Raw genomic sequence first — 56689 nt, forward strand, 5'->3', positions numbered from 1 at the left:
AGCGCTTGACGCCATTGTTCAAGATGCGAAAGAATCGGGACGTCCGTTGGAATTCTGCTTGGTTGATGAAACTCGTGCGCATATCCTTTGGGATTATTTTAAGAAGTCCATCCAGTTTGTAAATGACCGTGGCGATAGCGATTACATTTATTCTGCGGAAAGTCTTGCGACTCTTGCTGGAAATACGTATCGCAAAAAGCGAAACCATATTTCGAAATTCAACCGTTCGTATGAACATTATGAACTGCGCGAAATTACCGCTGATAACTATGCGGATGCTCTCGAAGTTGAGAAAAAGTGGCTGCAAAATTCTATGTCGGGCGATGAGCCTTGTGAACCGACATGCGAATGCGAAGAAGCTGCTTGGGCAGAACGGTCTACAGATGAAAAGTCGCGTATGGCTGAGCTTTGTGCAATAGAAGAAGCGCTTAAGAATTTTGATGCGCTTGGCTTGAAAGGCGCAATCCTTTATGTGAATAATGCTCCTGTTGGCATGACAATCGCTTCTGAAATTGCTCCCGGTGTCTGGGATGTCCATTTCGAGAAGGTCATTGGTGAGTATGCGGATAATGGCGGCTATGCCGTTATCAATAAAATGTTTGCAGAAACGCTTACTGGTGTAAAACTTATCAATCGCGAAGAAGATATCAATATCGAAGGACTCCGCAAGGCAAAACTTTCGTATTACCCGCTTATTATTTTGGATAAATGCCATGCTCTCCAAAGTGCTTTCTAAATCATCTTGCGCATCGTGTAAGTTTTGCTGTTCCTTTAGGCGAAAGAGCCTTTGGGAAACACCTCTTTTTCCGCATGATATTGCAGAAAAATTAAGTCGCGAAAATGAATATGGTGTGGTGGGCGAGTTCCGCATGTCTCAAACGGTGCAGGGAGTGCGCTTTGGCCGCTTGATTCTCGAAAATAATTATCGTACGGATGATCCCGAAGAAGAAGTGCCTTGCACATTCTTGGATCCGCAAAAAGGTTGCATTTTGAAGGGTGAAGACAAACCGTTTGATTGCAGTATTTGGCCTCTTAGAATCATGGATAAGAACGGTGAACTTGTTATTGCGCTTACGCCTACGTGTCCAACAATTGGAGCAACGCCGGGTAGAAATCTTGTGGATCTCGTAAAATCGGGTCTTGGTGAAAAAATTTACGAGTATGCCAAAATACACCCCTACATTATCAAGGAATACCGTGAGGGCTTTCCGATTATCGGGTAGAAATTTGGGTCATGTAATATTTTTTTGAATCAAAAAACATAAATATGGATACTTGTGGATGGCGGATTGCTGTCAGATTATTTCTATTTTTGGCTTATTCTTTGTAGTCGTTGTTTTAGTGTTTTTGGAAGACCCTGATGATCAGTATTACTAAGCTTTTGATGGACTCCCCGAATTTTGGGGATTCTCTTCGTTATCAACCTCATGCGCACAAGGCGACAAATGGTGTGGGCGCAGGACGTGGCCCGGTGGTGGTGTGGAACTGCACCAAGACTTGCAACCTGAAGTGTGTGCATTGCTATGCCCGTTCAGAGGCAATCAAGTACCAGAACGAACTTACGCACGAAGAGGGAATCAAGCTTATTGATCAGCTTGCGGATTTCCATGTCCCGGTGATTTTGTTCAGCGGTGGCGAACCGCTTTTGCGCCCGGACTTTTTTGAACTCGCAAACTATGCGGCAAGCAAGGGCATCCGCCCGACGATTTCGACGAACGGCACCTGCATCACGCCGGATGTGGCTCAGAAGCTCAAGGCGATGGGCGTTGGCTATGTGGGCATCAGCTTGGATGGTTGCGAAGAAACTCACGACAAGTTCCGCGGCAAGCAGGGCGCGTACCAGATGGCTTTGCGTGGAATCCGCAATTGTGTGGCGACGGGCCAGAAGGTTGGACTCCGCTTCACGATTACAAAGTACAACTATCAAGACCTGAACGCTATTTTCGATTTGCTCGAAGCGGAAAACATTGATAGAGTTTGTTTCTATCACCTTGTCTATAGCGGTCGCGGAAGCGCAATGGTCGATAACGACTTGAATCATGAAGAAAGTCGCAAAGTGATGGACTTGATTATTGACCGCACGTTGGACTTTAAGAAGCGCGGTGTGAACAAAGAAATTTTGACGGTCGATAACCATGCCGATGCCGTTTATCTGTACCAGCGCATGAAGCGTGAAGACCCGGAACGCGCCGAAAAGATTTTGGATTTGATTAAGATGAACGGTGGCAACCGCAGTGGCATGGCATTTGGCAATATCGATAGCATCGGTAATGTGCATCCGGACCAGTTTACGCAATATATCACGCTTGGTAACGTTCGCGAACGCAGTTTCGGAGACATTTGGACAGACTTGTCAAATCCGATTATGGCTGGCCTCAAGAACCGCAAACCGCTTTTGAAGGGGCGTTGTCCGAAGTGTGCTTACTTGAATTTGTGCAACGGCAATTTCCGCACGCGTGCCGAAGCCGTTACTGGTGACTTCTGGGCTGAAGATCCGGCTTGCTATTTGACGGATGAGGAAATTGGGCTGTAACGCCTCTCGCGATGTGCCGCAAATGCTGAGTCAAAAACTTCTCGCGATTATTCAAGACGGCTTTCCGTTAGTGGAACGCCCGTATAAAGCGCTTGCGGAAATGTTGAACGTTTCAGAACAAGACGTTTTTGATGAAGTTGAGAAAATGCGCGCTTCTGGCGTAATTCGCCGTATTGGAGGCGTGTACGATTCCAAAAAACTCGGCTTTATTTCAAGGCTTTGTGCAGGGAAAGTACCTGCTTCGTCGCTTGATTTTTCGGCAGAACCGCATTCGCAAACGCCGATGGAAAAGTTCGCTGCAGTCGTGATGAACGAACCTGCGATTACGCACAATTATATCCGCAGTCACGAATACAATGTTTGGTTTACGGTCATTGTCGAAAATGAATCCGCAATCCAAACGGTTGTTGACCGAGTTTGTTCAGAAACTGATTTGCACGATGTTCATGTCCTCACCGCCACGAAGAAGTATAAAATCAATACGGTGATGGGGAAGGGGGCTGGCGCACCTTCTAAAAACGTCTTTGCGAGCGCCGTGCGGCAATCCCCTGAGAACGCGTTAACAGAAGCTGACCGTACCCGAATCCACATCGCTTGTGACGACATTCCGCATTCTCTCACTCCGTTTAAGGACTGGGGCGTTTCTTGCGATGAACTTCGCGAAGACATTGCTGCAAAACGCATGCGTCGCTTTGGAGCAATCCTCCGTCATCAAGATGCGGGTTTCCCATGCAATGCGATGGTCTGCTTTATGTTGGACGAGGGAACGCTCGCAAATTCGGAAAGTGCGGGTTCTCTACTTGCAAAAAAACATTACGTGTCGCATTGTTACGAGCGTCCGTCTTTTGAAAATTTTCCGTACAACTTGTATGCAATGATGCATGCGCAGACGCCCGAAGAATTGAACGGCTATATCAAGGAATCCGTGGCTTTGCTTGATAATCTGGAATACGTCGTTCTCCATTCGCTCAAGGAACTCAAGAAAACGAGCTTTAGATTTTTTGCGTAGTCCAATCTTTTCTATCTTTGGGCTATGCGCAAAATTTACATGGCAGGCATGAGCCACAAGGTGGCTGAAATCGCGATTCGCGAAAAGTTTTATATCCCGATGGATGTAAAGACCGAGGCGTTGACGCATTCTCCGTTTGATGAACTTTTGATTTTGGCAACGTGTAACCGCACGGAAGTCTATGTGGCGAGCGACCGCGAAATCACTGATGGTGAACTCGTTCGTTATGTGTGTGGACTTGCCCGTCAAGATTACGATGATTTTGCGAAGTTCTTTTATTTTAAGTCGGGTGACGATGTTGCTCACCATGTGATGAACGTGTGTGCCGGGCTTGATTCTGTCGCTATGGGTGAGGATCAGATTTTGCACCAGATTGGTCGTGCGTACGAAACGGCGCACCAGCTGAATGCGACTGGCAATACGCTGAACAAGCTTTTCCAGAGTGCAATTCATACGACGAAGCGCATCAAGACCGAGACGAACTTGAGCAAGCTCAGTTGCAACATTCCGTTCTTGGCGATGAAACAAGTGCAGAAAACTTTTGACGATCTTGAAAATCGTACCGTGTATATCGTAGGGCTTGGCGAAATGGGTTCGCTGATGCTCAAGTATGTACAAGAGAATACGACCAAGATTTTTGCAAGTAGCAAGACTTTTGCAAATGCCGAAAAATTTGCAGATGTGCTTACGCCTGTGAAATTCGAAGACCGCTACGAAGTCCTTGGCAAGTGCGATGTCGTGATTCTCTGCAGCGCTTGCCAAGAACCGATTGTCACGAAAGATGAATTTGTTAAGGCTGTTCAGGTTGCAGATTCCATCGATGTCCCATCAAAGCGCCTTGTCGTTGACCTCGCGAATCCGCGCAATGCTGAAGCTTCTATTGGCGAACTTCCGGGCGTTGAATACGTTTGCGTTGATGACCTTGAAAAGATCGTTTCTGAAAATCGTCGCTTGCGCATGATTGAACTTGATGCCGCGCAGAAAATCTTGAAAGAAGGTCTCGATGAATTTTTGCATTGGAACCGCATGGATGAGGTCTCCAAGCAAATTCATTTGCATGCCGAAAAAATGCTTACGACGGCAAATGAAGAATCTGAAAAGTTATTGCGCTCTATGCCGGAACTTTCGGAAGATGATCGCCACCGCATCCAGATGATGTACGAACGCTTTGCGAAGAAAATGGCAAATGACTTTTTGTATAAAGTTAAGGCTGAAAATTCACCCGAAGATGTGCAGGTTTTCCTGAAGTGCTTGAATTCAAAATCTCCTAGGAATTAGAGGAGGCTTGCTGTGAGTGACTTGAAATTACGTATCGCAACGCGCAAGAGCGCTTTGGCTTTGGCTCAGACCACGATGGCGGCAGATGCTATTGTCGCTGCGAATGCGGTTGCTGAACCGTTGACTTATGAACTTGTCTCCATGACAACCGAAGGCGACCGCCGTTTGGATAAGTCGCTGGCAAGCTTTGGCGGCAAGGGCGTGTTCATCAAGGAATTGGAAATTGCACTCCTCGAAGATCGTGCCGATATTGCGATTCACAGTTTGAAGGATATGCCTGCTGAAGTGCTGCCGCAGTTCAAGCTTGCAGCAGTCTTGAAACGCGAAGACCCGCGAGATGCATTCCTTTCGCGCGGTGGTGCTGCTGGGGTCCGCTTTATGGATTTGCCTGCGGGCGCTCGTGTCGGTACGGGAAGCATTCGCCGTGTGGTGCAGCTGAAGGCGCTCCGCCCTGATTTGGAATATGTTCCGATTCGCGGAAACATCCAAACTCGTATAGGCAAGCTTGCAGAACTTGATGGTGTTGTGCTTGCAGCGGCGGGCCTTAAGCGTATGGGCCTTGCCGATCAGGTAACGGAATACTTTAGCACCGAACAGATGCTCCCCGCAAGCGGTCAGGGAATCCTTGCGATTGAAACATTGAAGGATGAAATTCCCCAAGAATCGCGCGTCACAGGTCGTGCGGATCTTGCGCAGATTCTCGCTCGCGTGAACGATGTTGCGACATTCTGCATCGCCTCTGCTGAAATGGCTTATTTAAAAGCGCTCAACGCAGGGTGCCAATTCCCGGTGGCAAGCTTCGCGGAATTTATTTCCGATGATAGTGCTGAAAATCGCGGCACTTGTGGCGCACTCGAAGAGAATGCTAATAGAATTGCGCAGACTTTGAAAATCCGCGGCATTTACTGGGACGAAAAATCAGAAAAACTGCTCCGTGCAGAATGCTCAGGCTCGGTTGATTTGAACTCTGCGGACTCAGTCCAACAAGCCAAGAACTTGGGCGTTGAACTCGCCTGTGCAATTCAAAAACAATTGTAACTTACACTGTCATTCCCGACTCCGTTCGGGAATCGCCTTCTTGTATCGCAAAAAAAATCCCGCGCATTTTGGATGTGCGGGACTACTTTCTTTAGTCAAATCTTTTCGTTATTGCGAGTCGCAGAGCAACGTGGCAATTTATACGTTACTTCTTTTCAGGCTTCGATACAACGGGCTTGATTCGTTTGCCGCAAAGCGTCACGATGATTCCTGCTTGTGCGAACATGTAGTAAGCCGTGTCGCGGTTGTTGTTCAACGTGGACTTCGGATCATAATCGTCCTTGGTCACGAAAACTTCGGCAACGCCCGAAAGGCTGATGTCCAAAGAGCAACGTTCGCACGGGAATCCAATCACGTAGAGCTTGGAACCAGGAGGAACCTTTCCGCGAGCGTAGTGGAGCGCGTTGATTTCGGCGTGGACCATGAACGGATATTTGTTCGCCTCGAATTCGTGGTGGCTCAAAAGCTCGCCTGAGTCGGCGTCTAGCAAATCGTAAGCGAGGAGTTGCTTTTCGCGCGTGTACGGAACGGTCTCGTCGTCGAATCCGGCGGGAGCTCCGTTGTAACCTGTGCTAATAACACGCCCGTCGGCGCTCACTAGAACGGCACCCATTTGGGTATTTTGGTCTTTGGAAAGGCGTGCCTGGGCACACATCATCTGCGTATAGACTTCATCGCGAAGCTTTGCTCTAGAACTATTCATGCTAAAAAATATAGGCAAAATTTTAATGGCGAAGTTTTTCTAAATTTGGTTTCGATGGAAAATTCGAATCATTTTGGCAAAGTTTATTTGATTGGCGCGGGACCAGGCGATCCTGGGCTTTTAACCGTGCGCGGAAAGTCGATTCTTGAAAAAGCCGATGTTGTGGTTTATGATCGCTTGGTCTCACCGGGCGTGCTCTCGTTATGTAATCCGAAAGCAAAGATGGTCGATGTGGGTAAAATGCCGACGCACCACAAGGTGAAACAGTCCGAAATCAATAAGCTCTTGGTAAAATTTGCCGTTGAAATGCCGGGTTCGATCGTTGCGCGTTTGAAGGGCGGTGATCCGTTTGTGTTCGGTCGTGGTGGCGAAGAGGCTTTGGAACTTGTCGCTGCAGGCGTCGAATTTGAAGTTGTGCCGGGCGTGACGTCTGCCATAGCTGTGCCAGCCTACGCAGGCATTCCCGTGAGTCATCGTGGAATTGCAACAAGTTTCCACATCATCACAGGGCATGAAAAAGAAAAATCCGTCGTGGACCCTATCGCTGCACTCCAGGGTGACTGTCATTCTGGAGCCGAAGGCGATAGAATCCAATGCAATCTTTCGCTGGACTTCGAGACTCTCGCGAAGTGCCAAGGAACGCTCATCTTTTTGATGGGCATAGCCAATATGGACTTTATCGCACGTCGTTTAATCGAGTGTGGCAAAGACCCGAAGACTCCGCTTGCATTTATTGAAAAAGGAACAACCCCGAACCAGCGTACCGTTATGGCAACGCTTGAAACAGCGGGGGAGACCATTGTCCGTGAAAATGTGACTGCACCCGCAATTACGATTATGGGTGGTGTGGTTGAACTGGGCAAAACTCTTGCTTGGAAAAAGAATTTGCCGCTTTCGGGTAAGCGCTTGGTTGTAACGCGTGCCGCAAAACAATCTAGTGGGATTACAGCTCGACTGACAGCTCTCGGTGCCGAAGTTATCGAAACCCCGATGATTGAAACACGGGATGTTTTCCCTTGTTGTCATGCCGGACTCCGTTCCGGCATCGCCAATTCTTCTGAAAAAAAGGTTGCTGAGCCTGTCGAATTCGAAGACCTCAAAAATTTTGACATTCTTGCTTTCACGAGCACAAACGGCGTAGAAAGTTTCTTCAAGCAGTTGTTTGCTGCGGGTTATGATGTGCGTGTGCTTGCGGGCAAGAAAATTGCAAGTGTCGGAAAGATTACCGAAAAGAAGTTGCTTGAATACGGCATTCGTTGCGATTATGTTCCTGAAGACCACACCGGTGAGGGACTAGGTCTGTTGCTACAAAAAGTGGTTGGCGACGAATCCCGAATTCTTCTTTTGCAGGGAAATCTCGCAGACGATACTTTGCTCAAACTCTTGCCGAAAGCAACCCGTTGGACAGTCTACGAAACACTCCCGGTTGCAGAACTTCCGGATTGGAAACGTGAAGCTATTGCCTCCGCCGATGCAATTGTCTTTGCAAGCTCCAGTGCCGTTGAAAATTTTGCGCAAATCTCAAGTCTCTCGTCTTTCGTCTCTCGTCTAAGTTTCTGCATAGGTCGCATGACTGAAGCTTCCGCGAAAAAACATGGCTTTGAAACGGTCACCTCTGACGAAACAACGATGGATTCGCTCGTCAAAAAAATCGTGGAGTATTACACGATGGGGGAGATTGCTTAATGAAAGCTATTCTTATCATCGCTCATCATTGCATTTTGCCGGGGGCATACAAAGGATTCGAAGAAATCCTCGACCGCTTGCATCATGATTTGCCGGGTACACGTGTCGCAAGTACGAGTTTGTTGGATTTGGAAAATGACCTCCGCACGCTTTTGCGCGAAGATGTGGAATCGGTGACGCTTCTACCGTATTTGTTGTTGAACGGTCAGCATTCCAAGAACGATGTGCCGCGTGTTGTTGCAAAATTGCAGGAAGAATTTCCGCAAATTCCGATTACGCTTTTGCCTTGCCTTGGTGATTGGAAAGAATTTTCGAGCATGGTGGTCGCCGGTGTCCGCTCTGCTCAGAACGCATGTACTTGTGCCCCTTTGTCATCCAGGAACCACGAATGTGGCGATAGGATCCGCTCAGAGCGCGCCTATAGTTCAAACCTCTTCTCCATCGAATTGAATCTTGAAGGACGTAACGTTCTCGTTGTAGGTGGCGGCCGCATTGCTCTTCGCAAGGTGAAAACGCTAATCCCGACAGGCGCTCACATTACCGTTGTCGCTCCGCAATTCGACCCCGAATTTGAAACGCTCAAGGCTGGAGATAAGGTCCCTGAGCTAAGCCGAGGGGCCGAGGCTTCTATCACTCTAAAAAAGCGCCCGTACGAACCGCTTGATTTGCGTTGTATTTTCATGGTCTTCATTTGTACCGACCAACCTGCCGTCAATGCCCAGGTTTCTAACGATGCTCGCGCTCGTCGCATTCTCGTGAATAATGCTTGCGATTACCTCGACGGTGATTTCATTGTGCCTGCCCGCATGGACTTTGGCGAAAACATTGCCGTGACCGTCTCTACGCAGGGCCGCGCCCCTTCGCTCGCGAAAAAGCTCAAGCAGAAAATCCAGACCGAATGGGCCGAAGACCTTGTGCAAATTGAAAAAGATTTCAAAAAGGAATAGTTATTATGATTATTCGTCCTCGTCGTTTACGTAGAAATGAAGTTATCCGCAACATGGTTGCAGAAACTGCTGTAAATCCCGATGCCCTCGTTTACCCGATGTTCGTGGTTGAAGGAACGGGCGTCAAAGAAGAAATCCCGTCTATGCCGAACCAGTTCCGTTTCTCGATTGACGAAATCTTGAAGGAACTCGAAAGCTGTGTGGCGCTTGGCATCAAGTCCATTTTGCTGTTTGGCATTCCGAATCACAAGGATGAAATGGCAACTTCTGCATACGATAACGATGGCATTGTGCAGCGGGCCGTACGTGCCATCAAGGCGAAGTTCCCAAGTTTGTACGTGATTACGGACGTGTGCCTTTGCGAATACATGAGTCATGGCCATTGCGGCATCATCAAGGATGGCGATGTGGATAATGATCCGACGCTTGAACTTTTGGCAAAGACCGCTGTTTCTCAGGTGGCTGCTGGTGCCGACATGGTGGCTCCGAGTGATATGATGGATGGCCACATCACGGCTCTACGCGAAGCTCTTGACAATGCGGGTTTTACAAATACGCCGATTATGGGTTACAGCGCGAAGTTCGCTAGCGCTTATTATGGTCCGTTCCGCGATGCCGCTGATTCCGCTCCGCATTTCGGCAACCGCAAGAGTTACCAGATGGACGTGCGCAATGGTCGTGAAGCTCTCCATGAAGTGGAACTCGATCTTGAAGAAGGTGCAGATATCGTGATGGTAAAGCCGGGTCTCGCATTCCTCGATGTGCTTCGCCAGACGGCTGAAATCAGCAATGTGCCGGTCGCTGTGTATAACGTAAGTGGCGAATATTCGATGGTCAAGGCTGCTGCAAAGATGGGCTGGATTGACGAAAATGCAATCATCCGCGAAAACATGATTGCGTTCAAGCGTGCCGGTGCTGATATCATCATTACGTACCACGCCAAGGAAATTTTGGAAAATAAAATTCTGTAAAATATGATTTTGTAAAAAGGCGATCCCGGAACAGAGTCCGGGATGACAACTAAAAAGGGATGCTAAAATGAAAGAATACGAAGCTTTCTTGAAAAATATCGGTGTCACGAATGCTATTGCTCAGGACATCGTTGAAATTGCGACAGTGCTTATTGTTATCGCCATTATCTTGGCGATTATAAAGTTTATTCTTAGTTTTGCCATTAAGAAGGGCGCTGATGAATCGGTAAAACCGCTACTTTATTCGCTGTTCTCTTATGCGCTGTACATTGTCGGTTTGCTCATGATTCTGCACATTCTCGGTGTGAATACCGCTGGAATCGTGACTGTAATCGGTGCCGCTTCTCTTGCCATTGGCCTTGCTTTGAAGGATACGCTTGGCAACATTGCGTCGGGAATCCTATTGCTGTTCCTCCATCCGTTCCGCGCTTCGGACTACATTGAATGCGGTTCTTTGAAGGGAAAAATTGTAGGCGTGGGGCTTTTCAACACGACGCTTATCTCGTTGGATGGTCTTTACGTTTCTGCTCCGAACAGCATGTTGTGGGGTGCTCCGATTGTCAACTTTAGCCGCAATCCGAGCCGCCGCCTTGATTTGGCTTTTGGCATTGATTATGCGGATTCTGCTGAAAAGGCGATGAACGAAATGAAACAACTTGTGAATGCGGACCCTGAAGTCCTGAAAAATCCGGAACCGTCGTTCTTTGTTTCGTCGCTGGATGATAGCTCGGTGGCTGTCAATTTGAGAATTTGGGTCAAGACCGCAAATTACTGGGATATGCGTTGCAAGTACATGAAGGCTGTGAAGGAACGCTTTGACGCAGTCGGTATTTCTATCCCGTTCCCGCAGCGCGTGGTACATATCGTAAAGGAGTAATATGAATCACTCTTTGAGCGAAAAGTTGTTTGCAGAAGCAAAGACGCTCATGCCGGGCGGCGTGAACAGTCCTGTGCGTGCGTTTAGCAATGTGGGGGCGACGCCTCCGTTTATTGCCCGTGCGAAGGGGAGTCACATCTACGATGTCGATGGAAACGATTATATTGATTACGTGGGTAGCTGGGGCCCGATGCTTTTGGGGCATGCGCACGATGCAGTGATTAAGGCTGTTGCCGATACAGCTCAGAATGGCCTCAGTTTTGGCGCCCCGTGCGGTCTTGAATCGGAACTTGCAAAGCTTGTGATGTCGCTTGTTCCGAGCGTCGAGATGATTCGTATGGTGAACAGCGGGACTGAAGCGACGATGAGTGCTATCCGTGCGGCTCGCGGTTTTACCGGTCGCGATAAGATTGTGAAGTTCGAAGGTTGCTATCATGGCCATAGCGATAGCTTGCTCATCAAGGCGGGTTCTGGAATGCTCACGACGGGCAAGCCGAGCAGCAAGGGTGTGCCTGCGGACTTGGCAAAGTACACGCTCACGCTCCAGTACAACGACGTGGCTGGCGTGAAGGAACTCTTCGACAAAATCGGTGACGAAATTGCAGGCGTGATTGTTGAACCGGTAGCGGGCAACATGGGCGTTGTGCCGGCGAAGCCGGAGTTCTTGCAGACGCTTTCTGAAGAGACGAAAAAGCATGGCGCTTTGCTCATTGTCGATGAAGTCATGACAGGTTTCCGTGTCGGGATTCATTGCGCACAAGGGCTTTACGGAATCAAGCCGGATCTCACGACGTTTGGCAAGATTATTGGCGGTGGCATGCCGGTGGGTGCTTATGGCGGCCGCTTGGACGTGATGCAACAAATTGCTCCGCTCGGTGGAATTTACCAGGCGGGTACGCTTTCGGGCAATCCGGTGGCGATGGCGGCAGGTCTTGCAACGATGCGCGAACTCAATGCACACCCTGAATACTATGTGCATGCCGAAGCTATGACGAAGCGCTTGATTGCAGGGCTCAAGACTGCAGCAACCGAATCGGGCATTCCGCTTGCGACAAACCAGGTCGGCTCCATGGGCTGCATCTTCTTTACGGAAGGGCCGGTCACGTGTTTTGCCGACGTGCAAAAATCCGATTTGGAACTTTTCCGCAAGTATTTCCTCGGAATGCTCGATGAAGGTTTCTACTTTGCGCCGAGCCAGTTCGAAGCCATCTTCGTGAGCGCCGCTCACACCGAAGACGAAATCGACCGTACCATTGAAGCCGCGAAGCGCGTTTTCAAAAAATTGTAGCGGCGGCGTATCTCGTTAAGCGTTACCCTAGCGGTTCGCGCTTCTTGTAAAACTTACGCATCTCGCAAAAAACGCACCCCGAAGGGTGCGTTTTTCGATTCTCGTCATCCTGAGGCGGAGCCGAAGGATCCAGTTATTTCTCGTTGTTTGCGGTCGTTTCGCTTGCTGCGTTTTCCGCATTCGCTTCGTCCGGCGCAGTCACATTCTCAGCCGTATCCTTGTCGCGGATGGTTGCGCGTCGAATCTTTCCGCTAATCGTCTTCGGCAGTTCCGTCACAAAGTCAATAATGCGCGGGCTCTTGTAGCTTGCGGCAATGTTCTTTGCAAAGAGCTGGATTTCCTTTGCAAGTTCCTTGGAGGCTTCGTAGCCCTTCTGCAAAACGACCGTTGCCTTGACCGCCTGACCGCGAGACTTGTCTTCGACGCCCGTGACAGCGACTTCCAAGACGGCGGGGTGCTTGTGCAGCACTTCTTCGACTTCGAAGGGGCTGATGCGGTAGCCAGAACTCTTGATCAAGTCATCGGTGCGGCCCACAAACCAGAAGAATCCGTCCTTGTCGCGGTAAGCCGTATCGCCGGTGTGGTACACGCCGCCTTCAAAGACTTTCTCGGTGCGTTCCGCATCGCGATAGTAACCGCCGAACATGCCAAAAGGCTTGCCTTGGTCAATCTTGATAATCAGTTCACCGACTTCTTCAGCCTCGCACGGCTTGCCTTCGGCATTGATGATTTCCATCTGGTAACCCGGAGAGGGCTTGCCGATAGAACCCGGATGCGGTTCACTAAAGCCAAAGTTACCCGTGGTAAGCGTAAGCTCGGTCTGTCCGTAGCCTTCCTGCATGCGGATGCCCGTCTGCTCGAAGAACCTGTTGTAAATGTCCAAGTTCAATGCTTCGCCAGCGGTCGTGCAGTATTGCAAGCTCGATAGGTCGTACTTGCTGAGGCCATGCTGCAAAATGTAGCGGTACACTGTCGGCGGTGCGCAGAATGTCGTCACCTTGTATTCCGCCATCTTCTCGAGGAGCTTGCCCGGGATGAACGTGGTCATGTCGTAAGTGAATACGGCGCTTCCAGCAATCCACTGCCCGTAAATTTTGCCCCAGAGAGCCTTGGCCCAGCCTGTTTCGGCAACGGTCAAATGGCGACCTCCGTCCACAACGTGTTGCCAGTACTTGGCGGTTACAATGTGTCCGAGCGGGTAGGTGTACGTGTGTGCGACCATCTTCGGATTTGAGCTCGTGCCACTCGTGAAATAGACGATCATGATGTCGTCGTTATGCGTAGCTGCATCGCCAACGGGGCGTTCAAACGTCGATGGGAAAAGTTCATAGTCGTCGTAGAAGCTAATCCAGTTTTGGCGAGCGGTCTGACCAACGGTCACGAGCTTTTCGACCGATTCGCACTTGGACTTTGCCTTGTCCACTTCCTTTTGCAAGGCGGGATCGTCATACGTTACGACCATCTTGATTTCGGCGGCGTTGAATCGGTATTCCAAATCCTCGGCGGCGAGCATGTTCGTTGCCGGGATGGCAATTGCGCCAATGCGGTGGAGCGCCAACAAGAAGAACCAGAATTCGTAGCGACGGCGCAAGATGAGCATCACGCGGTCGCCCTTCTGGATACCTTGTTCTACAAGGAAATTCGCCGTGCGCTGGGAGGCAAGCGACAAGTCCTTGAACGTGTAAATGTGGCTTTCGTCGTTATCGTCACACCACACGAGGGCTTCACGTTTCGGCTCCGTCTTGGCATATTCGTCAACAACGTCATAAGCGAAGTTAAAATCGTTCGGAATCGTTATCTTGAAATTTTTATACAAGTCTTCATAAGACTTGTAATCAATTTTAGATAGAAACTTATTTAAAATCATCTGTGCGAAGTCCTGAAATTACAAGTCCTTGTACATGATTTTTTCGCGCAAGGTCGAAATGTAGCGCACCATGTTCAAAATGCGTTTCTCGCCAATCGTTCTGAAGTCTTTATCGTGGAACACCAGGCGGTGGACTCCACCCGGCAAGAGCATACGAAGGCAGGCGTAAGTCTGCGCGATACCGAGAATCGGGGTGGGCAAAATCGAGAAGCTAAGCGTTGCGGAATTCGTCTTCTTGATGTTGCCTTTGACCTTTTGGTAAATGCCGTGGAAATCTTCGTAGTAGTCGAAAATTTCGAGAGCCTGTTCCTTGAGGTACTTGTTGCCAAACCAAATCGGCGGGATAAAGCCGGAGGGCTTGCCGTTGCCGTGAGCCTTCCACAGCGCGAGGCTGCGCTTGAGAAGAGCCTGCGTGAAGCGTTCGTCAATACCTGCAAATTCGGCTTCGTTGTTCGAAACGAGGAGCGCGAGCTTGCCTGCAATGCTACGGTTCAGCGAAAGGTCTGCGCGGTGGCGTGCACCGTGGAGCATAATTTCGTAGCCTTCCTTGACAAACTTGTCGAGTTCTTCGCGGAACTGTTCGGCTTCGGATTCCGGGGCTGCACCAAAAGCGGGGATGACTGCAATGCTGATGGGGGAGCCTGCCGCTTCTGCAAGCTTTCTAATCTGGACGGATGCCTTCTTGAAGTTGTTCACGCTAAAGCTGTGGTAGCAAAGGATGAACTTCTTCTTCTTTTGGAAGGTCGCTTCGGCCGCTTGGATGTCGGCGATATCTTTATTCTGTTCCATAAGCTACTCTTGTTCTTTAGATTTTGTGGAAACTTCTTCTTCCAACTTCTGCGAAATGAAGAGGTGGTAGAAAAAGAACAATACTGCGCTGCAGATAGTTGCTTTAACCCAGGATTTAAAAAGCCAATCAGACATAGCGGCTCCTTTGTTAATCTTTAAACTTTTTGATGACGACGATACCGTTGTGACCGCCAAAGCCAAGCGAGGCAGACACTGCAACATCGATGTTCCCTTCAACGCCCTTGTGCGGAACGTAGTCGAGATCGCATTCTGCGTCCGGGTTGTCGAGGTTGATGGTGGCGGGGTAGAACGAATCGCGGATGGCAAGCGTGCTAATCATCGCTTCGATAACGCCTGCTGCACCGACGCAGTGGCCGGTCATGCTCTTGGTGCTAGAGACTTTGATCTTGTAGGCGTGTTCGCCGAGAGCAATTTTCAGCATCTGCGTTTCGGTGAGGTCGTTCAGGTGCGTCGAGGTGCCATGGGCGTTGTAGTAGTCCACATCCGTCGGGGCGATGCCCGCATCCTTCATAGCCTTGATCATTGCCTTGGCGCAAGTTTCTCCACCCGGGCGCGGGCTTGTAATGTGGTAAGCATCGGCAGAAGAACCGTAACCGGCGACTTCGGCGTAAATCTTTGCACCGCGGGCCTTGGCGTGTTCGAGTTCTTCGAGCACGAGGATGGCTCCGGCTTCACCCATGACAAAACCGCTGCGGTCCTTGTCGAACGGGCGGGAAGCCTTTTCCGGGGCGTCGTTGAACTTGTCGGTGAGGGCGTGCATGCCCGCAAAGCTCTTGATGGAGTAGTCCGTGATGGCGCTTTCGGAACCGCCGGCGAGGCAGACGTCAAGCCTGCCCGAGCGGACGGCGTCAAGGGCAACGCCGATGGCGTCCGTGCCGGAGGCACAGGCGGTGCAGACTGTCCAGGCAGAGCCTGTGATGCCAAGAGCGATGGATACGTTGGCGCATGCTTCGTTTGCAATCAGTTCGGGCATAGCGAGTGGCGAGACGCGGCGGCGGCCACCTTCGAGGTACTTGCAGTAAGTTTCTTCAACAACGTCCATGCCGGCAAGGCCGTTACCAGCGACAATACCAGTCGTGTCGGCGGCGATTTCTTCCTTCGTTAAGCTTGCGTCCTTGACCGCTTCGTTAGCGGCGGCGACGAGAAACTGCGTGAAGCGGGCCATGCGGCGGGCTTCCTTCGGGTCGATGCCATGTTCTTCGGGCTTAAAATCTTTGACTTCTGCCGCAATTTTCACCGGGCAGTTCGTAGCATCGAACAAAGTGATCGGGCCGATGCCACACTTGCCTGCCTTGATGGCGTTCCAAAGCTCGGGGGCGGACTTGCCTACGGGGGTCACCGCACCCATACCAGTAATAACAACTCTTCTTCTATTCATCATATAGAACTAAGATAGTATTTTTGGAATCGTAAAGGTAACTATATACTAGTGTAATGGGGTGTATTGGTGTTTTTTACCAAAAATAGGTCATTTTGTAATTTTTTTGGAATTTTCTAAAAAATACTGTTCTTTTGTTTTCTTTTTTTTTATTTTAAGAACAAACTTATACACCATACAAAGGAAACTAATATGAACAAAATTATTCTTGGAGCCGTGATTGCCGCTGCCGCTCTTTTCGCTGCTTGCGAAATGACGTCGTCTTCGGATTCCACTACTTCTAATCTCGCGTCTTGCGATATCAAGGGCAATTTGCTTGGCCTTGAAATCCATTCTTGCGTAGAATCTGAGAATACTGCTTATATAAATAGCCAGTGTGCCGATGCAAATGAAGAAGCGACTCAAGCTGGTGAAGGTACTGCTGTCATTGGCACAAAGTGCCCTGCAGGTGCTAAGAAAACTTGCGAAGTCACTCAGAAAGGTGTAACCGCTACGGTCTATATGTATGATAATCTTACGGCCATGGGTGACTGCGATGGCATTGAATTGGATTAATGCCAAATCATAAATAGAATATCAATTTGCTCGGCTTTCAAGCCGGGCATTTTCTATATTTGCAGGTGAAAAAAATATTTTGAATGAGGTCTATGGCATGATCGTCTCTTGGATGACAACTAATAAATGTAACTTGACGTGCAAACACTGCTACCAGGACGCAGGCGAAAACAAGTCGGCAGAACTCACGACATCAGAAGCGCTCAAGCTCATCGACGAGATTGCGAAAGCCGGATTCAAGATCATGATTTTTAGCGGTGGCGAGCCGATGACGCGCCCGGATATCGTGGAACTTGTGGCTCATGCCCGCGAACGTGGGCTCCGCCCGGTGTTTGGCACGAACGGAACGCTCATTACGCACGATTTGGCATTCAAGCTCAAGGAAGCAGGTGCTATGGCCATGGGTATCAGCGTTGATAGCATTGACCCCAAGCGCCATAACGATTTCCGCGGCCTTCCGAATGCCTTTGAACTCACGTTGATGGGTATCGAAAATTGCAAGGCTGCAGGCCTCCCGTTCCAGATTCACACGACTATCATGGACTGGAACCAGAACGAAATCTTCGACATCATGGACTGGGTCAAGGAAATCGGTGCCGTGAACCACCAGATTTTCTTCCTCATTCCGGTGGGTCGAGGCAAGGAAATCGAAGGTCATGCGCTCCGCGTTGCCGAATATGAAGGTCTCCTCCGCAAAATTATGGAAAAGAGCCGCACGCTCGGAATCCCGGTGAAGCCCACATGCGCTCCGCAGTTCCTCCGTATCGCAGACCAGCTCGATATCAAGACTCGTTATAGCCGTGGTTGCCTTGCTGGCCTCGACTACTGCATCGTAAGCCCGATCGGCAAGGTTCGCCCCTGCGCTTACATGATGGAAGAAGCGGGCGATGTTCACGATACGCCGTTTGACGAAATCTGGGCGAATGCCGAAATCTTCAAGCAGTTGCGTACAAAGGCTTACAAGGGCGCCTGTTCCAAGTGCAAGTTCAATGACCGCTGTGGCGGCTGCCGTGCCCGTGCAGCTTACTACCATGATGGCGACTACATGCAAGAAGATAGCTACTGCGCCTACGGAAGAGGAATAAAGTAGACTGAGTCATCCTGGAGACATATATGTCCGTGTTTATCATTATGGTAGTCTTAGGTGTTGTCATAAATATATGGCTTGGCCTAAAGACTTATAGTGAAAGAGAAAATGTTCAATGGAAAATATGTTTGTGGATGATTCCTGTCGTCTTGGTTATTGTGTTTGCCGATTACTTTTTGGTGGGCGAAACCAATGATTTTAGTGCTTCAAATTTATTTTGTTGGTTAGGCTTATCGTTGTTATGTTGGTTGATTCTAAGTTTTGTTATTGTTTTCTGGTGCTCACAATATCGCAGAACAAATACTCAGAAAGAAATAGACGAAAATATCGATGACGTTTTTGATATGGCGATGCGTGTTGGCAAGGAAAATCGGGAAGGAAAGAATGTTTCGATGGAATTGGCCGAATACGAACAAAAAGTGAACGATTTAGAAGAAAATGACTATATGAAACATCATAAATTTGGTGAGTAATAAAACATGAACAACGTAACCGATAACGCCACTAATCCCTCGTCTGATGATGTTCGTTTCATGCGTATGGCGCTTCGCCAGGCGCAGATTGCTTTTGACATGAAGGAAATCCCCATCGGTTGCGTGATTGTGAAAGACGGAGTCGTGATAGGGAAGGGCTACAATCAGGTCGAACAGCTCAAGGACGCGACGGCTCATGCCGAAATTATCGCTATTGGCACGGCTGCAAGCACGCTTGACAATTGGCGCTTGGACGGCTGCACGCTTTATGTGACGCTTGAACCATGCCCTATGTGCGCAGGAGCCATTCTCAATAGCCGTGTTTCCCGCATTGTTTACGGTTCTCCGGATTCACGTTTTGGCGGTTGCGGTACCACCATCGACGTCATTACCGGCAACGCCCTCAAGCGCGCCGTTGAAGTCACGGGTGGCATTCTCGCAGACGAATGCCTCGGCCTTTTGAAAGGCTTTTTCCAGCAGATGCGCCTCGAAAAAGGCGATACTGGCGCAAAACCACCTACTCCGTAATATTTTTTACTTAAATTTAAGGCATGAATTTTACCAAGTTTAGCGCTATTTCTGCGCTCTCTATTGCTCTTTTTTGCCTTTGTTCCTGCGAACGGAACGAAATTCATCTTGCTTTTAATACGCAGACCGTCTCTCCGCAGTCGTTTGTGCTTGAATCGACTTTGAATGCGAGCTTGCCTGGCGATTCTGCCAACGAGCCTGAATCCATGCGCACGCACGTGAGCATCCGTAGCACCATGAGCCTCCTCATGTCGTATGACGATGGTTCCGGCCGCTTCGAAATGAAAATCGATTCCGTCGATTACACGAGTGACAAGCGCTCCGTCGATGAATTCCGCAATATCGAAAAGTATTTATCCATTCAGAATTTCCAGTTCAAGCTTGACCACGATGGCGTCATCACCGATCCGAACATCGAAAACGCTCTTGATATGCCTTCCGAAGATGAACTGAACCTGATTCCGCTCTTCCTCAAGGCTCAGCCGCTTCTTCCCGAAAAACCGGTCAAGCTCGGCGAAACGTGGGAACGCCAGATGCCGATCTTTGGCAAGGGCAACAGCACGACGACCGTCTATAAGACCTTTACGCTCATGGATGTTTACCTGCAGGACGGTGTCCGCATGGCCAAAATCCACATGGGTATGAAATACCTTGAACTCCCGGACACGACTTCGAATTTACAGCTGAAGAGCAATGACTACGTGATTGGCGATGGTGACGTCCTTTTCGATGTCACGCATGGTACGCTTTCTTCTGCCGAAATGAACATTGTGGCTAAGCTCGACGTATTTGACCTCGTTGCAGGTGATACTCTCCCGAGCATGAATGTCAACCAGAAAATCACCTTGAGGAACATTCAATAATTATGAAAAATCTCATCTGTTCCTCTGTCATTGCGATTGCGACGATTGCTAGTGTGGCTGTCGCTTCGGGTATGCCTTTCCCGTCTGCGGAAAATGGTAAGGTGCTTTTACAGGCAAAAGATAGCCCTTACGTGCTCGAACAGGGCGTGGTTGTTGGTGCTGCTGATACGCTCGTCATTGAACCGGGCGTGACCGTCTTGATGGGCGAGTTTGCAAAGCTCATGATCCAGGGCTCGGTCAAAATTGCGGGTACGAACGATAAGCCTGTTATTTTTAGCGGTGCCGATTCTGTGGCAAACTGGAATGGTTTCCATATCATGTCCAGCGCGGGTCCTTTTGAAATCAAGAACTTGACCGTCGAGAATGCGTTCCGCAATACGATTTTCCGTTCTAGCGGTACACTCGAAAATGTCAATTTCTTCAATAACTATTACGGCCTTTGGGTCGATGAAAGCCCCAATGTGACGCTTTCCCATTGCACGTTTGCTCATAACCGTTATGCCTTGTCTGTGAGGGCCGGTCGTGTCATTTCGAATGGGACGAGTGTCTCCGAAAACGTCTATGGTCTTTATCTTGAGACGGATGGCAAGCTCGATGGCGATACGGACTTGATTCGCAACAACCAGGAATCTGATATCCGCAGTGAAGCCGCCGATTTGAAGACGAGTAAAAAGCGCGTCCGCCGCAACGTGTGGCACAACATCGAAGCGCGTTTCTAAGAGGTAGTCGTGGAAGAAGCTTTCCGTAGAGCCATACGTAAGATGACAGGGGCAAGCGTACGCTTGGCCGTGCGTCCGAATCGCTCGGCTATTGTCGCGACGCTTTCTCAGTCCATGATGGTCACGTGGTCGATTGCGCTCTTTGAACATCTTGATGCCATGCTCAACAATCCGGAAGCAAACGTCGGCAGTTCCGAGCTCATCTCGTACAGCGAGTCTGCCTGGAAACTTTGCGAATCGGGCTTCCCGCAAATCTTCAAGGATTGCGAAAAACTTTATAGCGAGTTCCGTGCGAAGTGGATCCAGCGCTTCTCGACAGATGAAGTCTTGCGACTCTTGCTTGAAGGCGGAGACTTTTTGGTCCATGATGAAGAAAAGGGCTGGGCACTCACGGTCAAGAACAACAAGCAGGACATCAACAACTTTTATTCGGCAACAATCCACTTGCTCGTAAGCGATGCCGAACCGTTGTTTGTGCGTATGCATGGCCGCGTGATGCAGTTGCAAGAAAAACTCTGCAAGTACTGGCTTTCAGAAAGTGCGGTGGACCCGGTGTCGAAGCTTTTGCCGTGCCTCGAAGCCTCTCTTCGCGAAAAAGAAAACGCGATGGTGGTCTCGCTCCGTTCGTCCTTGAACTCGCTTGCGAAAAAGCGTTTTGCGGCGGCATTTGCCTCTAAAGGACCGGTCCGTTACTATTCGTCCGCGATGTCCTGTGCCCGCAATGTGGGCCGCTACTGGAACCCGCATTACGCATACGAAAACTGCTTCCTTGCGTTTACGGATGATTTTTGTGATTACGCCCAGGGGCTTACGACTCAGGTTATCGAATGGTACCAGAGCAAATGGTCCCTTTTCCTTCGCGGGTTCTCTCGCGGTCAGTTGAACTTGTTTGAAACAGTCGCTCCTTATCAAGCGCAGAATGTGTAGGTAAAAAATGAAAAATGCATTCAATACGATTCTTATTTTGACGGTGGTGGGTTTTGTAGCCCTTATCGCAGGCGCTCTTTACTTTGGCGCCCCGGCATTTGGCTGGATCATCATGATCGCCATCATGGCTGTTTACTTGGTGGAGCAATTTTCTGCCATCCGCAAGATGAAGCAGATTATCGCCGAAGACGAAGTTATCGATTCTTGCGAAAAAGGGAACGCTTATCCGGAGCCGGGAACGGGCGTTGTCGCGAAGAGAATTGAACTTGCAAAGCGTCTGTTGCAAAAGAACATCCGCCTCGATTCTCCGATTGCCTTTGATGTACTTTCGTCGGGGTCTTCGATTCCGCTCAACCGCAGCGTGGGTTCGACGGTCATCCTCCTTGGCCTTATGGGTACGTTCTTCGGCCTTATGCAGTCTGTGGCAACCGCCGGTGGTGCGATTGACAATTCCACGACGCAGGGCACGCTCGATACGATCCAGGTGCTTTTCCAGAATATGAAGGGCATTTTCGGTACTAGCCTTTGTGGTTTGTTTGCCGCCTTGATTTTGAGTGCAAGCCGCACGGTGCTCAGCTCCAAGCGCGATGAATTCATGGCGCACCTCGACACCTTTACGCTCGACATGCAAAAAGATGAAAGTGCAGAAGGCGTGATTGAAGAAGACAAGAACGAACTCGAACGCCTCTTTGAATCTGTTGAAAAGAATTTGTCCGTGATTGCATCTTCCGTGAAGGAAGGCTTGGCTGGCGTTGTTTCAATGGTGGGCGAGGAACTCTCTGCCATGACTTCGAAGCTGAACCAAGATGTCGTTGATTCTGTCCAGAAGGTTTCTACTGAAATGACTTCGTCGATTAAGACGGTCAATGATTCTCTCGCTGGTGCCGTGGCGAATATGAACGAATCAACGCAGAAGTTTGGCGAACTCGTTGGCGCTTCTGTGACGAACGCCTTTAGCCCGATTAACGAAAATATCGGTGCGCTCTCTAAGTCCGTTGAGGCAATCCCGTCGAAGCTCGACGATAAGCTTAATGGCATTTCTGCTGCCTTGAACGCAAGCCTCGATGGTCTTTCTTCAGGCGTTAAGTCTTCGCTTGATGGAGTTTCTGGCAATGTGGAAACCGCACTTTCTAAGGTCGCCTCTGAAGTTAAAGCAGGCCTTGATGGCGTTGCATCCGATGTTAAGGCCGGTCTTCAGGATGTGGCGAAGGGCACGATGGATGTGGCATACCTTACTAAGGATGCTATGGACGAAGCTTCTAAGAGCATCGGTGATTCCGTTGCTGAACAGGTCAAGCAGTCTAGCGAACAGTGGGCTGATTTTATGCAGCGCCTCGAAGACAAGACGACCGCCAACGTGGATTCCCAGCGCGAAGGTCTAGAAACGCTCAAGAACGTGGCTCTCCAGGTTGCCGAAAAGGCTCAGGCGGGTTCTGCAGAACTTTCGCAGAACGTCTCCGAAAAGCTCGGCGCCCTTTCTTCCGACATTCTCGGCGCTTTCCAGAAGCTTTCCGAAACGTCGAGCGTGCTTCTCGAAGCTCAAAAGGCTCTTACCGAAAGCATCGACAATCGCGTGGTCAAGGAAAAAGAAGCTACGGACGCTCTTGGCGGAAACATCGTGGAAACCGCAGAACTTATGCGCGTGAATCAGTCCGAACTCAGCGCCAATCTCGAAATGCTGCGTAGCGGCCTCGAAACGATTCTCGAAAAGCTCTCCGGCGATACCGCAGAACATGAAGAAGAAGACAACTTCGTTGAACATCTCAACCAGTCTCTCGAAGCCTTCCATGAACGCGCAAGCGAAGTGCTCATGGAAAATGCGGTCAAGACTCAGGAAATCTTGCTCGAAGTTCTCGAACAGACACAGCGTTCTGCAATCCCCGCTCAACCTAAAGCTGAAGGTTAATCATCATGCGTCGCAATAGAGACGAAAATAGCAATCCATGGATGGCGTACACGGACTTGGGCGTGGCCCTCGTTTCGCTCTTTATCCTTGCGTTTGTGGCGATGGCGACCCTCAAGGAACAAAAAGCGGAAGACTTGACGCGTACTGAAGAAGAAGTGCTTAGCTGTCAGGAACAGATGCGTAAGATTGCGGCAGAACGCAATGCGCTTTTGTCCAAGAGCTTGCAGACTTCCATCGAAGCTGGCCTTATTGCACTAGAAGATGGCAAAATCCAGATTCAGGCGAGTTTCCTTTTCCCGATTAACGGAGCAAACCTCACTAAGGAAGGCGAGGGCGTGATTCGCGGTATCAGCAAGGGACTTTTAGAAGCTCTGGATACTACAGACGTGATCATGGTGAGTGGCTTTACGGACGACATTCCATTTAGCGGCTCGACATCTTATACGAACTGGAACCTTTCTACGGAACGTGCCGTGAACGTGGTCAAGATGCTCGTGAAAATGGGCTTCCCGCCCGATAGGCTCTTTGCCGCAGGCTTTGGCGAACACCGCCCGAAGTACCCGAACGATAGCGAAGAACATCGCCGTTTGAACCGTCGTGTGGAAATCGGTGTGACTCCGCTCCAGTCCAACAAAACAGCTGAGGTGACGCCCTAATGGAAGAGCTCACCGAAAAGCTATCCGTAATCAAGGAAAGTATCGATGCCATTCGCAAGACTGGCAAACTTTCGCATTGGCGGATGGTTTATGCGGATACGCTTTACACGCGTGCCCAGGAATATGTGGCGGTGGACCGTTACCCCGAGGCTAAACTTGTGGCGCAAAAGCTAGACCGCTGGATTCAAGCTCACAAGCCAGCTCTCGAGACGAACAAGGGCGATGCACGCCCGCCGATGATTTTCTGGAATGCAGACTTGCTGAACAACATTGTGAAGCGCATCCGTTCAACGCTCGATGCAAAGAAAATGCTCGTGCCGTCTACGGAACGCGATTCTATCAATCGCCGTTTGAACATTGTCGATAGCTGGATCCAAAAAGGCGAATTCCTTGTCGCACACGATGAACTTTTGGCGCTCCGCAGTGCCTTGATTGCTCGACTCCGCCGCAGTTACCGCGCCCGCATTGTCGCGTCGTCTGCGTACAGTGGTGGATACGTTCAGCCGGCAGGTTCAACTGTAGGCCTCTACAACTCGCTCCATACGCTCGAAGAAACTTTCCACATCGTGGGTGAACATGACCCGATTTGGATCGAAGACTTCCTCGAAATTTACAATGATTTGTTTAGAATCGTGGATCGATTAGTCCCGCAAGACAAAAAGTAAAGTCTGTATAAAAAAATGCCGCGCACTTGAGTTGCGCGGCATTTTCACTTTGCAATGTCATGCCCGCCATTGTGCGGGCATCTCCATCTCTGTCCAGTTATTTCTTGAGCTTCTTGAGAAGAGCTGTAGCCTTCGTGAACTGCTGCTTCACGGACTTCGGACCCGTACCGCCTTCGATATTGCGCTTGCTAACGCTATATTCGAACGTAAGCGTCTTCTTCATCTTGGCGACGTCCGGGACGCCTGCGGCGGCCCAAGCCTCGTCAGAAAGTTCTGTGAACTGCTTGCCTGCACGTGCGGCATCGCCGACGAGGCTTCCCACGACGTGGTGGGCGTCGCGGAACGGAACGCCTGCTTCCACGAGCAAGTCTGCAAGGTCAGTAGCGAGGAGCGCCGGGAGCATCTTGGAATGCATTGTCTCAAAGTTGAAACGAGCCGTTTCCAAAGCTTCCTTCATCACGCGGAGAATCACCTTCACGTTGTGGACGCTGTCAAAGACCGGTTCCTTGTCTTCTTGCAAGTCGCGGCTGTAGCTAAGCGGAGCGCCCTTCACGAGCGTGTAGAGCGCGGTGAAGTTCCCAAGCATGCGGCCAGACTTTCCGCGGATGAGTTCCATGGAGTCCGGATTCTTCTTCTGCGGCATCATCGAAGAACCGCTTGAGAATGCATCGTGCAAGGTGAGGTAGCCAAATTCGCTAGAGCTCCAGTTCACAAAGTCTTCGGCATAACGGCTCATCGTGTTCGCGATGATGGCGAGGTCGGCGTTGAATTCGAGCATCATGTCGCGATGGCTCACGGCATCAATGCTGTTCGGGCTCACGTCCTTGAAACCGAGTGCTTCAGCAACGAGTGCGCGGTGGTACGGGAATGCAGAACCTGCCATAGCGCCACTGCCAAGTGGGAGCTGGCTATGCAATTCCAAGAAGTTGTCGAGACGCTTCACGTCACGGCTCACGGCAAAGAACATGCTCATGAGGTAATGGCTAAAGTAAATCGGCTGTGCCTGCTGCAAGTGCGTATAGCCCGGCATCATCTTGCCAAAGTACTTCTTGGAAAGGTCCAAAACCGTTTCCATAAGTTCAATTTCGAGCTGGCGGATTTCTGCAGCGCGGTGACGCATGTAAAGCTTGAAGTCCGTGCAGACCTGGTCATTGCGGCTACGGCCCGTGTGAATCTTCTTGCCGAGTGCGCCGATGCGTTCGGTGAGCACGCGTTCCACAGCCATGTGGATGTCTTCGTCGCTATCGCACCAGAGGTTTTTGCCGGCGTGGTAGTCGTCGAGAATGCTCTTGAGGCCGTCGCAAATCTTCTTGTAGTCTGCTTTAGAAAGAACGCCCGATTCCACGAGACCCTTGCCATGTCCGATGCTTCCTTCGATATCTTCTTCGATGAGTTCTGCATCAAACTGCAAGCTGAAACTTAAATCGACCATGCTCTGAGCCATGCCACTAGCAAAGCGGCCCGTCCACATGTTAGTCTGGGTATCTTTCTTCTTAGCCATTGTAAACCTCAAATAAAAAAGCCGTGAAATCGGCTGGATTTTCACGGCAAAAGATAAAAAATTTTTTTAGTTCCAAGGGCTTTGTTCCCATTGGCTTTGACCTTGATATTCGTATTGGTTTTTAGCTTGTTTAGGCGAAACCTTCACGCCTTTTGACTCTTCAAGATAGTCTATCATGCAAGTCTTTAGGTTTACTGTTCGCCTGCCGTTTGCGCTATTGGCAAAGCAGAGCGTTTCGACTTCTTGATTGCGGGTGAACTTGGTTCGGGCAACTTCGTATCCGTCGATATAGAATTCAAAGAACCCGTGTTTCATACCACTGCTGCAGCGGCCTGTAGCGGTAACAGACTGGTTGTATTCATCGACAAAGTACCAACTTGCGTGTTCCATGTGCAATCCGGTGCAGTCAAAGGGTTTGTTCTGGTCTGCTGAAGTCTGGTACTTTTGGTACGATGAGCAGGAGCAAAGCAGAAATGCCATTGTGCAGAATGCGAAAAGCTTAGTCAATTCAAACCTCATAAAAAAAGCCGAGAAAAATCTCGGCTAAAGATAAATATTTTTTGAGAGCTAATCCCAGACGCTTTTTCTGACGGCTGTGGGTTCAGCTTCAGAATTAGAATCTTCGTAAGTCGATTCCACTTCTGTGGGTTCCTGAACGCTTTCAACGGGCTTAACAGTCTTTTCTACTTTCTTGGAAGATGTGTAGGGGCGGTCCCAAACGCTACCTCCATTGCTAAAGCCAGAATTACTATTGCCGGTTCTTAACACGTACGAGTCAATGGGAATCTCAATTTCATCGGGGTACGCTTTGTAAAGCCAAAACGACAAGCAATAAGTGACTGGCATAAACAAAATGCTCATGAAAGTCACTTCACGATGAATGTTGACGCTTCCGACTCTTTGACCGTCCATATAAGCCTCTAGTTGGCCGCCCGCTCTTGTTCCGCGTGTCTGGACGGTGCAGTCTTCGTCGCTACCCAGCCTGCAAATCGGATTACCGTTGAGGTAAATGTCGTACGGTTTAGATCCGTATTGGCTTGCGACAATCGAAGAGCGCCCGGCAAAGCACCCGGTCAGATTCACTGACACGGCTGCAAGCAACAATATGGAAAGAATCTTGGTCTTCATATTAGAATCCGACAGCGAGACCCAGACCGAACTTGAAGCCGTTCATGTAGTGCTTCGATTCAATAAGATTCGTGACGTTGCCCTTCGTATCGAACTGTTCTCTGTAGAACGGAGTTTCGAAGAAGTCGATGAAGTAGTTCACCTGAGCGAGGAACATCACGCGGCTAGCACGGTTGAACAAGACACCGCCACCGATCTGCATGGAAATACCATTGGACTGGTGTTCGTCGTCATAGTGATCGGTATCAACGTATGTGTAGCGCATACTGTAGGAGAGGCCGCCACCGGCATACGGGGTGATGTTCGTGGTTGTGAACGGATAGTATGCGGAAAGGCTCAAATCGATAAGAATCGGTCTGTCATGGTCTTCGCCCAGGTTGCTCATCGTCCAGTCAAAGCCGAAGAGGAGGTCCCTAGCATCGTACAAGACGAAGAGGCCAAGGCCTGCGTCCATCTTTGCTTCTGTCGGGTTGAGCGGGAGAGCACCCACAATTCTTGCACCCCAGTAAGAGGTCACGCCTTTCTTTCTCGGGTTTTTGGTTTCCTGTTCGGTGACGGTATAGATGTCGTCATCGTTGGTAGCCTTGTTCTTTGTGCCGATATTGCGTGCGACACGCTGGATAATCGGGTCAAAATCATCGGGGTTTTTTGCCTTGAGGCGGTCGCTCCAGACCGGGGCTTCGTTATTGATGTCGTAGAGCTTGAATGCTGTAATGACATTTTCGCCCAGGCGGGTGAATTCAGCCATGATGAACTTGGTGCAGTTCTTCTTGATGGCGATATTGTTTGCGGATTCACGGTCGCCGACTTTCACGGAGTCGTCTTCTGCGTAGTTAATCAGAACAAAACGACCGTTGTCATCGATATAGGCGTTCATGAGTTTTTCGGCGGCTACGCCAAAGTCTTCGTTTAAGCCGACCATGCTGAACGGTGCCATATAGACTCGTTCGGTAGCAAAAACTGATGCGGCGAGAGCAAGCGATGCTACTAAAAATTTCTTGAAACAATTCATATTGAATATCTCCTTTTAAGGATTAATCTAGCAATTATAAGGTAAAAAGAAAAGTGTTTTTTTAGTACAAAGGGATAAATGGAAAGAAAATTACGCTAAAATGCGCATTTTGGGGATAAAATCCGTTAGCCCGGCAATTCTTTTTCGAGAATTTCCTTCATTTTATGCGTGAGTTTGGTAGCACTTTTGGTCAGAGGCTCGTTTTCGTATTCTTTTACCGGAATGGGGGCGAGTATTTTCAAGTTGTATATATAACGTTCTGTCGGGTGAAATTGCAACAACTTGTCATGCTTGCGGAGGCCGATTTTTTCATTACCGCCAAAGAAAATAGGAACAACTTCTCTTTTTGCATAAAGTGCAAAACGGGCGGCCCCTTTCTTGAATTCCCATGGCTCTCCGGGCTTGCTACGGGTACCTTCGGGGAATATGATAAGGTTGTTCCCTTCGTCCATGGAGGATTTCGCTATTTCAAGTTGATCTTCAAACGGGATGTTGTTTGGTATGTACAAGTTCTTGATGATAAGCGAAATAAATTTGTTTTGGATGAGCTCGCCTTTTACAATGCAATTTGCATTAGGTATAAGCGAAAAAAGGATGACAACGTCGAATAAAGAGGGGTGGTTTGCGATGACGACTTTGGAACGGAGGTTCTTGAGGGAATCCCTGTTTTCGACGGTGAGTCGAATGGCTCCTAAATGTTCGGCTATTTTGACGAAAATTTTAAAGTATTGGTGGTTGAATTTGCGGACAAAAATCTTGAATCTTCTTTCGTTAAAACCCGTGATAATATGGATGATGGGGAAAAGAAGTATTGCGAGAATTAGGCTACAAATGCCGAAAAAGGCAAAGCAGAAAAGCTTTGCTAAAACGCGGCGTATGTAGCGGATTTTTTCCATTTATTAAGCTTTTTGCATATCGATGGCGCATAGAAACGCTATGGCCTGTTCTGCGGCGGTATCGAAGTTGTTGTGCAACATCTTGAGCTGTGCAAGTTGGTTTGCTATATCGACGTTTTTAAATGTTGGATCGGCCTTGGATTCGTCGGTCGTGAGGCGAAGTGCTATGGCGCAAACGGCGTTCGGGTAAGGGACTCCTGCAACGGGAGCGTAAGTCTCGGGGATGAGCTCGTCTGCGAAAATGAATGTACGCGTGTCTGCGCTTTCACTTTCGAGGGCGGCAATGCAATCCGTGAGGCCTGTGGTAAAGGCGTCCTTCCCAGAGAATACTGCGGAATAGCCTGCGGTGTTCGTTTCGAGAATCGACGCGTTTGCAATGGAGGCGTTAAAAACGGAAAGACTAAAATGCGCGGGCGAGACCATGCCTGTGTCGAGAAGCGTCTGCGAAATTTTCAGTTGCTGGCTGATTTCTCCGAACTGCGATGCAAATGTCACCTTGCAGGGCGTGAGCTTGTTGCCTTCGTTGTCGCGAGAAACTTGATCGCTTACGAGAACTACCATGCGCGAAATGTAGCTCAGACGGCGGCGCGTCAGCATGGGAACGAACGATACGTCCGGCTTGGGGCGCGCTTCTGTCGGCACAAAGCTTGCTAATCTTTCGATGAAAACTTTTTGCATAATTTACGCCGGGCTTATTTTTTGTGGAAGCGGAGGAGGGAATAGGCGTTCGGGCCTACGCCGTGGTGCGCTTCCTTGAGCTCGAAACCTGCAATTTCGATGGCCTTTTTGAGTTCTTCATAGCGGTACATTTTGCTGTTGCCGTTTGCGATGCAGGTAAAGTAAAGCGACGTGGCCTGGAGCGAGTATGCGGCGGCTTCAAACCGCTGCTTGTCCCAAAGCGGTTCGAGAACGTATACGTCTGTTTCTGGAGTAGCGGCCTTGTGGATCTTTGTCAAGATTTTTGTGATTTGCTTGAGCGAGAAGCAGTCCAGAAATTGGCTCATCCAGACGGCGTTTGCACCTTGCGGAAATTCGGTCGTGTCGTCGAGAACATTGCAGGCGATAGTGTCAATACGGTCTTTAAAGCCTGCTTGTGCGGCATTCTTTTCGGCGACAGCGGTTTGCCCCGGAAGGTCGATGATGGAAACTTGTACGTCTGCGTTGTATTTGCAGCAGGCAATGGCCCATTTTGCAGTGTTTCCGCCAATGTCAAAAAGTCTTGGCTGCTTCAGTTCTGCAAGCTTTTCGAATACGATTGGGAGTGCTTCGGGGAATGCCAAGTCAGAATAGAAATGGTCAAATCCGAACCAGCTCTTTTTCTGCTGATCGGTAAGCTGGGAGAGGCCTTCGTAGACGGTTTTCCACGGACCGAGGTGGGGGAGTCCTGAGGGCTTCCCTTCGCGGATGGACTGCTCGAGATTTTCGGCACCGCGGTAGCAGATGTCCTGCGAAAAGTCCATGTTCACTTGCGTCATTTCGTCGTTTAAGAGGAAAAATCCAATTTTTCCGAGCGTGAGGCGCAGGTCATCTTCGCTGGAATCCTTGTGGAGCTTGATGGCTCCCATGCCAAGTCCCATTTCTACAAGAACGCCTACTCCGTAAAGCGAAATGTCTAGCTTCTGAGCAATTTCCGAAATGGTAATGCCTTTTTTGCGCGATTTGCTGATTTCTTCTAAAATGCCCATGTCTCTGAGGGCGCGGGCCGCTTGGAAACTGAGGGGGGCAAATGCAATTTTTTGAGCTTCAAACTTGGCGTTTACAGCGTCGATGGAATCGTTTTTATAAAAATCGAACATGGTGTCTCTAAAAATAATGTTCCCTTAATATAAAATTATTTTTCTATATTGCCTATCCAAGAAAATGTAAACCTTGATTGAGGTCGCTAAAATATATGTCCGATTTGAATACCCGTATTAAAGAAGTCATGATTGAGTCTTTGGAACTGGAAGATATTACCCCAGCCGATATTGTGGATTCTGCACCGATTTTTGGTAAGAACGCTGCTGGCGAAGGGCTTGGTCTGGATTCGATTGACGCTTTGGAATTGGGCATTGCAATTAAGGAAAATTTTGGTGTATCTTTCTCGACGGTTAAGGAAGAGACCAAACAGCATTTTGCTTCGGTGGATGCGCTTGCCGCTTACATTTCTGCAAATTCTAAGGGCTAATCCATGGACAAACAGGTCATTTTCGAAAAGATTAAGGCTGCCCTTATTGAAGATTTCGACTTGGAAGAAAATCGAATCGTTCCTGAAGCTCGCCTTTACGAAGACTTGGAATTGGATAGCATTGATGCTGTGGACTTGATCGTGAAGCTTAAGTCGTTTTTGCCGAGAAACATCGACCCGGAAGCATTCAAAAAAATGCGTACTCTTGAGAACGTGGTCGATGGTATCTATAATCTTGTTCAAAATTCGGAATCTAAGTAATGAAACAGGTTGCGGGAAAGATTTTCTTTACCGCGATTTCTGTTTTGTATCCGGTCCTTGTCTATTGCGGAATTAGGTACTGGGGACTTTCGCCACGGCGCATGAGCTTGATGCTTTTGGCGCTTGGCTTTTACCATTTCTTGAATTTTACGCGTAGCAAGTCAAAGGCGGATCGTGGGCGTACGGGGGCTCTCGTTGCGCTGATTTTGGTGTGCGCACTTGTCGCATTCTTTGCAAATAACATTTTATTTGTCAAGTTTTATCCGGTGCTTGTGAACTTGAGCTTGCTTGCGTTTTTCGGATTTACGCTATGGCGACCGCCGAGCTTTGCGTTCCGAATGGCGTGCCTGGGGAACAAGTCGTTGAATACATCGCCTTCGTTTAAGGCGGTGGAGCGTTATTGCAATAAGGTGACTTTTGCATGGTGCCTCTTTTTTGTCGTGAACGGATCGGTTTCTGCGCTTACCGTTTTCGTGGGTTCCGATAAGATTTGGTCGTTGTACAATGGACTTATTTCTTACATTTTAATTGGTTTATTTTTCATTGTGGAATATTTGGTTCGAAAAATGGTACAGAGTAAAATGCAGTCGTATGTTCCTGTCTGTGATTTGGAACGTGATTCTCGCCCGGATGGTGCGCTTGTCGCCGAAGGTAAGACTTGGGGCGATTTTGTAAGTGATGTTTCCAAGGTACGTTATTATCTGGAAGCTCGTGAAAATGTGCCGTGGATTTTGCATTGCGAAGATTCGTATTACTTTACGGTTTCTTTGCTAGCGATGCTCCAGAGCGGGCGCAAGGCGCTTGTGACTGCGAATCGCCAAGAAGCGTTTATCAAGGAAATCAAGAAGCCTGAATATGGATTCTTGACGGATGAACCGTTTGCTGGTAGTGTTGCTGGCGCGAACGAAATGCCGGCGACTTTGATCCAGGATGTGCTTGGTAATGAAAATGCGCATTGTTCGGATGGTGACAAAGCTCGCAAAATCAAGTTCGGCAAGTTCGACAAGTCCAAAGCCGAGATGGTGATGTACACGTCGGGTACGACGGGTGAACCGAAGGCTGTGTACAAGCGCTTTTTGCAATTTGAAAATGAACTTTTCGAACTTGTGAAAGTCTTTGGAAATGACTGGGTCAACCGCAAGGTTTATAGCACGGTCAATCACCACCATATTTACGGCTTGTTGTTTACGGCGCTTTTGCCGATTGCGACTGGGCTTCCGTTCCGCAGGCATCGTATTGATTTTCCGACGGAACTAGCAAATATTGCAGGGGAAGCTGCGGTAATCGCTTCGAGCCCTGCGTTCTTGAAACGTTTATCTGCAGAAACGGATAAGCCGATTGACTTTAAATGTCCTCCGATTATTTATTCGTCCGGCGGTCCGTTACCCGAAGAGGTGGCGCGCAAGGCCTGTGAACTGACGGGATTTTGGACGATGGAAATTTACGGCAGTACCGAGACGGGTGGCATTGCGTATAGGCAATCCAAGAATGGACCGGTGTGGACTCCGTTTGAAGTTTGCAAGATGAGCGTTGCCGAAAACGGTTGCCTGAACATCAAGTCGAGTTATATTCTAGAACCCGAAGGCTTTACGACAGGTGACTTGGTGGACCTTTATGACGACGGCCGATTCTTGCTCAAGGGCCGTTCGGATTCGATTGTGAAGATTGAAGAAAAACGCATCTCGCTCCCGGAAGTGGAAATGCGCTTGAAGCAGACTGGGTTGGTGCAAGATGTGCGCGTGGTGCCGATGGTGGGTAAACGCCAGTATTTGGCGGCCGCGATTGTACTGAACGAAGTTGGACGCACAAAGTTTGCGGGCTCGCCCAAACTTGCGATCAATAATTATTTCCACGATTACTTGCTCAAGTTTATCGAGAATACGGTTTCACCGAAGAAGTGGCGCTATCTTGAAGAACTTCCGCAGAATACGGAAGGCAAGATTCGCATGCGCGATATCCAGGCGCTATTTGGCCTTGCCGAAAGTCCGAACTTCAAGATTCTCAAGTTCCGCCGTGAACCGGGCGCTTTGACCGCTAAGCTTTTGTTCCCGGCGACGAGTGATTACTACGATGGTCATTTCCCGGAATTTAAACTGTTGCCTGCAGTGGTACAAGTGGATATGGTTTTGCGCTTGGCGCGGAACTTCTTGGAAGTGCCAAAGGAACTTTCCAAGATGAACCGTACGCGTTTTGCAAATCCCATTTTGCCGGATGTTCCTGTAATGGTGAAAATCACGTACGATGCGGATGCGGGTAAGGTGACGTTTGCGTACACGAGCGAAGATGGTGAAACTTCGTATTCAAATGGTTCGTTGATGATGAACACTTCAACAGGTGATGCTGGCGAGGGCGAAAATCGTGGATAATGCGGTAAAAGTTTGCGCCATAGTGCCTGTTTATCGCCACGAAAATGCATCGCGCCATGTCGTGAAATCCCTTGTCGATTTGAACATTCCTGTGATTCTCATTGACGATGGAAACGCTTCTGAAGGTCATGAAATTCTTGTGCAGATTGCAAAAGAATTTGCGAATGTCGAACTTGTGACGCATAAATGCAATCTTGGCAAAGGCGCTGCAATGCGTTCTGGTATGGATGCTGCTGTTGTGGCGGGTTTCACGCACGCTTTGCAGGTCGATGCCGACGGCCAACACGATATGAAGGCGATTCCGTTTTTTATAAACGAGACGAAGGAACATCCTGAAGACTTGATTTGCGGTTACCCGGAATACGATGAATCTGTGCCCAAGGCTCGAGAACAGGGCCGAAAGATTACGAATTTTTGGGTGGCGATTGAAACGCTTTCGCTCAAGATTCCCGATGCCATGTGCGGTTTCCGTGTGTATCCGCTTAAGACGTCTTGGCCTGTGATGAAACGTTTGCACAACAATCGTATGGGATTCGATATCGAAATTATTGTTAGGCTTGCGTGGGCAGGCGTGCCGATGCGCTTTTTCCCGGTGAAGGTGAATTACCCGAAAGATGGTGTTTCGAACTTTAGAATGTTCCATGACAACGTTGTGATTTCGATGACGCATACGATGCTTTGCTTTGGCATGTTCTTTAGGCTCCCTTTGCTTTTGTCGCGCCGCCTGTTTAAAAAGAAATAGTTATGAGCAAGCATTGGTCCGAAATTGAAGAAGTGGGCGGAAGTGTTTGGCATTTCCGTTTTATGCTTTGGGTCGTGTGCCATTTGCCGTTGTTTCTTGTTGAATTGTGTACGGCTGTAATATGCTTCTTTTTCTGGCTTGGGGCTGCACCTGTTCGTGCGCGTTCGAAAATTTATTTGGAACACTTGCGAAAATTGGGCGTACGCGTGGGTGCGTTTGGAACGTATAAGCACATCCTTTCGTTTGCGCTTTCGATGGTCGAAAAGTTACGAGGCTGGAAGGGCGCAATCAAGCTCAATCAGATTGAATCGCAGAATGACGACTTGCAGATGCTCGTTTCGCAAATGAATCAAGGGCAGGGTGCGTTTCTGCTTTGTTCGCATCTAGGCAATATGGAAATGCTTCGTTCGCTCACTGAATATGGCGAGTTCCATACTTCGAGAAAGTTTCAGGTTTTCCCGGTAGTCGATTTGTCGGGATCGAAAAAGTTCAATGCGCTTTTGCGTGAACTGAATCCGGAATTGATGGAAAATGTAATTGATGCTAATTCCATTGATGTGGATTCAGCCATTTGGATGAAAGAGAAAATTGCAGATGGAAATCTTGTGGTGATTGCGGGAGATCGTACATCTGCTCATACGCGAAATCGTGTACTCGAAACAACGTTCTTGGGTGAGACTGCGAATTTCCCGGAAGGCGCTTTTTCACTGGCGGGCATTTTGAACGCTCCCGTTTACTTTGTATTTGCGATTCGCAAACATGACTTTAATATCCGTTCGTCTTACGAAATGCACGTGGTGCGTGCCAAGACGAATTTGGACTGTTTGCGCAAGGAACGCCCTGTGCGCTTAAAAATGCTTTTGCAGGAATACACTGAGCTGTTGGAAAGGCTGTGTAAAGAACATCCTTATCAGTGGTACAATTTCTACAATTTTTGGGACAGGTTAGATAAATAGTGGAGAACAATTAAATGAAAACCGTCGTTATTGGAAACGGTAAACTCTCGATTGAAGATGTTGTTGCGATTGCGAAAAAGCAAGTCGCAGTGGAACTTGATAGTTCTGCGGAATTCCAGAGAAAGATTGATTCTGGTGCAGAATTCTTGGACGAAGCGCTTGCAGAACATGGTGGCATTTATGGCGTGACAACAGGATATGGTGATTCCTGCACGCAGGTGTTGCCGCCGGAACATTACAGCCAGCTCCCGATCAACTTGACGCGTTTTCATGGATGCGGTCTCGGCGATTATTTTGATGCGGAGACGACCCGTGCAATTATGGCGGTGCGTTTGAATACGCTTGCGCAAGGTTTCTCGGGCGTGAGCTATGCGCTTTTGAAAATCATTACGCAGTTTTTGCAGAACGATATTTTGCCGCTTATTCCGCAGGAAGGTTCCGTGGGGGCAAGTGGCGACTTGACTCCGCTTTCGTATTTGGCGGGTGCCGTGATTGGCGAACGCAATGTGATGTACAAGGGTGAACGACGTTCTTCTCTGGATGTGATGAAGGAACTGGGGATTACTCCGCATAAGTTCCGTCCGAAAGAAGCGATTGCTATCATGAACGGTACTGCGGCGATGAACGCAGTTGCTTGCATGGCTTATTCTCGTGCGGAATACCTTTCTGATCTTGCTTGTCGAATTACTGCGATGATTACGGTTGCGATGAAGGGCAATGCGTATCACTATTATGAACGCTTGTTCGAAGCAAAACCGCATCCGGGCCTTGGCTTTGCCGCAAAGAAAATTCGTGAAGCCTTGAATCTCGATGTGGCGAAGAATGTGGTTCCCGAGAAAATCCAGGACCCGTATTCTTTGCGTTGCGCTCCGCATGTGATTGGACTTTTTTATGATTCTAGCGCGTTCTTGCGCCAATTGATTGAAATTGAACTCAACAGTGCCAATGACAATCCGATTGTAGATCCGTTCACAAAGAACATTTTCCACGGTGGGCATTTCTATGGCGGGCATATTTGCCTTGCGATGGATACGCTCAAGAACATGGTTGCAAACATTGCGGACCTTTTGGACCGTCAGCTAGCGATGATTGTCGATATCAAGTTTAATCGCCATTTGCCGCCGAATCTTGCAGGGAGCAAGGGCAATTACGATATCAATCATGGCTTTAAGGCGGTGCAGATTGGTGTATCTGCTTGGACGGCAGAAGCTTTGCATTTGACGATGCCGATGAGCGTGTTCAGCCGTTCGACAGAATGCCACAACCAAGACAAGGTCAGCATGGGGACGATTGCGGCCCGCGACTGCATCCGCGTCTTGGAGCTTTCGGAACAGGTGGCAGCGGCAACGCTTCTGGCTTCGGCTCAGGCACTTCGCATACGCTTGGAACGAGGTGAAATTTCGGAAGACCGCCTTAAGAATCTTCAAGAGACTTACAATCAGGTGTTCTCGAAGTTTGCTCCGCTTGAATGTGACCGTCAGCTGGAGCAGGATTTGCGCAATACGCTGGAGCTGATTCGCCAGAAATTTTACGCTGTATAAAAGGACCTAAATTCGCATGGCAGTAAAAAAAATTAAGGAAACGATCGAATTTCAAGTTGAATTTTACGATGTCGATTCTATGCAAGTCGCATGGCATGGCAATTATGTAAAGTTCATGGAAGTCGCCCGTTGCGCACTTTTACGTAAAATTGGGTATGATTATAACGAAATGACGCGTAGCGGTTACATCTGGCCCGTCGTAGATTTGCATATTAAATATATCCGTCCGATGACTTTTATGCAGAGGATTCGTGCTGAGGTGACGCTTGAGGAATTCGAAGTCTGCATGAAACTCTCGTACAAGTTTATGGATGCCGAAACGGGTGCCTTGCTCACCAAAGCAGAAAGTACCCAGATGGCGGTTGAAGTGAAAACGAAAGATTCGCTTTGGGCTTGCCCAGCTTGCTTTGTGGACAAGGTCAGAGCGTTCTTGGCAAACGATAAGGTGGTGTAAAATGCGTATGTCCTGTCGAAATATTGGCGTTTTGCTTTTGACAGTTTTGCTTGGCATTGGTTCATCAATGGCGGATGTCTTTGAACGCCCGTTGAGTGCTAAAAACAGGCCGGAACTTGAAAAATCCTTGGCAAAAGTCATGGATTATCAGGTGGCTACGGGCGATTTTAAGCAGACCAAGTCCATTCAAAAGCTCAATCGCGAATTTGTTTCGACGGGAACGTTCCGCATTTCTAAAAAGGCGGGAATCATCTGGAAAACGCAAAAGCCCGTATTCTCTGAACTTGCTATCCATAACGCGGGCATTGTCGAACGCGATACTAATGGACAAATTCGCACATTGTTGCCAAAGGAAAATCCTATCTTTGCAGAAGTCTCGAACAATATCCAATCGCTTTTTTCTGGAAAAGTCACGGAATTGGAGAAAAACTTCAAAGTCTTTTACGAAAAAAAGTCTTGTGGTTTTAGAATCGGACTGATTCCGCGTGAGGCGATGGTCCGCATGCTCGTGGATAACGTCGTGATGGATGCCTGCAAAAACGTGGATAGGATTGTTATTACGGATGGCGAAAAAATTCCAACGACTTTGGATTTTCTGAATTATAAGGTCTCGAAAAAATGAAAAATGTTGGAGGGAAGAATTTGAACGCAAAATCGGGAATTATTCTGTGGGTGGTGATTCACGCCATCTTGATTGTTCTCGGCATTTCTGTGCCGTGGAAGATGGATTCCGACTTGTATTCGATTCTGCCGGATTCCAATGAAATCAAGAATGTGAGCGCTGCCGAAAAAACGCTTAGCTCACGTTCTATGCGTAACATAACGGTACTAGTTGGGCATGAAAATTTTGAAGTGGCTCGCAAAGTTGCCGCCTCTCTCGATAGCATTTTCAAGGGCGACTCCTCCATTGAGGAATCGCGACTTTATGTTGACGAAAAGACGCTGAATGAAACTCGCGAATTTCTATTCGAACATCGTTATACGATTCAAGGGGAAGATGTTCGTGAAGCGTTCTTTAATTTGAATCATAAATTTTTGGAACTTGCAGCATTGCAAAAAATCTATGGTTCGTTTTCTATGGCGAATTTAAATCGCCTGGATGAAGACCCGTATTTGCTTGGCGAAGCCTCCTTTGATAATTTCATGAAAAAAACGCTAACATCGTCTACGCATTTTAGCTTGCGCGATGGTGTCCTTGCGGCGCAAGATTCTGGCATGACGTACGTGATGTGGAACGCGGTGCTTTCTGAAAATGTATCATCTCTTGCAACAGATGATCATGTAATCGGCCGTTTGAATCATGTGCTCGATTCTTTAGAAAATACGAATTTGGGATTGCGTATTTCAGCTTCGGGCGTGCCGTTCCACAGTTATGAAAGCTCGAGTGAGGCTAAGCGGGAAGTGGCGTGGATCTCGGGTGTGTCTATTGTTTTGATTTTGCTGTTGTTGCTTTACGTGTTCCGTTCGGCGGTTCCGATTTTGGCAACACTTTCGACGATTGCTGTTGCCATTTTTACGGCACTTACATTTACATGGTTCGTGTTTGGCAATGTTCATGTATTTACGTTTGTCTTTGGCACGAGCGTCATAGGCGTGAGTATCGATTATGCAGTACATTTCTTTACGAATTGGAAGTCTGGGTTGCGTAATGTCCGTTCTAAGATTTTCAAGGGATTGTTGCTTGGGTTCTTGACAACAGAAGTAAGCTATGTGGCGCTTATCTTTGCCGATTTTACGTTGTTGCGCCAGATGGCTGTGTTCTCAATCGTCGGGCTTTTGAGCTCGTTCTTGACGATAACACTTTTGTTCCACGCTGTATTTGAAAAACCGAGAAATGTTAGAACGAAAAATGAAGCTATTGCTGTAAAGAATCTTCCTTTATCTGTTCCTAAAAAATTCATAAAGTGCTATTCGAATTTACCCACATGGGTTATCGTTCTTTTCTTTGTCTTTTTAGCAATTGCTTTGGTACCTGGGCTTCGTACACTCAACATCCATACGGATTTGGGTAGTCTTTATTCGATGAGTGATAAGCTTAAGGCGGGGGAGGCTATGAATAGAAAATTGAATGATATTGGTATTTCGTCAAACTATTTTATTGTAGATGGTGAGACTGAACAGGATGTTTTAGAACAGGAAGAACTGCTCACGGAACGCCTCTTGCAAGCCGAAAAGAAAAATTTGTTAAAGTCTCATTTAGCGGTATCGAGCTTTATACCATCGCAAACGACGCAGAGGAAAACTTTTGAAAATGCCCAAAAGTTGCTCAATGATGATTTGACGAAAGAATATCTGACGAGCATTGGCGTTCAGAACGATTCTTTGCTTGATGCAAGTTTAAAAGAAGCGCCGAAATATGTAGGACTCGAGGACTTGAATCAATTCCCATCTTCAATTCGTTCAATGGTTGAAATGCTTTGGGTTGGTGCTGTTGAAATTTCGCAAGGAAAAAAGTTTTATAGCGCTGTTTTCCCGCTGCATGCAACGGATGCTTTTGATGCTAAACAAATGGCCAAAAGTATGCCTCACGTTTACGTCGTGAACAAAATGCAGAATATCAATGAATCATTTACGAAAATATCCCGAGTTTCGCTGACACTTGTCGGTTTGGCCTATATTGTGATGTTCTTTATTCTTGTGTTTGTGTACAAATTTACAGGTGCTTTGAAAATTTTGCGAGCCCCTGTTTTGGCGAGCCTCTTTGCGGCTTCGGTCTTTGGTTACGCTGGAATTGAATTCAATTTCTTTGCCATTGTCGGTGTCATTTTAACGCTCGGCATAGGTATTGACTACGCTCTGTTCTTTAGGGAAGGTGGTCGACAAAAATCGGTTACCGCTCTTGCGGTGATGCTTTCTGCGGCAACAACGCTCATCTCGTTCGGGGGTCTTGTGTACAGTGGCTTTACTCCGGTTTGGACGTTTGGCTTAGCTGTATTGCTTGGCATTTCTTGCTGTTTCGTGCTATCTCCGCTCTGCGCCAAACGTTAAATTTCTAGATTTGGTTTCATTGACCGATGAAACGACCTGTGTACATTAACGATTTTAGCCTTCGTTGCATTTTAGGTAGCGACGAGGCTCAAGTTCTTGATTCGCTCACGAATGGCAAACGTGGGACTTTTACCACGTACGATGTTGCCGGTGTCATGCGCCCTGCGGCGACGATTGACCCAGCTACGCTTGCTCCTGTCCCTGAACAAAAGTTTGATAACCGCGTGAACCGCTTGTCTCAAGCGGCGTTCTCTGGAATCGAAAATACGATTCGCAAAGCGGTTGAAAAGTTCGGTGCTGACCGCGTGGGCATTTTCTTGGGTTCATGCGATAATGGTTCCGAAGCTTCAATGGCGGCGCTCAAATGCTTTAAAGAAACTGGAGCATTCCCTGAAGGTTACATTCTTGATTACCAGCGCGCTGATTTTCCAGCACAGTTTATTGCGCAACGCTTTGGAATCACGGGAATGCTTTCGGTTCATTCGACCGCTTGTGCGTCTAGCGCAAGTGCGTTTGTTTCGGCGCGCAATAATCTTTACGCAGGCAATTGCGATGTCGCGATTGTGGGCGGTGTCGATATTGCTTCGCTCTCGGTGATTCTTGGTTTTGCTTCGCTCGAAGCTATGAGTGATAAGCCGACAAATCCTTTTAGTGCAAACCGTTCAGGCCTTACACTTGGCGATGCCGCTGTTTTCTTTGTCGTTACAAAAGAACCTTGTGCTGAACTTTGCACTGCAAAATGCGAAGGCCTAAAGGTTGTTGGTTTTGGCGAAAGTGCCGATGCCGACCATATTACGGCTCCGCGTGCCGATGGGGAAGGCGCTTATCAGGCAATGAAGGCCGCTCTTAATGATGCCGGGCTTGATGCTTCTCAAATCGGTTATGTGAATTTGCATGGAACAGGAACAGAACTGAACGACGCCATGGAATCGCGTGCAATCAACCGTCTTTTCGGTGAAGCAAGTCACGCTGACGTTCCCGTTAGCTCAACGAAGGCTTTGACGGGGCATACGCTTGGTGCGGCTGGCGCATTGGAACTTGCTTTCTGTTGCATGGCTCTAAAAAATGATGTTCTCCCGGCTCATCTTTTTGATGGCGTCGTCGATCCGAAACTCCCGCCGGTTCATTTGGTAAAGCCTGGCGAGACTGCAAAAGACCTCAAATATTGCATGAGCAATTCTTTTGCATTCGGTGGTTGTAATGTGTCTTTGATTGTTGAAAATGGTTAGGCATGACAGAAGATTTTGATACAAAAGATTTAGTCAGTGAACTTGTGCCGCACAAGGGCAAAATGCTTTTGCTCGACCGCGTACGCGATTACGATTTAAAAGAAAATTCCATCACGACTGAAATTGATATCGCTCGCGATAACATGTTCTATGAAGAAGAACTTGGTGGCGTACCCGTGTGGGTTGCTTTTGAATATATGGCTCAAAGCGTTTCTGCGTTGTCTGGAATTTGTGGCCGTGCCAAAGGCGAAAAACCAAAGACCGGTTTTATCATGAGCGTGAGTGGCTTCAAGGCCGATGTCCCTGTTTTTAAGGAGGGCGAAACCGTTGTGGTCAACGTTCTTGAAAATATCCGCATGGACAAGGCGGTGACTTTTGAAGGTTCAGCAACGGTCAACGGAACGCTTGCTGTAACGGCGAAACTCAATACGGTCGAAGTCGATGACCCTAAAAGTTCGTTAAATTTAAATTGATGCAGAGGTATGGAATGGAAAATGAAAAGTCAGTTTTGATTACGGGTGCAAGTGGCGGAATTGGTCTTGCCATTGCCGAAGCTGTCGCGAAAGAAGGCTACACAGTTGTTGCTCATTACAATAGAAACTCCGCACCGATTGATGAACTAGCCGAACGCATCCGAGCCAATGGCGGTAAAATTCGCACATTGCAGTTCAATATTTGCGATCGTGAACAGTGCAAAGAAGTTATTGAAAAAGACATTACCGAAAATGGCGTGTACTATGGCGTTGTGACAAATGCTGGTGTCTGTGCCGACGCCGCATTCCCGGCGATGACCGACGAATTTTGGGACAAAGTCTTGAATACAAACTTGAACGGTTTTTACAACGTCGTCCATCCAATTGTGTTGCCGATGTGCCGTAAGCGCAAAGGCCGCATTATTACGATTTCGTCTGTTTCTGGCGTGATTGGAAACCGCGGTCAGGTCAACTATAGCGCATCCAAGGCTGGCCTTATTGGCGCGACGAAAGCGCTTGCTACAGAACTTGCGAGCCGCAATATCACTGTGAATAGTGTGGCTCCGGGCGTCATTGAAACTGAAATGATTAAGGACGCTCCGCTCGATATGATTCTCCCGACAATCCCGATGAAGCGCGTGGGTAAACCCGAAGAAGTCGCGGCTACTGTTGTATTCCTGCTTTCTGAAGGTGCTGCGTACATTACGCGCCAGGTCATCTCGGTCAATGGAGGCTTGGCGTGAGTCGTCGAGTTGTCGTTACCGGAGGCAGTTGCGTTACATCTTTAGGGATGGAATTGGATGAAATTTTTTCGGAACTCAAGTCTCTGAAAAATCACATCGTCCGTATGGATGATTGGGACAAGTATGCGCAAATGAATACGCGTCTGGCGGGCCCGATTCTCTATGATTTGCCGGAATACCCACGCAAAAAAGTTCGCGGTGCAGGCCGTGTGGGCGTGCTGGCGATTACATCTGCGGATAAGGCTATGCAAATGGCTGGCCTTGCGGGTGAAAAGGAACTTCTCAAGTCTGGCCGTGTGGGCGTTGCCTACGGTTCTTCGATGGGAAGCGTGTGTCCGCTTTTGGATTTTGTCTCCATGCAGAATCCGCCGTACAACTGCGCTAATGTTTCTGTGACAACGTATATCCAGTCCATGCCGCAGACATGCGCTGTGAACGTAAGCCTTTTCTTTGGCCTTACGGGACGACTCATTACGACGAATACCGCTTGCACGAGTGGTAGCCTTTCCATCGGTTACGCTTATGAAGCCATCAAGTACGGTATGCAAGATGTGATGATTGCAGGCGGTGCCGAAGAGCTTGCCGCTACAGAAACGGCTGTGTTCGACACGCTTTTTGCAACGAGCGTTAAAAATTCGACGCCCGAACTTACGCCTGCTCCGTACGATCGCGACCGAGACGGCCTTGTTATCGGCGAGGGCGCGGGAACGCTTGTGCTTGAAGAATATGAACATGCCAAAGCTCGTGGCGCACACATTTATGCAGAACTCGTCGGCTTTGGGCATAATACGGATGGCGAACACATCACGCAACCCAAGAAAGATACGATGCAACGTGCGTTGGAATTGGCTTTAAAAGATGCTGAAATCTCGACGGATGCGATTGGCTATGTGAATGGCCATGGAACCGCAACGCATCATGGCGATATTGCTGAAAGCTGGGCGACATACAACGCTTTTAAGCAACGTGCTGTGGCGATTTCTAGCCTTAAAAGCTACATGGGCCATACGCTTGGTGCATGCGGCGGTATTGAGGCTTGGCTTGGCATCAACATGATGAATCGCGGATGGTTTAGCCCGAATTTGAACTTGAAAAATGTGGACCCGGAATGCGCTCCGCTGGATTACATCACGGGTTCCGGGCGTGAAATTGATACGGAATATTTTATGTCGAACAACTTTGCGTTCGGCGGCATAAATACTTCGCTTATCTTCAAACGCGTTTAAACGCATTTGTCATTCCGGCCTCCGTGCCGGAATCTCCATTACTATTTGCTTTAAAACTTTGTCAGCGTTTCTACACGATAGCCATCAAGAAATTCGCGACCTTTAAGGTCCGCAAGCTCAATGACAAATGCAAAGCATTCTACTTTACCGCCCATTTTCTCTACGAGATGGGCGGCTGCTTTTGCAGTGCCACCGGTAGCGAGCAAGTCATCGACGATAACAACGCGTTGCCCCGGCTTTATCGCATCCTTATGGACTTCCATACAGGCGGTTCCGTATTCGAGATTGTAAGTGATTTCTACAGTCTCGCGGGGGAGTTTCCCTTTTTTGCGCTCAGGGACAAATGGCTTGTGGAAATGCTCTGCAATCGGAACACCAAATAGGAATCCGCGTGCTTCTAGCCCGACAACGACATCAAAGTCAACATTTTCAAGAGCCTTGTAGAACGCATTAAGCGTAAGCTTTAGTCCATCGGGATCACTCAAAATTCCCGTGATGTCACGAAACAAAACACCCGGCTTAGGAAAATCCGGAACAGCAATAATGTAGTCTTCAATACGTTTCATTTACCCCTCTCTTTTTTACGTCTTCGTCATTCTGAGCGATGAAATCGCGAAGAATCCAGTTATTTCTTGCTCAGGCGTCATTGTCATTCCGGCCTCCGAGCCGGAATCGCCATCTCGTTATTGCTAATGACTATCTAACAATTTTTCGACTGTCGTAATAATCTTGTCGCGTTCCCCGCACCAGTTCGGAGCAATCAAGAGTTCGCTTGGGCTTTCGCCGCTGAATCGTTCGATTGCGATATCCTTGCCGATAATTTTAATCATCTCGGCAACCGCTTCGCAGTATTCCTCGAACGAAAGCAATTTGACTTCGCCGTTGGCAAAATCTTGCGCCATGACCGTGCCGACCACAATGTGCAGCGGGTGGATCTTGACTGCTGCAAGTTTCAAATCGTGAACGACTTGTGCCGTGTGCTTAAAGTCTTCCATCTTTTCGCCGGGAAGCCCAACAATCACATGCGTTGTGACGGTGAGGCCTGCGGCTTGACTGCGTTTTACGGCATCTTCAAATTCCGCAAGCGTGTGCCTGCGATTGATGCCTGCAAGCGTCAAGTCGTTTGCGGTTTGGAGCCCGATTTCAACGATAATCGGCTTTTTGCGGTTGAGTTCCGCAAGGTATTCAATCTTTTCGTCTTCAAGGCAATCTGGGCGCGTCCCAATCGCAAGCCCTGCAATTTCTTTATGCTTAATAATCGGATCGATGATTTCTCGCAGATGTTCAAGCGGCGCGTGCGTATTCGTGTACGGCTGCAAGTAGGCGAGGATGCCCGCATTCGGATACTTGTCGCGAAGCTTCGGAACGTACTTTTCGAGCTGTTCCTGAATCGAGACTTTAGCTTCGTCAAAGACAGGGCTGAAGCTGCGGTTGTTGCAGTAGCTGCATCCCGAAAATCCCTTGGTTCCATCGAGGTTCGGGCAGCTCATGCCGCCATTGAGCGGGAGTTTGCGCACCTTGAGGTAGTTCGGGAAGAGTTCCAAAAGTAAATCGCGATAAGGTTTGTAATGCATGCCCATAAAATAGATAATTATTCCTCGATAGTCGTATTAAATTTTACAAGTGTTCGTTTTGTAGAGTCTATGTAGCCTAGGAAATAGACAAAATATCGTTTTTTGCCTATTAATGAAATTAGTATTAATTTATATTTATTGTTGCTAGAATAAGGAATAGTTATCTAATGTTTAAATATATAATGATTGGTATTCTGCCATTTTTGCTTTCGTCGTGTTTTAGTTATTATGACAAAGCAGAACGATTGGCTGTGATGGGAATTGTTGATAATGATGAGAGTGAAAGAAGTGAATTTAATATAGGTAAATCTAAAAATTTTGATTTAGTTTATTTAATTAATGGTGATACGGTTGATATTCCTCTGGGGATTATTCGCGAAGATAATCGTGTTGATGCAGGTGAAAGGGTTATAAAAAGTTTTTCTCAATCATTTTGCAATGTTGCGGTTCCCGCCTCGGATGTGTCCGGATGTGGGCAAACTTTGAGAGGAATCGTTGATATAGAGATTGTTTTAAAAAATAAAGAAACGAAGAAGTGGACTTTACTTGCAAAAAAAAGTATCGATATGGATGCCTATGTTCGCTCTGTTTTGCTAACTCAGGTGTATGTAGGTTCTGATACTGCGAAATATTTGAGTAGATCAAGGTTTAATATTGATTGGAGTAAAATGAAGCCGATCGTATTTGAAGGTTCAAATGACACTCTTTATCATCATACAGGATGGTATTGGGATAAAAGAGAAAAATATGAAAACAACCTCATTGAAGACCAATATTTCGTTGAAATCCCATAATTTTTAAGTATTGGGGCGGGGGACTTCAAAATGATGGATGAATTTATCCTTTGATACACTTGTTACACTTTTTTGCTCGTTTGTGTTTTAGTCTGCCTAAAATATGCCCTAAATCGCCCGAAAAACGCACTTCGAGTATATATTTAACCTGTAAACATAACCGAGGTGTCCTCATGAATTTTAAAAAGAATAAAGCTCTTGCGATTGCGACGACCGTCGCCATGGCGCTTTCTGTGCCGTCTTTTGCACAGTTGAACAATGGTGATATGGAGTATGGTGACGGCGGCTGGTATCTGTGGAACAATCCTGATGGTCCAGCTGTAGCCGAATCGCAAATTGCCGTGCAGGGGCTCGGTGTCGATGGTTCCCAGGGCGCTAAGGTCGTCGTGAAGGAACTTCCGAATCCGTGGTGGGGCTTGCAGCTCCAGCCGCCTAAATTTTTGGCAGACTCCGGTTTTTACAAGCTCTCGTTCAAGGCTAAGGGCAACATGCCTATTAATTCTGTGGTGCAGGGCGGCCCTCCGGACTACCGTCAAAAAGAAAGCGCTTCGTTTGACTTGACAGACAAGTGGCAGACTTATGAAATGATTTTCCTTGCTGACCAGAAGGGTTACGGCCTCAACAACATTACGTTCCAGATTGGCCTCAAGAAGGGCTGGATCCAGCTCGACGATGTCGAAGTTGAAAAGATGGACGAAATGTCTGACCCGTCCTGGTATAACAATGCCGATGCCCGCATCGATAGCCTCCGCAAGGTGGATTTCACGGTCAAGGCAAATCCGGGCGAAAAAGTCCACGTGAAGCTGTTGCGCCATTCGTTCCCATTCGGTACGGCGCTCGCTCTCTATGACACCAAGGATAGCACCGAAAACTGGTACCGCAACGCCGCCAAGAAGTACTTCTGGCATGGCGTCTCTGAAAACCAGTTCAAGTGGCCGGAATACGAACCGAAGAAGGGCAAGATCAAGCGTGAAGAAATGAAGGAATACACCGACTTCACGGCTCAGAATCACTGGAAGCTTCGCGGTCACGCTCTCATGTGGAGCCACCAAGGCTACGGTTTCGACAAGCACTACAGCAACAAGGGTAGCTGCGAAGAAATGGCTGAAAAACTCAAGGCCCGTATCTATCGCGACCTCAAGGAATACAAGGGCAAGATTACCGAATACGACGTTTGGAACGAACCGATTCACGAATCCTGGACGTTCAACAAGTGCGGCTGGGGCATTCTCGACAGTGCCTTCATTTGGGCTCACAAGGCTGACCCGAGCGCATTCCTTTACATCAACGATTACAACGTCGTTGCTGCAGGTGAAACGGATCGCTATTATGGCTTGATTAAGGGTATGCTCGAACGCAAGGTGCCTGTGATGGGCATTGGTGTGCAGTGCCACTTTGGGCTCCGTCCGGTTGTGCCGAGTCTCATCAAGGAACGCTTGGACAAGCTCGCTTCCCTTGGCCTCCCGATCAAGGTTACAGAATTCGACGTGGGCGACTGGCAGGCTGGTATGAACGACACCGAAGAAGTTCAGGCCGAAAAGTTCGAAACCTTCCTCCGTACCGCATTTAGCCATCCGGCTGTGAACGGCATTGTGTTCTGGGGCTTCTGGGACAACCGTCACTGGGTCAAAAATGGCGGCATGATTGCTTCTGATGGTCGCGAAAAGCCTGCTGCAAAGCGCGTTTACGACTTGTGGCACAAAGTCTGGACGACGGACCTCTACGCTACCGCCGACGAAAATGGCGAAGCCAAGTTCCGTGGTTTCAAGGGCTACTACCAGGTCAACGCTGGCGACAAGAAGTTCCAGATTACTGTGAAATAATACTGTTAAAATAATGGATCCCCTCCCTGACGGTCGAGGATGACAGGTTGCATTCGTCATTCCGAGCCCTTTACGGGCGAGGAATCCAGTCAAGTTTCAAAGCCGCGTTATGCGGCTTTTTTACTATCTTGCTTTTCATGAAACAGAAAATTCCCGGAATCCTTTTTTTACTCGCCATGCCCCTTTCCGTCCTCTTGTACATCAAGGTGGAGGCTCTTTCTGGCTCGGAGATTCTCGGGCTATTTTCTGCGGTGGCGCTCTACGTTGTCGTTGCGCTCGTCATCGCGCTCTTGTTCAACAAGAAATCCTAAAAGCTACTCTTCCTTGATGTTGTACGGCAAGAGCCTTACGCCAACAGGGTTGAGCTTTGTGTGACCGCGTGTATCAGCCGGTAATTGCGTTCCAAAGCCGGTCGCCTTGAGGCGCTCTTCCTTGATTCCCTTGTTGATGAGGAATTCATAGATGACAGTCGCGCGAGCTTCCGAAAGAGACTGCGGAACCAAAGCTTCGCCGGGCTTTACGCTACACTGGATTTCGATAGCGATATGCTTGTTGTGTCGCATAATCGAGACGATGTCGCTTAGTGCCGTGTAAGAAGAATTCATCGGCTTGTCAGTCCCCTTGAGGAACGTTATGCGCCTTGCGATTTTATCCAGATTCAGCTTGTCGCGGATGGGGCATCCGTTAGCGTCTACTTCTGTGCGTTCAAGCGTGTTCGGGCAGTTGTCGAGATAGTCGAAAATGCCGTCCTTGTCCGAGTCTAGCGGGCAGCCTTTATTGTCTACTGGTGCGTTTTCTGGGGTATCCGGACACTTGTCTTCTTCGTCAAAAACGCCGTCGAGGTCTTGGTCAATTCTACAGCCAATGCTATCGACTTTTACGCCAAGCGGAGTGTTTATGCATTTGTCCATAAAGTCCGGAATGCCGTCTTCGTCAGAATCGATAGGGCAACCGTACATATTGACAATTTCCTTGGGAGCGCTTTCTGGGCACTTGTCCCATTCGTCAGGAACGCCGTCTTCATCTTTATCCAAGAAGCATCCGTACTTGTTGACGGTAAGACCTGCGGGCGTGTTGGGGCAGGAGTCGAGTACGTTCGGAACACCATCTTCGTCTGTGTCGAGAATGCAACCGCGTTCGTTGACTTCTTCACCGGGTTCGCTATCCGGGCACTTGTCTAGTTCGTTCGGAATGCCGTCGTTGTCGTCATCGCGGATACATCCGTTTTCATCGACGGGGTAGCCTTCCTTTGTCTGTGGACACTTGTCCTTATAGTCCGGAATGCCGTCGTTGTCGTGGTCGAACGGGCATCCGTTTTCATCGATGAGGACTTCTTCTGGCGTGTCCGGGCATTTGTCTAGGTCGTTTGCAATACCGTCGTTATCGTCGTCAGGCGCACAGCGGTACTTGTTTTCTTTGAAGGTGAGGCCGGACTTGGGGCACGCGTCCATCTTCTTTTTAAAGTCTTCAATCCTTCCACTGAGGTCGAACGTTCGGCTAAGCTTGATGGAGGCCGTAATGGGGGAGCTTCCGGGGACGGTGTACGAATATTCGTGACCTTTGTTCTTTGTGGTAATGGCGTGGCCATGGCGTAGTTTGCGCTTTCTGAAGAGGTCCATGCCGAGGTCTGCGTTAATCGATAGCGTCGTAAATTTTGGGAGTCGTACTTTTAAACCCGGCGAGAATCTCAGTTGATCGTTCAGGAATCCCGGAAAAATATCTTTGGCGCGTATCCAGGTTTCTCCGGAAGTTTCGAGAACGAGCGATACCCATTCGTAAGGGAATATGTTAAGTCCCGTTCCCCAAATAAAGATGTTTTCGCCATTTTCAATCGTCCTAAGGACACCCGCGTAGTTATTCCAGTTGAGGTTCCTGTGGATGTTTATCGTCATGTACAGCGTTCCTGCAATGGCGAAGTCTGCTGCCGAATAAGCGTTCGTGTACCCGCCCTTATGGATGTACCACAGGTGTCTCGGGCGTAGACCTTTTTCGTTTGTTCCGCTCGGGATGAACACTTCGAGCCCTGCCGCGAAATTGAACAGGTCCCTTAAGGACTGGTTGGGGAGTTGAGCCTTGACCATTAGTCCGAGGTCACCAAAGCCAAGTCCTTTGAGCCTAGTTCCACCGGCATCGCCGTCGTAGTGCACGTTGATGTTGAGGCCCACATCGAGAAAGTCGAGAATCCCGTATCCGATAAATCCAAGAACTGTGTTCGATGGGGAGGGCGTTAGCTTTCTTTGGTTGCCGTTCTCGTCGACGAGGTAACCTTCAAGGCTTGCAGGCTTGTTGCTGCTTGCCATTTCGAAACCGCCTAAAATAAACAAGTCACCCGGACTGAGCGTTCGTGCTCCGGGAACATGGATTCCGCTGCTAGTGAACGAAAAACCAGACTGCGCAAACACAAAAACGGCGCTGATAAGAAGAGTAAACAGAAATCGTTTCATTTTTCTTAAAGAATTTAGACATTTTTTCGGTTTAACTGTTTGCATTTTAAAATTTATGTATATATTTCACTTCCGAAGTGAGAAACAAGAACTCCGCAAACAAATTGCCGTCATGGCATCGAAAGTCGCAAACCGCGTACAAGATTAACAGGGTTATCATAATCCTGCAAATTGTTGCCGCTCTTGCGATGTGCGGTGTTATTCTATACGGTATGAACCGATTGATGCAGTAAACTGGAGGATAGCTTAAATGAATAAGGCTTACTATTGTGGTCGTCGTCCTAAGAGTGATGCGTTCGATGATACCCCGGATCCAACCTACCTGGGTGAAGAAGACGATCTGATCAAGGAAGAAGAAGAACCGCAAGAAGAAGAAGTTGACGAAGAAGTCGATTTTGACAAGCCGTCCTTTGGCCGTAACCCCATTTGGTCTGACTACGGCGAGGATATGGATTTCGACCAGTGATATGGTCGGATAAATTACTTCGACTCGGCTTCGCTCTTGTTATCTTGATGCTGTCCGCCTGCGCTCCTAAGCAGGCGAAACTTGCCGCGTCGTCTCAGGGGAAACCTATCCAGGCGGAGAAGGTCTCTATTGATGTACCTGGTCCAAACCCGGGGAAGGAAATTGTTGGGGATTCCACGAGGCCCTCTTGGGTCTATTATCAGTATGGTCTCCAGGCAATGGATAACAACCAGTGGGCTGTTTCCAAGCATTACCTTGAAGAATCTCTGCGCCTCTTGGTGACGGAAAAATACGACTCTACAAAGAGCGGACTCACTCGTTCCGAAGATTCCATCTATAAAATGCAGATGCCTGTGCGCATTGTCCAGGCTTTAGAAGATGTCTATCCGAACCTCGCCGAGCAGGAGGGGAGTGATTCTACCAATACGGATAGCCTTTCGATCGATGGCGTTGACGCTTACGACGAAAATGCGGCCGATAGCGCTTCGATGCGCGTTATCGAAAATTTCCTCGACACGGTTGATGCTGGGCGTTTTTCGCTCCCGATCCGCTTTAACGAACGCGTCATGCAAGAAATTTACTACATGACGACGACAGCACGTGGCTTTATCACGCGCTCGCTTACCCGCAAGACGGCGTATGATTCATTGATTTATACAAAGCTTGCCCAAAAGCGCATGCCGCGAGACCTTATTTACCTTGCCTTGGTGGAATCTGGCTTTAATGTAAAGGCTTATAGCCGTGCAAAGGCGGCGGGTATGTGGCAGTTTATCCCGGAAACGGGTATCCGCTATGGCCTGGAAGTCGATTTCTGGGTCGATATGCGTCGCAATCCGGAAATGGCGACAGAAGCTGCCTTGAGCTATCTCTCGACCTTGTATGCTGAATTTGGCGATTGGCTCTTGTCAATGGCTGCTTACAACTGCGGTGAAGGTCGAATCCGTCGACTGATTCGTGAAAAGAAGGCCGATTCTACGTGGGGTAACCGCCCTGTAACGTACTGGGATTTGCAGCTCCCGCAAGAGACAATGCACTATGTGCCGCGAATCTTGGCGGCGATGGTGATTGGCCATTATCCGAACCATTATGATGTGTCGATTACAAAGCGCCAGTTGCCGGCGTACGATACGGTTACTGTTTACGATTCGTTCTCGCTCGATGAAATTGCAAAGTTCTTGAAGGTTCCCGAAGATACGTTGCGCACTTTGAACATGGAACTTACCATGTGGTGCACGCCTCCAAACCGCGATGCGTATTTGCTCCGCTTGCCGTACGGGACGCGTGCTGCGTTTGTGCAGAACTACGACCGTATGGAAAAGAACGGCTTTTCGAGTTGGAAGGAACACAAGGTCCGCAAGGGCGAATCGATAGGTGTGATTGCGCAACAGTATGGTGTCCGCGTGGCAGAAATCCAGCGAGCGAATGACTTGAAGAAAACCAAGCTCAAGCCGGGTCGTACGCTTTTGATCCCGATAAAGGTTGCTCCGCGCAGGTCAACGGGCAAAAAGCCGACAAAGGTCCGTACATATGTTGTCCAACTTGGCGACAATCTTGCCTCGATATCCCGCCGTTTTGGTATTTCGCAGGAATCGCTTCGCGTTTGGAACAATATCGAGGCCGGGTATAATGTGAAAAAGGGCGATACCATTTTCGTCTCTAAACCTGATTTGAAGCCGACTAGCTTTGTGCAGCAGCGCGTTGCGCTCAAGAAGGGCGAAAAGTATGTAGTCAAGGCGGGGGATACCTACGCTGAAATTGCAAAGAAGTACAAAGTTCCGGTGTTCCTCTTGTTGCAGGCTAATAGCGGTTTTACCAAGCGCCTCACGATTGGCGATTCTCTTGCGATTCCGGCTTATGTCCGTCCGCCGCGCAAGATGTCCAAGGCAGTCGAAGAAGACGTTCCTGTGGAAGTTGCCAAGGCAGTTGAAACGGATTCCAAGAAGTCTAGCAAGTCTTCCAAAAAGTCCGCAGAAAAGCCTGCGGAGTCCGCAAAGTCCTCAAAGAAGGCTCCTGTGAGTACGACCATCATTTATACGGTCGAGGCCGGGGACAACCTCTTTGCGATTGCCAAAAAGTATTCCACGACGGTTGCTGCTATCCGCGAAATGAACGATATGGGCAATTCTTCGAACATCAAGGTCGGCCAAAAGCTCAAGATTCCGGGCTCTGTCGCTCCGGCACCGAGTGCAACTAAGGTCGAAGAAATCACGCACGTGGTCAAGAAGGGCGAGGGCCTTTGGGATATTTCCCGCCAGTACGGCGTGACGATTGAAGATATTGTGAAGTGGAATGGCTTAAAAGACACGAAGATTAAGATTAACGAAAAGCTAAAAATCAAGACAACAAAGAAACCGAAAAAATAAAAATGCGTATAAAGGCGGCTTTTTGATAAAAAAATGTGTAAATTCGTGTTTTTTTTGTAATAAATTGAAAAAAATAGTGTAGTTTTAACTTGAAAAATTCAAAAAAATCACTGGAGTAAAATATGAAGAAGAAAATCTTGGCTCTCTGTGCTGCTGGTCTTATTTTTTCTTTGACTGGTTGTGAAGAAACCATGGACCCGAACGATCCGCAGTCTGTTCGCAGATATTTGACGAAGAAGCAGATTGGCTTTACGCCGAACCAGTTCGTCTCTTACGCGGTTAATAGCGATACCGCCAAGATGACTTTGTTCCTCCAGGCTTCTTTCGAAATTGACCAGCCAGCAGATAACGGCAATAACGCAGTCGCCATTGCAGCCAACAAGGGCAACTTGATGGTGCTTAACTACTTGTTCGATCATGGTGCTAAGGCCAATGTCAACAACGGCAATGGTGAACCGGTTATTGATAACGCTGTCAATATGGGTAACAAGGAAGTGGTCGTCCGCCTCTTGGAACAGCTCAAGAAGGAAGGCGTTGAACCGCAGAACCTTGCTACCGCAGTGCTTATCGCCGCTAAGACGGGCAAGGCCGACATGCTCGAAGTGCTTGCTAACGCTGGCGCTCCGCTCGAAAATCGCAGCCCGGATGGCTATCTCCCGATCCATTGGACTGTCAAGTCTGGCAACTATGATGCGATGAAGTTCCTCATCAGCAAGGGTGTCGATGTGAACGCCAAGTGCGCTCAGGGCTACTCTGTACTCGACTGGGCAACAAACGAAGGTTTCACTCGCCTTATCAAGGAATTGAAGAAGCACGGTGCCAAGAATACTGCAAAGTATAAGATTGACTCTCGTGGCAGATAAGCGAATCTTTTCGGCTTGAATTTACAGGACGGGTCTAAAGCCCGCCCTTTTTTTCTATCTTGTCAAACGGAAAAACAATAGGAGATTTTATGTCCGTTCAAGTGATGGTTAATGGTATTCCGGGTAACATGGGCCGCATCGTGGCCGAAACTTGTGTTGCTCGCGGTTTGGAACTTGTCCCGTATTCTTTGACGGGTGAAATTATTGTCGAAAACGAAGCCGAAGTTGCAGGCAAGACGATTCAGCTCTTGAAGCCATCCAACCGCGAAGCCCGCATTGGCGAAGTGCTAGCCAAGTATCCGAACATGATTTGCATTGACTACACGCATCCGACGGCAGTGAACGACAACGCCGCTTTCTACGTGAAGCACAAGATCCCGTTCGTGATGGGCACGACCGGTGGCGACCGCGAAGCTCTCACAAAGCTCGTTGCCGAAGCCAACCATCCGAGCGTCATCGCTCCGAACATGGCAAAGCAGATTGTCGCTTTCCAGACCATGATTGAATTTTTGGCTAACGAATTCCCGACGGCATTCGAAGGCTACAAGCTCTCCGTTGTCGAAAGCCACCAGAAGACCAAGGCTGATACAAGCGGTACGGCTCGTGCTGTCGTGGGCACCTTCCAGAAGATGGGCTTTGACTACACACCGGACGATATCGAAAAGGTTCGTAACGAAAAGGAACAGATGGAACGCATGCATGTGCCCGAAGAATACCTCGGTGGTCACGCTTTCCACACCTACAGCCTCGATAGCGCTGACGGTACGGTTCACTTTGAATTCCAGCACAATGTTTGCGGCCGCAAGATTTACGCCGAAGGCACAGTTGATGCCGTGAACTTCCTCGCTGACCAGATTGCCGCCGGTACTGCAAAGCCGTTCAACATGATGGACGTCTTGCGTTCTGGAAAAATGAGATAAATGCGTTCGTACATCCTTCGTCGTTTGTTGCTAATGATCCCGACATTAATCGGGATTTCGTTGGTGTGCTTTATCTTGATTCAGCTCTTGCCGGGTGGCCCTGTGGAAGAGCTGATTTCTCGTGCGCAGCAGGCGGCTTCGATGAAGGGTGGCGTAGATGCTTCCAAGGCGCTCTCGCCGGACCAAATTGCGCAAATCCAGGCGTACTTTGGCTTTGACCAGCCCGCGTGGAAACGTTACCTTACGTGGCTTTGGAACGTATTGCATTTGAATCTTGGGGAAAGTTACACGTACGGGCTCCCGGTCTGGGACGTGATTGTAAGCCGTTTCCCGATTTCATTGTTCTTTGGTGTGACGTCGTTCTTCTTGAGTTATCTTATCTGCATTCCGCTTGGGCTCTGGAAGGCGGTGCATCACGGAAGCAAGCTTGATTCTTTTACGAGCGGTCTTATTTTCTCGGGTTACGTGATGCCGGGTTATGCGCTTGGCATTTTGCTCATCATCTTTTTGGCGGGTGGTTCGTACTTGGACATTTTCCCGCTAGGTGGGCTTACAAGCGATGACTTTGAGGATTTCACGTTCTTCGGGAAAGTGTTTGATTTGGCGCAACATTTGGCGCTCCCGATTTTCTGTTACATGATTAGCGAATTTGCGTTCCTCACGTTCCTCATGAAGAATTCTGCACTTGAGGAACTGGGTCGCGATTATATGCGAACGGCTTTAGCTAAGGGCTTGAGCTTCAAACAGGCTCTTGTGCGCCATGCTCTCCGCAATGCGCTTATCCCGATTGCGACCCGCCTTTCTGAAATTTGCACGCTCATGTTTGCGGGCGCGCTCCTTATCGAAAAGGTTTTCGATATCGATGGTATGGGTCTCTTGTATTACAATTCGATGGTCAACCGCGATTACAACGTGGTGATGGGGATTATCTTCCTCAGTAGCCTTATGGCGATGGTGGGCCGTCTCTTTAGCGATATACTTTATACGCTTGTCGA

57 protein-coding genes (2 of these 57 only partly in view) are annotated in these 56689 nt (G+C 48.6%); 42 read left to right on the plus strand and 15 right to left on the minus strand.

Annotation, left to right across the window (positions count from 1 at the left end; translation table 11 throughout):
• The 6 genes from B7982_RS00795 to hemC form a co-directional block, all read left to right on the plus strand.
• Window positions 1-736, plus strand: the 3' portion of a protein-coding gene (locus tag B7982_RS00795) for a DUF2156 domain-containing protein (RefSeq protein ID WP_088659136.1). The gene continues 227 nt to the left of window position 1, outside the view; 736 of the gene's 963 nt are visible here — the last part of the coding sequence; its start codon lies beyond the left edge, outside the window; its stop codon occupies window positions 734-736.
• A 133-nt stretch (window positions 737-869) separates the two neighbouring features.
• Complete coding sequence (locus B7982_RS00800; RefSeq protein ID WP_144065898.1) at window positions 870-1223, plus strand: hypothetical protein; 354 nt, start codon at window positions 870-872, stop codon at window positions 1221-1223.
• 137 nt (window positions 1224-1360) lie between these two features.
• Window positions 1361-2533: a putative heme d1 biosynthesis radical SAM protein NirJ1 gene (gene nirJ1, locus B7982_RS00805; protein WP_088659138.1), complete on the plus strand. Its 1173-nt coding sequence runs from the start codon at window positions 1361-1363 to the stop codon at window positions 2531-2533.
• Window positions 2514-3542: an Lrp/AsnC family transcriptional regulator gene (locus tag B7982_RS00810; protein WP_088659139.1), complete on the plus strand. Its 1029-nt coding sequence runs from the start codon at window positions 2514-2516 to the stop codon at window positions 3540-3542. The genes nirJ1 and B7982_RS00810 overlap by 20 nt, the downstream gene beginning before the upstream one ends.
• 24 nt (window positions 3543-3566) lie before the next feature.
• The gene (hemA, locus tag B7982_RS00815) at window positions 3567-4820 is read left to right on the plus strand and encodes a glutamyl-tRNA reductase (protein ID WP_088659140.1); all 1254 of its coding nucleotides are present in this window, start codon (window positions 3567-3569) and stop codon (window positions 4818-4820) included.
• A gap of 12 nt (window positions 4821-4832) precedes the next feature.
• On the plus strand, window positions 4833-5858 hold the full coding sequence (gene hemC, locus B7982_RS00820; RefSeq protein ID WP_088659141.1) for a hydroxymethylbilane synthase: 1026 nt from the start codon (window positions 4833-4835) through the stop codon (window positions 5856-5858).
• 145 nt (window positions 5859-6003) lie between these two features.
• On the opposite strand, the gene B7982_RS00825 is transcribed toward hemC, so the two are convergent.
• Complete coding sequence (locus B7982_RS00825) at window positions 6004-6561, minus strand: hypothetical protein (RefSeq protein WP_014545136.1); 558 nt, start codon at window positions 6559-6561, stop codon at window positions 6004-6006.
• A gap of 54 nt (window positions 6562-6615) precedes the next feature.
• Here B7982_RS00825 and cobA point away from each other — a divergent pair, with 54 nt between their 5' ends.
• The 5 genes from cobA (at window position 6616) to hemL (ending at window position 12330) form a co-directional block, all read left to right on the plus strand.
• Entirely contained in the window at window positions 6616-8247 is a 1632-nt protein-coding gene (gene cobA / locus B7982_RS00830) for a uroporphyrinogen-III C-methyltransferase (protein WP_088659142.1), read from the plus strand.
• The gene (locus tag B7982_RS00835; RefSeq protein WP_088659143.1) at window positions 8247-9194 is read left to right on the plus strand and encodes an NAD(P)-dependent oxidoreductase; all 948 of its coding nucleotides are present in this window, start codon (window positions 8247-8249) and stop codon (window positions 9192-9194) included. The genes cobA and B7982_RS00835 overlap by 1 nt, the downstream gene beginning before the upstream one ends.
• 5 nt (window positions 9195-9199) lie before the next feature.
• A complete protein-coding gene (gene hemB / locus B7982_RS00840) occupies window positions 9200-10165 on the plus strand; it encodes a porphobilinogen synthase (protein WP_088659144.1) in 966 nt (321 codons plus the stop codon).
• A 67-nt stretch (window positions 10166-10232) separates the two neighbouring features.
• On the plus strand, window positions 10233-11042 hold the full coding sequence (locus B7982_RS00845) for a mechanosensitive ion channel family protein (RefSeq protein ID WP_088659145.1): 810 nt from the start codon (window positions 10233-10235) through the stop codon (window positions 11040-11042).
• A 1-nt stretch (window position 11043) separates the two neighbouring features.
• Complete coding sequence (gene hemL, locus B7982_RS00850) at window positions 11044-12330, plus strand: glutamate-1-semialdehyde 2,1-aminomutase (protein WP_088659146.1); 1287 nt, start codon at window positions 11044-11046, stop codon at window positions 12328-12330.
• Window positions 12331-12463: 133 nt separating this feature from the next.
• Here hemL and B7982_RS00855 read toward each other — a convergent pair whose 3' ends face one another.
• Genes B7982_RS00855 through fabF form a run of 4 tightly spaced genes read right to left on the minus strand, consistent with a single transcriptional unit; the run spans window position 12464 to window position 16385 of the window.
• The gene (locus B7982_RS00855; RefSeq protein WP_088659147.1) at window positions 12464-14197 is read right to left on the minus strand and encodes an AMP-binding protein; all 1734 of its coding nucleotides are present in this window, start codon (window positions 14195-14197) and stop codon (window positions 12464-12466) included.
• 18 nt (window positions 14198-14215) lie between these two features.
• On the minus strand, window positions 14216-14986 hold the full coding sequence (locus B7982_RS00860; protein ID WP_015732489.1) for a polysaccharide deacetylase family protein: 771 nt from the start codon (window positions 14984-14986) through the stop codon (window positions 14216-14218).
• Between the two features lie 3 nt (window positions 14987-14989).
• Window positions 14990-15121, minus strand: a complete 132-nt coding sequence (locus tag B7982_RS15125) for a hypothetical protein (protein ID WP_015732488.1) — start codon at window positions 15119-15121, stop codon at window positions 14990-14992.
• Between the two features lie 13 nt (window positions 15122-15134).
• Window positions 15135-16385 carry a beta-ketoacyl-ACP synthase II gene (gene fabF / locus B7982_RS00865; RefSeq protein ID WP_073424704.1) on the minus strand — a complete coding sequence of 417 codons (1251 nt, stop codon included), beginning with the start codon at window positions 16383-16385 and terminating at the stop codon, window positions 15135-15137.
• A 192-nt stretch (window positions 16386-16577) separates the two neighbouring features.
• Between fabF and B7982_RS00870 the strand changes: the two genes are divergently transcribed.
• From B7982_RS00870 to B7982_RS00915, 10 genes are all read left to right on the plus strand, one after another.
• Window positions 16578-16940, plus strand: coding sequence for a hypothetical protein (locus B7982_RS00870; protein ID WP_088659148.1), 363 nt, complete (start codon window positions 16578-16580; stop codon window positions 16938-16940).
• A gap of 97 nt (window positions 16941-17037) precedes the next feature.
• Window positions 17038-18030 carry a putative heme d1 biosynthesis radical SAM protein NirJ2 gene (nirJ2, locus tag B7982_RS00875; protein ID WP_073424703.1) on the plus strand — a complete coding sequence of 331 codons (993 nt, stop codon included), beginning with the start codon at window positions 17038-17040 and terminating at the stop codon, window positions 18028-18030.
• A 23-nt stretch (window positions 18031-18053) separates the two neighbouring features.
• Window positions 18054-18500 (plus strand): hypothetical protein, encoded by a 447-nt coding sequence (locus B7982_RS00880; protein ID WP_088659149.1) that lies wholly within the window; start codon window positions 18054-18056, stop codon window positions 18498-18500.
• 6 nt (window positions 18501-18506) lie between these two features.
• A complete protein-coding gene (gene tadA / locus B7982_RS00885; RefSeq protein ID WP_233138300.1) occupies window positions 18507-19028 on the plus strand; it encodes a tRNA adenosine(34) deaminase TadA in 522 nt (173 codons plus the stop codon).
• Window positions 19029-19051: 23 nt separating this feature from the next.
• Entirely contained in the window at window positions 19052-19891 is an 840-nt protein-coding gene (locus B7982_RS00890) for a hypothetical protein (RefSeq protein ID WP_088659150.1), read from the plus strand.
• Between the two features lie 2 nt (window positions 19892-19893).
• A complete protein-coding gene (locus B7982_RS00895; protein ID WP_088659151.1) occupies window positions 19894-20610 on the plus strand; it encodes a right-handed parallel beta-helix repeat-containing protein in 717 nt (238 codons plus the stop codon).
• 9 nt (window positions 20611-20619) lie between these two features.
• Window positions 20620-21537 carry a hypothetical protein gene (locus B7982_RS00900; RefSeq protein WP_088659152.1) on the plus strand — a complete coding sequence of 306 codons (918 nt, stop codon included), beginning with the start codon at window positions 20620-20622 and terminating at the stop codon, window positions 21535-21537.
• 7 nt (window positions 21538-21544) lie between these two features.
• Complete coding sequence (locus B7982_RS00905) at window positions 21545-23443, plus strand: fimbrial protein (RefSeq protein ID WP_088659153.1); 1899 nt, start codon at window positions 21545-21547, stop codon at window positions 23441-23443.
• A gap of 5 nt (window positions 23444-23448) precedes the next feature.
• Window positions 23449-24099, plus strand: a complete 651-nt coding sequence (locus B7982_RS00910) for an OmpA family protein (protein ID WP_088659154.1) — start codon at window positions 23449-23451, stop codon at window positions 24097-24099.
• A complete protein-coding gene (locus tag B7982_RS00915) occupies window positions 24099-24764 on the plus strand; it encodes a hypothetical protein (RefSeq protein ID WP_088659155.1) in 666 nt (221 codons plus the stop codon). The genes B7982_RS00910 and B7982_RS00915 overlap by 1 nt, the downstream gene beginning before the upstream one ends.
• A gap of 97 nt (window positions 24765-24861) precedes the next feature.
• On the opposite strand, the gene argH is transcribed toward B7982_RS00915, so the two are convergent.
• The 7 genes from argH to B7982_RS00950 all read right to left on the minus strand — a co-directional run bounded on the left by argH (window position 24862) and on the right by B7982_RS00950 (window position 31097).
• Complete coding sequence (gene argH / locus B7982_RS00920; RefSeq protein WP_088659156.1) at window positions 24862-26265, minus strand: argininosuccinate lyase; 1404 nt, start codon at window positions 26263-26265, stop codon at window positions 24862-24864.
• Window positions 26266-26331: 66 nt separating this feature from the next.
• A complete protein-coding gene (locus B7982_RS00925; RefSeq protein WP_158212948.1) occupies window positions 26332-26784 on the minus strand; it encodes a hypothetical protein in 453 nt (150 codons plus the stop codon).
• 48 nt (window positions 26785-26832) lie between these two features.
• A complete protein-coding gene (locus B7982_RS00930) occupies window positions 26833-27393 on the minus strand; it encodes a hypothetical protein (RefSeq protein ID WP_088659158.1) in 561 nt (186 codons plus the stop codon).
• A 1-nt stretch (window position 27394) separates the two neighbouring features.
• Window positions 27395-28405 (minus strand): hypothetical protein, encoded by a 1011-nt coding sequence (locus B7982_RS00935; protein WP_088659159.1) that lies wholly within the window; start codon window positions 28403-28405, stop codon window positions 27395-27397.
• Between the two features lie 125 nt (window positions 28406-28530).
• Entirely contained in the window at window positions 28531-29301 is a 771-nt protein-coding gene (locus B7982_RS00940) for a 1-acyl-sn-glycerol-3-phosphate acyltransferase (protein ID WP_088659160.1), read from the minus strand.
• Window positions 29302-29304: 3 nt separating this feature from the next.
• Window positions 29305-29979 carry a beta-ketoacyl synthase chain length factor gene (locus B7982_RS00945; protein ID WP_088659161.1) on the minus strand — a complete coding sequence of 225 codons (675 nt, stop codon included), beginning with the start codon at window positions 29977-29979 and terminating at the stop codon, window positions 29305-29307.
• Between the two features lie 14 nt (window positions 29980-29993).
• Entirely contained in the window at window positions 29994-31097 is a 1104-nt protein-coding gene (locus tag B7982_RS00950; protein ID WP_088659162.1) for a methyltransferase, read from the minus strand.
• A 95-nt stretch (window positions 31098-31192) separates the two neighbouring features.
• On the opposite strand from B7982_RS00950, the gene B7982_RS00955 reads away from it, so the two are divergent.
• The 13 genes from B7982_RS00955 to B7982_RS01015 are packed head-to-tail and all read left to right on the plus strand — an operon-like array spanning window position 31193 to window position 44447.
• On the plus strand, window positions 31193-31468 hold the full coding sequence (locus B7982_RS00955) for a phosphopantetheine-binding protein (RefSeq protein ID WP_088659163.1): 276 nt from the start codon (window positions 31193-31195) through the stop codon (window positions 31466-31468).
• A 3-nt stretch (window positions 31469-31471) separates the two neighbouring features.
• The gene (locus tag B7982_RS00960) at window positions 31472-31729 is read left to right on the plus strand and encodes an acyl carrier protein (RefSeq protein ID WP_014545111.1); all 258 of its coding nucleotides are present in this window, start codon (window positions 31472-31474) and stop codon (window positions 31727-31729) included.
• Window positions 31729-34095, plus strand: a complete 2367-nt coding sequence (locus B7982_RS00965) for an AMP-binding protein (protein WP_088659164.1) — start codon at window positions 31729-31731, stop codon at window positions 34093-34095. The genes B7982_RS00960 and B7982_RS00965 overlap by 1 nt, the downstream gene beginning before the upstream one ends.
• Window positions 34088-34837, plus strand: coding sequence for a glycosyltransferase family 2 protein (locus B7982_RS00970; protein WP_198953159.1), 750 nt, complete (start codon window positions 34088-34090; stop codon window positions 34835-34837). Before B7982_RS00965 ends, B7982_RS00970 begins: the two co-directional genes overlap by 8 nt.
• A 2-nt stretch (window positions 34838-34839) precedes the next feature.
• Window positions 34840-35793 (plus strand): lipid A biosynthesis acyltransferase, encoded by a 954-nt coding sequence (locus B7982_RS00975; RefSeq protein ID WP_088659166.1) that lies wholly within the window; start codon window positions 34840-34842, stop codon window positions 35791-35793.
• Between the two features lie 14 nt (window positions 35794-35807).
• Window positions 35808-37334, plus strand: a complete 1527-nt coding sequence (gene hutH / locus B7982_RS00980; protein WP_088659167.1) for a histidine ammonia-lyase — start codon at window positions 35808-35810, stop codon at window positions 37332-37334.
• A 16-nt stretch (window positions 37335-37350) separates the two neighbouring features.
• On the plus strand, window positions 37351-37788 hold the full coding sequence (locus B7982_RS00985) for a thioesterase family protein (RefSeq protein WP_088659168.1): 438 nt from the start codon (window positions 37351-37353) through the stop codon (window positions 37786-37788).
• A 1-nt stretch (window position 37789) separates the two neighbouring features.
• The gene (locus B7982_RS00990) at window positions 37790-38410 is read left to right on the plus strand and encodes an outer membrane lipoprotein carrier protein LolA (RefSeq protein ID WP_088659169.1); all 621 of its coding nucleotides are present in this window, start codon (window positions 37790-37792) and stop codon (window positions 38408-38410) included.
• Between the two features lie 20 nt (window positions 38411-38430).
• The gene (locus tag B7982_RS00995) at window positions 38431-40776 is read left to right on the plus strand and encodes an MMPL family transporter (protein WP_233138301.1); all 2346 of its coding nucleotides are present in this window, start codon (window positions 38431-38433) and stop codon (window positions 40774-40776) included.
• A gap of 26 nt (window positions 40777-40802) precedes the next feature.
• Window positions 40803-42005: a beta-ketoacyl synthase N-terminal-like domain-containing protein gene (locus tag B7982_RS01000; RefSeq protein WP_088659171.1), complete on the plus strand. Its 1203-nt coding sequence runs from the start codon at window positions 40803-40805 to the stop codon at window positions 42003-42005.
• 2 nt (window positions 42006-42007) lie between these two features.
• Entirely contained in the window at window positions 42008-42478 is a 471-nt protein-coding gene (locus B7982_RS01005; protein ID WP_088659172.1) for a thioester dehydrase, read from the plus strand.
• Window positions 42479-42492: 14 nt separating this feature from the next.
• Window positions 42493-43221 carry a 3-oxoacyl-ACP reductase FabG gene (fabG, locus tag B7982_RS01010; protein ID WP_088659173.1) on the plus strand — a complete coding sequence of 243 codons (729 nt, stop codon included), beginning with the start codon at window positions 42493-42495 and terminating at the stop codon, window positions 43219-43221.
• Complete coding sequence (locus tag B7982_RS01015) at window positions 43218-44447, plus strand: beta-ketoacyl-ACP synthase (RefSeq protein WP_088659174.1); 1230 nt, start codon at window positions 43218-43220, stop codon at window positions 44445-44447. Before fabG ends, B7982_RS01015 begins: the two co-directional genes overlap by 4 nt.
• 50 nt (window positions 44448-44497) lie before the next feature.
• On the opposite strand, the gene B7982_RS01020 is transcribed toward B7982_RS01015, so the two are convergent.
• On the minus strand, window positions 44498-45013 hold the full coding sequence (locus B7982_RS01020; protein ID WP_088659175.1) for an adenine phosphoribosyltransferase: 516 nt from the start codon (window positions 45011-45013) through the stop codon (window positions 44498-44500).
• Window positions 45014-45136: 123 nt separating this feature from the next.
• Window positions 45137-46021, minus strand: a complete 885-nt coding sequence (locus B7982_RS01025; protein ID WP_233138302.1) for a TIGR01212 family radical SAM protein — start codon at window positions 46019-46021, stop codon at window positions 45137-45139.
• Between the two features lie 167 nt (window positions 46022-46188).
• On the opposite strand from B7982_RS01025, the gene B7982_RS01030 reads away from it, so the two are divergent.
• From B7982_RS01030 to B7982_RS14735, 3 genes are all read left to right on the plus strand, one after another.
• Window positions 46189-46815 (plus strand): hypothetical protein, encoded by a 627-nt coding sequence (locus B7982_RS01030; protein ID WP_088659177.1) that lies wholly within the window; start codon window positions 46189-46191, stop codon window positions 46813-46815.
• Window positions 46816-46988: 173 nt separating this feature from the next.
• A complete protein-coding gene (locus B7982_RS01035) occupies window positions 46989-48638 on the plus strand; it encodes an endo-1,4-beta-xylanase (RefSeq protein ID WP_088659178.1) in 1650 nt (549 codons plus the stop codon).
• A gap of 137 nt (window positions 48639-48775) precedes the next feature.
• Window positions 48776-48949, plus strand: coding sequence for a hypothetical protein (locus B7982_RS14735; RefSeq protein WP_015732475.1), 174 nt, complete (start codon window positions 48776-48778; stop codon window positions 48947-48949).
• Window positions 48950-48952: 3 nt separating this feature from the next.
• On the opposite strand, the gene B7982_RS01040 is transcribed toward B7982_RS14735, so the two are convergent.
• Window positions 48953-51082: a thrombospondin type 3 repeat-containing protein gene (locus tag B7982_RS01040; RefSeq protein ID WP_088659179.1), complete on the minus strand. Its 2130-nt coding sequence runs from the start codon at window positions 51080-51082 to the stop codon at window positions 48953-48955.
• A gap of 250 nt (window positions 51083-51332) precedes the next feature.
• Here B7982_RS01040 and B7982_RS01045 point away from each other — a divergent pair, with 250 nt between their 5' ends.
• The 5 genes from B7982_RS01045 to B7982_RS01065 all read left to right on the plus strand — a co-directional run.
• Window positions 51333-51548: a hypothetical protein gene (locus B7982_RS01045; RefSeq protein WP_015732474.1), complete on the plus strand. Its 216-nt coding sequence runs from the start codon at window positions 51333-51335 to the stop codon at window positions 51546-51548.
• On the plus strand, window positions 51545-53911 hold the full coding sequence (locus B7982_RS01050) for a LysM peptidoglycan-binding domain-containing protein (RefSeq protein ID WP_088659180.1): 2367 nt from the start codon (window positions 51545-51547) through the stop codon (window positions 53909-53911). Before B7982_RS01045 ends, B7982_RS01050 begins: the two co-directional genes overlap by 4 nt.
• 122 nt (window positions 53912-54033) lie before the next feature.
• Window positions 54034-54774 (plus strand): ankyrin repeat domain-containing protein, encoded by a 741-nt coding sequence (locus B7982_RS01055; RefSeq protein WP_088659181.1) that lies wholly within the window; start codon window positions 54034-54036, stop codon window positions 54772-54774.
• A gap of 89 nt (window positions 54775-54863) precedes the next feature.
• On the plus strand, window positions 54864-55694 hold the full coding sequence (dapB, locus tag B7982_RS01060) for a dihydrodipicolinate reductase (protein ID WP_088659182.1): 831 nt from the start codon (window positions 54864-54866) through the stop codon (window positions 55692-55694).
• A protein-coding gene (locus B7982_RS01065; protein WP_014545089.1) for an ABC transporter permease subunit crosses the window boundary here: on the plus strand, window positions 55695-56689 show its 5' portion. 22 nt of this gene lie beyond the right edge of the window; only the first 995 of its 1017 coding nucleotides appear in the window; the start codon lies at window positions 55695-55697; its stop codon lies off the right edge, out of view.

It is taken from the genome of Fibrobacter sp. UWB2 (assembly GCF_002210425.1).
Classification (GTDB): Bacteria; Fibrobacterota; Fibrobacteria; order Fibrobacterales; family Fibrobacteraceae; genus Fibrobacter; species Fibrobacter elongatus.

Excerpts from the sequence above, each read along its gene's own strand:
- B7982_RS00800 (WP_144065898.1), top strand. The coding sequence starts at position 870 with ATGTCTCAAACGGTGCAGGGAGTGCGCTTTGGCCGCTTGATTCTCGAA.
- nirJ1 (WP_088659138.1), top strand. The coding sequence starts at position 1,361 with ATGATCAGTATTACTAAGCTTTTGATGGACTCCCCGAATTTTGGGGAT.
- B7982_RS00810 (WP_088659139.1), top strand. The coding sequence starts at position 2,514 with ATGAGGAAATTGGGCTGTAACGCCTCTCGCGATGTGCCGCAAATGCTG.
- hemA (WP_088659140.1), top strand. The coding sequence starts at position 3,567 with ATGCGCAAAATTTACATGGCAGGCATGAGCCACAAGGTGGCTGAAATC.
- B7982_RS00825 (WP_014545136.1), bottom strand. The coding sequence starts at position 6,561 with ATGAATAGTTCTAGAGCAAAGCTTCGCGATGAAGTCTATACGCAGATG.
- cobA (WP_088659142.1), top strand. The coding sequence starts at position 6,616 with ATGGAAAATTCGAATCATTTTGGCAAAGTTTATTTGATTGGCGCGGGA.
- B7982_RS00835 (WP_088659143.1), top strand. The coding sequence starts at position 8,247 with ATGAAAGCTATTCTTATCATCGCTCATCATTGCATTTTGCCGGGGGCA.
- hemB (WP_088659144.1), top strand. The coding sequence starts at position 9,200 with ATGATTATTCGTCCTCGTCGTTTACGTAGAAATGAAGTTATCCGCAAC.
- B7982_RS00845 (WP_088659145.1), top strand. The coding sequence starts at position 10,233 with ATGAAAGAATACGAAGCTTTCTTGAAAAATATCGGTGTCACGAATGCT.
- hemL (WP_088659146.1), top strand. The coding sequence starts at position 11,044 with ATGAATCACTCTTTGAGCGAAAAGTTGTTTGCAGAAGCAAAGACGCTC.
- B7982_RS00855 (WP_088659147.1), bottom strand. The coding sequence starts at position 14,197 with ATGATTTTAAATAAGTTTCTATCTAAAATTGATTACAAGTCTTATGAA.
- B7982_RS00860 (WP_015732489.1), bottom strand. The coding sequence starts at position 14,986 with ATGGAACAGAATAAAGATATCGCCGACATCCAAGCGGCCGAAGCGACC.
- B7982_RS15125 (WP_015732488.1), bottom strand. The coding sequence starts at position 15,121 with ATGTCTGATTGGCTTTTTAAATCCTGGGTTAAAGCAACTATCTGCAGC.
- fabF (WP_073424704.1), bottom strand. The coding sequence starts at position 16,385 with ATGAATAGAAGAAGAGTTGTTATTACTGGTATGGGTGCGGTGACCCCC.
- B7982_RS00870 (WP_088659148.1), top strand. The coding sequence starts at position 16,578 with ATGAACAAAATTATTCTTGGAGCCGTGATTGCCGCTGCCGCTCTTTTC.
- nirJ2 (WP_073424703.1), top strand. The coding sequence starts at position 17,038 with ATGATCGTCTCTTGGATGACAACTAATAAATGTAACTTGACGTGCAAA.
- B7982_RS00880 (WP_088659149.1), top strand. The coding sequence starts at position 18,054 with ATGTCCGTGTTTATCATTATGGTAGTCTTAGGTGTTGTCATAAATATA.
- tadA (WP_233138300.1), top strand. The coding sequence starts at position 18,507 with ATGAACAACGTAACCGATAACGCCACTAATCCCTCGTCTGATGATGTT.
- B7982_RS00890 (WP_088659150.1), top strand. The coding sequence starts at position 19,052 with ATGAATTTTACCAAGTTTAGCGCTATTTCTGCGCTCTCTATTGCTCTT.
- B7982_RS00895 (WP_088659151.1), top strand. The coding sequence starts at position 19,894 with ATGAAAAATCTCATCTGTTCCTCTGTCATTGCGATTGCGACGATTGCT.
- B7982_RS00905 (WP_088659153.1), top strand. The coding sequence starts at position 21,545 with ATGAAAAATGCATTCAATACGATTCTTATTTTGACGGTGGTGGGTTTT.
- B7982_RS00910 (WP_088659154.1), top strand. The coding sequence starts at position 23,449 with ATGCGTCGCAATAGAGACGAAAATAGCAATCCATGGATGGCGTACACG.
- B7982_RS00915 (WP_088659155.1), top strand. The coding sequence starts at position 24,099 with ATGGAAGAGCTCACCGAAAAGCTATCCGTAATCAAGGAAAGTATCGAT.
- argH (WP_088659156.1), bottom strand. The coding sequence starts at position 26,265 with ATGGCTAAGAAGAAAGATACCCAGACTAACATGTGGACGGGCCGCTTT.
- B7982_RS00925 (WP_158212948.1), bottom strand. The coding sequence starts at position 26,784 with ATGAGGTTTGAATTGACTAAGCTTTTCGCATTCTGCACAATGGCATTT.
- B7982_RS00930 (WP_088659158.1), bottom strand. The coding sequence starts at position 27,393 with ATGAAGACCAAGATTCTTTCCATATTGTTGCTTGCAGCCGTGTCAGTG.
- B7982_RS00935 (WP_088659159.1), bottom strand. The coding sequence starts at position 28,405 with ATGAATTGTTTCAAGAAATTTTTAGTAGCATCGCTTGCTCTCGCCGCA.
- B7982_RS00940 (WP_088659160.1), bottom strand. The coding sequence starts at position 29,301 with ATGGAAAAAATCCGCTACATACGCCGCGTTTTAGCAAAGCTTTTCTGC.
- B7982_RS00945 (WP_088659161.1), bottom strand. The coding sequence starts at position 29,979 with ATGCAAAAAGTTTTCATCGAAAGATTAGCAAGCTTTGTGCCGACAGAA.
- B7982_RS00950 (WP_088659162.1), bottom strand. The coding sequence starts at position 31,097 with ATGTTCGATTTTTATAAAAACGATTCCATCGACGCTGTAAACGCCAAG.
- B7982_RS00955 (WP_088659163.1), top strand. The coding sequence starts at position 31,193 with ATGTCCGATTTGAATACCCGTATTAAAGAAGTCATGATTGAGTCTTTG.
- B7982_RS00960 (WP_014545111.1), top strand. The coding sequence starts at position 31,472 with ATGGACAAACAGGTCATTTTCGAAAAGATTAAGGCTGCCCTTATTGAA.
- B7982_RS00965 (WP_088659164.1), top strand. The coding sequence starts at position 31,729 with ATGAAACAGGTTGCGGGAAAGATTTTCTTTACCGCGATTTCTGTTTTG.
- B7982_RS00975 (WP_088659166.1), top strand. The coding sequence starts at position 34,840 with ATGAGCAAGCATTGGTCCGAAATTGAAGAAGTGGGCGGAAGTGTTTGG.
- hutH (WP_088659167.1), top strand. The coding sequence starts at position 35,808 with ATGAAAACCGTCGTTATTGGAAACGGTAAACTCTCGATTGAAGATGTT.
- B7982_RS00985 (WP_088659168.1), top strand. The coding sequence starts at position 37,351 with ATGGCAGTAAAAAAAATTAAGGAAACGATCGAATTTCAAGTTGAATTT.
- B7982_RS00990 (WP_088659169.1), top strand. The coding sequence starts at position 37,790 with ATGCGTATGTCCTGTCGAAATATTGGCGTTTTGCTTTTGACAGTTTTG.
- B7982_RS01000 (WP_088659171.1), top strand. The coding sequence starts at position 40,803 with ATGAAACGACCTGTGTACATTAACGATTTTAGCCTTCGTTGCATTTTA.
- B7982_RS01005 (WP_088659172.1), top strand. The coding sequence starts at position 42,008 with ATGACAGAAGATTTTGATACAAAAGATTTAGTCAGTGAACTTGTGCCG.
- fabG (WP_088659173.1), top strand. The coding sequence starts at position 42,493 with ATGGAAAATGAAAAGTCAGTTTTGATTACGGGTGCAAGTGGCGGAATT.
- B7982_RS01020 (WP_088659175.1), bottom strand. The coding sequence starts at position 45,013 with ATGAAACGTATTGAAGACTACATTATTGCTGTTCCGGATTTTCCTAAG.
- B7982_RS01025 (WP_233138302.1), bottom strand. The coding sequence starts at position 46,021 with ATGCATTACAAACCTTATCGCGATTTACTTTTGGAACTCTTCCCGAAC.
- B7982_RS01030 (WP_088659177.1), top strand. The coding sequence starts at position 46,189 with ATGTTTAAATATATAATGATTGGTATTCTGCCATTTTTGCTTTCGTCG.
- B7982_RS01035 (WP_088659178.1), top strand. The coding sequence starts at position 46,989 with ATGAATTTTAAAAAGAATAAAGCTCTTGCGATTGCGACGACCGTCGCC.
- B7982_RS14735 (WP_015732475.1), top strand. The coding sequence starts at position 48,776 with ATGAAACAGAAAATTCCCGGAATCCTTTTTTTACTCGCCATGCCCCTT.
- B7982_RS01040 (WP_088659179.1), bottom strand. The coding sequence starts at position 51,082 with ATGAAACGATTTCTGTTTACTCTTCTTATCAGCGCCGTTTTTGTGTTT.
- B7982_RS01045 (WP_015732474.1), top strand. The coding sequence starts at position 51,333 with ATGAATAAGGCTTACTATTGTGGTCGTCGTCCTAAGAGTGATGCGTTC.
- B7982_RS01055 (WP_088659181.1), top strand. The coding sequence starts at position 54,034 with ATGAAGAAGAAAATCTTGGCTCTCTGTGCTGCTGGTCTTATTTTTTCT.
- dapB (WP_088659182.1), top strand. The coding sequence starts at position 54,864 with ATGTCCGTTCAAGTGATGGTTAATGGTATTCCGGGTAACATGGGCCGC.